Annotated in this window: 57 protein-coding genes and 2 tRNA genes (1 of these 59 cut by a window edge); 24 read left to right on the top strand and 35 right to left on the bottom strand. The window is 43.2% G+C overall.

Annotated elements, in window-relative coordinates:
- The 5 genes from PHI74_04435 to PHI74_04415 all read right to left on the bottom strand — a co-directional run.
- A partial coding sequence (locus PHI74_04435; protein ID MDD5485258.1) for a hypothetical protein occupies window positions 1-922 on the bottom strand: 922 nt, incomplete at its 3' end.
- Window positions 919-2,064, bottom strand: a complete 1,146-nt coding sequence (locus PHI74_04430) for an MMPL family transporter (GenBank protein ID MDD5485257.1) — start codon at window positions 2,062-2,064, stop codon at window positions 919-921. The genes PHI74_04435 and PHI74_04430, both read right to left, overlap by 4 nt.
- 1 nt (window position 2,065) lies before the next feature.
- Window positions 2,066-3,310 carry an efflux RND transporter permease subunit gene (locus tag PHI74_04425; protein ID MDD5485256.1) on the bottom strand — a complete coding sequence of 415 codons (1,245 nt, stop codon included), beginning with the start codon at window positions 3,308-3,310 and terminating at the stop codon, window positions 2,066-2,068.
- Window positions 3,279-3,509 (bottom strand): hypothetical protein, encoded by a 231-nt coding sequence (locus PHI74_04420; protein ID MDD5485255.1) that lies wholly within the window; start codon window positions 3,507-3,509, stop codon window positions 3,279-3,281. Before PHI74_04420 ends, PHI74_04425 begins: the two co-directional genes overlap by 32 nt.
- A 31-nt stretch (window positions 3,510-3,540) precedes the next feature.
- The gene (locus PHI74_04415; protein MDD5485254.1) at window positions 3,541-4,356 is read right to left on the bottom strand and encodes a helix-turn-helix domain-containing protein; all 816 of its coding nucleotides are present in this window, start codon (window positions 4,354-4,356) and stop codon (window positions 3,541-3,543) included.
- A gap of 307 nt (window positions 4,357-4,663) precedes the next feature.
- Here PHI74_04415 and PHI74_04410 point away from each other — a divergent pair, with 307 nt between their 5' ends.
- The gene (locus PHI74_04410; protein ID MDD5485253.1) at window positions 4,664-4,792 is read left to right on the top strand and encodes a hypothetical protein; all 129 of its coding nucleotides are present in this window, start codon (window positions 4,664-4,666) and stop codon (window positions 4,790-4,792) included.
- Between the two features lie 41 nt (window positions 4,793-4,833).
- On the opposite strand, the gene PHI74_04405 is transcribed toward PHI74_04410, so the two are convergent.
- A complete protein-coding gene (locus PHI74_04405; protein MDD5485252.1) occupies window positions 4,834-5,538 on the bottom strand; it encodes a nucleotidyltransferase domain-containing protein in 705 nt (234 codons plus the stop codon).
- Between the two features lies 1 nt (window position 5,539).
- Window positions 5,540-5,842: a divalent-cation tolerance protein CutA gene (locus tag PHI74_04400; protein MDD5485251.1), complete on the bottom strand. Its 303-nt coding sequence runs from the start codon at window positions 5,840-5,842 to the stop codon at window positions 5,540-5,542.
- 42 nt (window positions 5,843-5,884) lie between these two features.
- On the opposite strand from PHI74_04400, the gene PHI74_04395 reads away from it, so the two are divergent.
- Complete coding sequence (locus tag PHI74_04395; protein ID MDD5485250.1) at window positions 5,885-7,138, top strand: site-2 protease family protein; 1,254 nt, start codon at window positions 5,885-5,887, stop codon at window positions 7,136-7,138.
- Between the two features lie 307 nt (window positions 7,139-7,445).
- On the opposite strand, the gene ribB is transcribed toward PHI74_04395, so the two are convergent.
- The 10 genes from ribB to twy1 all read right to left on the bottom strand — a co-directional run bounded on the left by ribB (window position 7,446) and on the right by twy1 (window position 14,841).
- Window positions 7,446-8,174: a 3,4-dihydroxy-2-butanone-4-phosphate synthase gene (ribB, locus tag PHI74_04390; protein MDD5485249.1), complete on the bottom strand. Its 729-nt coding sequence runs from the start codon at window positions 8,172-8,174 to the stop codon at window positions 7,446-7,448.
- Complete coding sequence (locus PHI74_04385; GenBank protein ID MDD5485248.1) at window positions 8,171-8,827, bottom strand: winged helix-turn-helix domain-containing protein/riboflavin kinase; 657 nt, start codon at window positions 8,825-8,827, stop codon at window positions 8,171-8,173. The genes ribB and PHI74_04385 overlap by 4 nt, the downstream gene beginning before the upstream one ends.
- A gap of 49 nt (window positions 8,828-8,876) precedes the next feature.
- Window positions 8,877-9,539: an endonuclease V gene (locus tag PHI74_04380; protein MDD5485247.1), complete on the bottom strand. Its 663-nt coding sequence runs from the start codon at window positions 9,537-9,539 to the stop codon at window positions 8,877-8,879.
- On the bottom strand, window positions 9,536-9,859 hold the full coding sequence (locus PHI74_04375; GenBank protein ID MDD5485246.1) for a metalloregulator ArsR/SmtB family transcription factor: 324 nt from the start codon (window positions 9,857-9,859) through the stop codon (window positions 9,536-9,538). The genes PHI74_04380 and PHI74_04375 overlap by 4 nt, the downstream gene beginning before the upstream one ends.
- Window positions 9,860-9,922: 63 nt before the next feature.
- Window positions 9,923-10,108: a hypothetical protein gene (locus tag PHI74_04370; GenBank protein MDD5485245.1), complete on the bottom strand. Its 186-nt coding sequence runs from the start codon at window positions 10,106-10,108 to the stop codon at window positions 9,923-9,925.
- Window positions 10,109-10,147: 39 nt separating this feature from the next.
- Entirely contained in the window at window positions 10,148-10,309 is a 162-nt protein-coding gene (locus tag PHI74_04365) for a hypothetical protein (protein ID MDD5485244.1), read from the bottom strand.
- 25 nt (window positions 10,310-10,334) lie between these two features.
- A complete protein-coding gene (locus PHI74_04360) occupies window positions 10,335-11,399 on the bottom strand; it encodes a permease (protein MDD5485243.1) in 1,065 nt (354 codons plus the stop codon).
- A 77-nt stretch (window positions 11,400-11,476) separates the two neighbouring features.
- Entirely contained in the window at window positions 11,477-12,169 is a 693-nt protein-coding gene (locus PHI74_04355; protein MDD5485242.1) for a glycosyltransferase family 2 protein, read from the bottom strand.
- Window positions 12,166-13,710 (bottom strand): O-phosphoserine--tRNA ligase, encoded by a 1,545-nt coding sequence (gene sepS / locus PHI74_04350; protein MDD5485241.1) that lies wholly within the window; start codon window positions 13,708-13,710, stop codon window positions 12,166-12,168. The genes PHI74_04355 and sepS overlap by 4 nt, the downstream gene beginning before the upstream one ends.
- 201 nt (window positions 13,711-13,911) lie before the next feature.
- On the bottom strand, window positions 13,912-14,841 hold the full coding sequence (twy1, locus tag PHI74_04345; GenBank protein ID MDD5485240.1) for a 4-demethylwyosine synthase TYW1: 930 nt from the start codon (window positions 14,839-14,841) through the stop codon (window positions 13,912-13,914).
- Window positions 14,842-15,201: 360 nt separating this feature from the next.
- Here twy1 and PHI74_04340 point away from each other — a divergent pair, with 360 nt between their 5' ends.
- From PHI74_04340 to PHI74_04325, 4 genes are all read left to right on the top strand, one after another.
- A complete protein-coding gene (locus tag PHI74_04340) occupies window positions 15,202-15,990 on the top strand; it encodes a hypothetical protein (GenBank protein ID MDD5485239.1) in 789 nt (262 codons plus the stop codon).
- 124 nt (window positions 15,991-16,114) lie between these two features.
- On the top strand, window positions 16,115-19,051 hold the full coding sequence (locus PHI74_04335) for a glycosyltransferase family 39 protein (protein ID MDD5485238.1): 2,937 nt from the start codon (window positions 16,115-16,117) through the stop codon (window positions 19,049-19,051).
- Window positions 19,052-19,071: 20 nt separating this feature from the next.
- Window positions 19,072-19,434, top strand: a complete 363-nt coding sequence (locus tag PHI74_04330) for a hypothetical protein (protein ID MDD5485237.1) — start codon at window positions 19,072-19,074, stop codon at window positions 19,432-19,434.
- A 1-nt stretch (window position 19,435) separates the two neighbouring features.
- Entirely contained in the window at window positions 19,436-20,155 is a 720-nt protein-coding gene (locus PHI74_04325; protein MDD5485236.1) for a glycosyltransferase family 2 protein, read from the top strand.
- Window positions 20,156-20,358: 203 nt separating this feature from the next.
- Here PHI74_04325 and argS read toward each other — a convergent pair whose 3' ends face one another.
- The 4 genes from argS to pyrH form a co-directional block, all read right to left on the bottom strand.
- The gene (gene argS / locus PHI74_04320) at window positions 20,359-22,065 is read right to left on the bottom strand and encodes an arginine--tRNA ligase (GenBank protein ID MDD5485235.1); all 1,707 of its coding nucleotides are present in this window, start codon (window positions 22,063-22,065) and stop codon (window positions 20,359-20,361) included.
- Entirely contained in the window at window positions 22,065-23,165 is a 1,101-nt protein-coding gene (prf1, locus tag PHI74_04315) for a peptide chain release factor aRF-1 (GenBank protein ID MDD5485234.1), read from the bottom strand. Before prf1 ends, argS begins: the two co-directional genes overlap by 1 nt.
- A 147-nt stretch (window positions 23,166-23,312) precedes the next feature.
- Window positions 23,313-23,651 (bottom strand): PadR family transcriptional regulator, encoded by a 339-nt coding sequence (locus PHI74_04310; GenBank protein MDD5485233.1) that lies wholly within the window; start codon window positions 23,649-23,651, stop codon window positions 23,313-23,315.
- 397 nt (window positions 23,652-24,048) lie between these two features.
- Window positions 24,049-24,738, bottom strand: a complete 690-nt coding sequence (gene pyrH / locus PHI74_04305) for a UMP kinase (protein MDD5485232.1) — start codon at window positions 24,736-24,738, stop codon at window positions 24,049-24,051.
- A 320-nt stretch (window positions 24,739-25,058) separates the two neighbouring features.
- Here pyrH and PHI74_04300 point away from each other — a divergent pair, with 320 nt between their 5' ends.
- Window positions 25,059-25,505, top strand: a complete 447-nt coding sequence (locus PHI74_04300; protein MDD5485231.1) for a hypothetical protein — start codon at window positions 25,059-25,061, stop codon at window positions 25,503-25,505.
- Here the strand turns inward: PHI74_04300 and PHI74_04295 are convergent.
- Genes PHI74_04295 through PHI74_04285 form a run of 3 tightly spaced genes read right to left on the bottom strand, consistent with a single transcriptional unit; the run spans window position 25,497 to window position 26,930 of the window.
- The gene (locus PHI74_04295; protein MDD5485230.1) at window positions 25,497-25,889 is read right to left on the bottom strand and encodes a Zn-ribbon domain-containing protein; all 393 of its coding nucleotides are present in this window, start codon (window positions 25,887-25,889) and stop codon (window positions 25,497-25,499) included. The two genes, PHI74_04300 and PHI74_04295, sit on opposite strands and share 9 nt — an antisense overlap.
- A 2-nt stretch (window positions 25,890-25,891) precedes the next feature.
- Window positions 25,892-26,290, bottom strand: a complete 399-nt coding sequence (locus tag PHI74_04290; protein MDD5485229.1) for a DUF2073 domain-containing protein — start codon at window positions 26,288-26,290, stop codon at window positions 25,892-25,894.
- A 4-nt stretch (window positions 26,291-26,294) separates the two neighbouring features.
- The gene (locus PHI74_04285; GenBank protein ID MDD5485228.1) at window positions 26,295-26,930 is read right to left on the bottom strand and encodes an Era-like GTP-binding protein; all 636 of its coding nucleotides are present in this window, start codon (window positions 26,928-26,930) and stop codon (window positions 26,295-26,297) included.
- A gap of 168 nt (window positions 26,931-27,098) precedes the next feature.
- On the opposite strand from PHI74_04285, the gene PHI74_04280 reads away from it, so the two are divergent.
- The 3 genes from PHI74_04280 to PHI74_04270 are packed head-to-tail and all read left to right on the top strand — an operon-like array spanning window position 27,099 to window position 29,333.
- Window positions 27,099-27,650, top strand: coding sequence for a CBS domain-containing protein (locus PHI74_04280; protein ID MDD5485227.1), 552 nt, complete (start codon window positions 27,099-27,101; stop codon window positions 27,648-27,650).
- Window positions 27,651-27,681: 31 nt separating this feature from the next.
- Window positions 27,682-28,434: a CBS domain-containing protein gene (locus PHI74_04275; protein ID MDD5485226.1), complete on the top strand. Its 753-nt coding sequence runs from the start codon at window positions 27,682-27,684 to the stop codon at window positions 28,432-28,434.
- On the top strand, window positions 28,431-29,333 hold the full coding sequence (locus tag PHI74_04270; protein ID MDD5485225.1) for a CBS domain-containing protein: 903 nt from the start codon (window positions 28,431-28,433) through the stop codon (window positions 29,331-29,333). Before PHI74_04275 ends, PHI74_04270 begins: the two co-directional genes overlap by 4 nt.
- Window positions 29,334-29,517: 184 nt before the next feature.
- On the opposite strand, the gene PHI74_04265 is transcribed toward PHI74_04270, so the two are convergent.
- The 3 genes from PHI74_04265 to PHI74_04255 form a co-directional block, all read right to left on the bottom strand.
- A complete protein-coding gene (locus tag PHI74_04265) occupies window positions 29,518-30,735 on the bottom strand; it encodes a DUF5677 domain-containing protein (GenBank protein MDD5485224.1) in 1,218 nt (405 codons plus the stop codon).
- Between the two features lie 256 nt (window positions 30,736-30,991).
- The gene (locus PHI74_04260) at window positions 30,992-32,134 is read right to left on the bottom strand and encodes an aminotransferase class I/II-fold pyridoxal phosphate-dependent enzyme (GenBank protein MDD5485223.1); all 1,143 of its coding nucleotides are present in this window, start codon (window positions 32,132-32,134) and stop codon (window positions 30,992-30,994) included.
- Window positions 32,131-32,610 carry an Lrp/AsnC family transcriptional regulator gene (locus tag PHI74_04255; GenBank protein ID MDD5485222.1) on the bottom strand — a complete coding sequence of 160 codons (480 nt, stop codon included), beginning with the start codon at window positions 32,608-32,610 and terminating at the stop codon, window positions 32,131-32,133. The genes PHI74_04260 and PHI74_04255 overlap by 4 nt, the downstream gene beginning before the upstream one ends.
- Window positions 32,611-32,710: 100 nt before the next feature.
- Here PHI74_04255 and PHI74_04250 point away from each other — a divergent pair, with 100 nt between their 5' ends.
- From PHI74_04250 to PHI74_04235, 4 genes are all read left to right on the top strand, one after another.
- Window positions 32,711-33,955 (top strand): phosphoglycerate kinase, encoded by a 1,245-nt coding sequence (locus PHI74_04250; GenBank protein ID MDD5485221.1) that lies wholly within the window; start codon window positions 32,711-32,713, stop codon window positions 33,953-33,955.
- A 51-nt stretch (window positions 33,956-34,006) separates the two neighbouring features.
- Window positions 34,007-34,096 (top strand) — tRNA-Thr (locus PHI74_04245).
- A gap of 16 nt (window positions 34,097-34,112) precedes the next feature.
- Window positions 34,113-34,388: a hypothetical protein gene (locus PHI74_04240; GenBank protein MDD5485220.1), complete on the top strand. Its 276-nt coding sequence runs from the start codon at window positions 34,113-34,115 to the stop codon at window positions 34,386-34,388.
- 295 nt (window positions 34,389-34,683) lie between these two features.
- On the top strand, window positions 34,684-35,466 hold the full coding sequence (locus tag PHI74_04235; protein ID MDD5485219.1) for a serine protease: 783 nt from the start codon (window positions 34,684-34,686) through the stop codon (window positions 35,464-35,466).
- Window positions 35,467-35,913: 447 nt separating this feature from the next.
- On the opposite strand, the gene argF is transcribed toward PHI74_04235, so the two are convergent.
- The 4 genes from argF to PHI74_04215 all read right to left on the bottom strand — a co-directional run bounded on the left by argF (window position 35,914) and on the right by PHI74_04215 (window position 39,368).
- Window positions 35,914-36,807, bottom strand: a complete 894-nt coding sequence (gene argF, locus PHI74_04230; protein ID MDD5485218.1) for an ornithine carbamoyltransferase — start codon at window positions 36,805-36,807, stop codon at window positions 35,914-35,916.
- 5 nt (window positions 36,808-36,812) lie between these two features.
- Window positions 36,813-38,186, bottom strand: coding sequence for a hypothetical protein (locus PHI74_04225; protein MDD5485217.1), 1,374 nt, complete (start codon window positions 38,184-38,186; stop codon window positions 36,813-36,815).
- A gap of 6 nt (window positions 38,187-38,192) precedes the next feature.
- A complete protein-coding gene (gene pyrE, locus PHI74_04220; protein ID MDD5485216.1) occupies window positions 38,193-38,714 on the bottom strand; it encodes an orotate phosphoribosyltransferase in 522 nt (173 codons plus the stop codon).
- A 135-nt stretch (window positions 38,715-38,849) separates the two neighbouring features.
- Window positions 38,850-39,368 (bottom strand): CDP-2,3-bis-(O-geranylgeranyl)-sn-glycerol synthase, encoded by a 519-nt coding sequence (locus PHI74_04215; protein ID MDD5485215.1) that lies wholly within the window; start codon window positions 39,366-39,368, stop codon window positions 38,850-38,852.
- An 84-nt stretch (window positions 39,369-39,452) separates the two neighbouring features.
- On the opposite strand from PHI74_04215, the gene PHI74_04210 reads away from it, so the two are divergent.
- The 10 genes from PHI74_04210 (at window position 39,453) to PHI74_04165 (ending at window position 48,268) form a co-directional block, all read left to right on the top strand.
- The gene (locus tag PHI74_04210; GenBank protein MDD5485214.1) at window positions 39,453-40,970 is read left to right on the top strand and encodes a radical SAM protein; all 1,518 of its coding nucleotides are present in this window, start codon (window positions 39,453-39,455) and stop codon (window positions 40,968-40,970) included.
- 91 nt (window positions 40,971-41,061) lie between these two features.
- Window positions 41,062-42,300: a serine hydroxymethyltransferase gene (locus PHI74_04205; GenBank protein MDD5485213.1), complete on the top strand. Its 1,239-nt coding sequence runs from the start codon at window positions 41,062-41,064 to the stop codon at window positions 42,298-42,300.
- A 14-nt stretch (window positions 42,301-42,314) separates the two neighbouring features.
- The gene (gene folD, locus PHI74_04200) at window positions 42,315-43,160 is read left to right on the top strand and encodes a bifunctional methylenetetrahydrofolate dehydrogenase/methenyltetrahydrofolate cyclohydrolase FolD (protein MDD5485212.1); all 846 of its coding nucleotides are present in this window, start codon (window positions 42,315-42,317) and stop codon (window positions 43,158-43,160) included.
- Between the two features lie 6 nt (window positions 43,161-43,166).
- Window positions 43,167-44,330 carry a phosphoribosylglycinamide formyltransferase gene (gene purN, locus PHI74_04195; GenBank protein ID MDD5485211.1) on the top strand — a complete coding sequence of 388 codons (1,164 nt, stop codon included), beginning with the start codon at window positions 43,167-43,169 and terminating at the stop codon, window positions 44,328-44,330.
- Window positions 44,327-45,274 (top strand): bifunctional phosphoribosylaminoimidazolecarboxamide formyltransferase/IMP cyclohydrolase, encoded by a 948-nt coding sequence (gene purH / locus PHI74_04190; GenBank protein MDD5485210.1) that lies wholly within the window; start codon window positions 44,327-44,329, stop codon window positions 45,272-45,274. Before purN ends, purH begins: the two co-directional genes overlap by 4 nt.
- Before the next feature lie 10 nt (window positions 45,275-45,284).
- Window positions 45,285-46,496: a dihydropteroate synthase gene (gene folP, locus PHI74_04185; protein ID MDD5485209.1), complete on the top strand. Its 1,212-nt coding sequence runs from the start codon at window positions 45,285-45,287 to the stop codon at window positions 46,494-46,496.
- Between the two features lie 14 nt (window positions 46,497-46,510).
- Window positions 46,511-47,269, top strand: coding sequence for a coenzyme F420-0:L-glutamate ligase (gene cofE, locus PHI74_04180; protein MDD5485208.1), 759 nt, complete (start codon window positions 46,511-46,513; stop codon window positions 47,267-47,269).
- 195 nt (window positions 47,270-47,464) lie between these two features.
- Window positions 47,465-47,537: transfer RNA gene (locus PHI74_04175), tRNA-Gln, on the top strand.
- Between the two features lie 83 nt (window positions 47,538-47,620).
- On the top strand, window positions 47,621-47,845 hold the full coding sequence (locus PHI74_04170) for an LSM domain-containing protein (protein ID MDD5485207.1): 225 nt from the start codon (window positions 47,621-47,623) through the stop codon (window positions 47,843-47,845).
- A gap of 6 nt (window positions 47,846-47,851) precedes the next feature.
- On the top strand, window positions 47,852-48,268 hold the full coding sequence (locus PHI74_04165; protein MDD5485206.1) for a hypothetical protein: 417 nt from the start codon (window positions 47,852-47,854) through the stop codon (window positions 48,266-48,268).
- A gap of 187 nt (window positions 48,269-48,455) precedes the next feature.
- On the opposite strand, the gene PHI74_04160 is transcribed toward PHI74_04165, so the two are convergent.
- The 4 genes in view from PHI74_04160 to PHI74_04145 are tightly spaced (at most 56 nt apart) and all read right to left on the bottom strand, a layout consistent with a single transcriptional unit that may run on beyond the window.
- Window positions 48,456-49,484 carry a hypothetical protein gene (locus PHI74_04160; GenBank protein ID MDD5485205.1) on the bottom strand — a complete coding sequence of 343 codons (1,029 nt, stop codon included), beginning with the start codon at window positions 49,482-49,484 and terminating at the stop codon, window positions 48,456-48,458.
- Between the two features lie 12 nt (window positions 49,485-49,496).
- On the bottom strand, window positions 49,497-50,462 hold the full coding sequence (locus PHI74_04155; protein MDD5485204.1) for an HD domain-containing protein: 966 nt from the start codon (window positions 50,460-50,462) through the stop codon (window positions 49,497-49,499).
- 16 nt (window positions 50,463-50,478) lie between these two features.
- Window positions 50,479-51,105 carry a DNA-3-methyladenine glycosylase gene (locus PHI74_04150; GenBank protein MDD5485203.1) on the bottom strand — a complete coding sequence of 209 codons (627 nt, stop codon included), beginning with the start codon at window positions 51,103-51,105 and terminating at the stop codon, window positions 50,479-50,481.
- 56 nt (window positions 51,106-51,161) lie between these two features.
- Window positions 51,162-52,218: the 3' portion of a hypothetical protein gene (locus PHI74_04145; protein ID MDD5485202.1), read on the bottom strand. It continues 80 nt past the right edge of the window; 1,057 of the gene's 1,137 nt are visible here — the last part of the coding sequence; the start codon falls outside the window, past its right edge — the gene reads right to left on this strand; the stop codon is at window positions 51,162-51,164.

Below are 52,218 nucleotides of genomic sequence, written 5' to 3'. Positions count from 1 at the left end.
TGGCCTGTAATCCCACCATGACATCTTCAACCCCTTCTCCTATATTTTTTAGTTTAAAGGTGGCTGTCACACTCTTTCCAGGCTCAATGCTACTACTGAACGAGCTATTTGATAACACAAAATCGGAGATATCTACCTCCGGTATGCCCTTAACGTCCACTCCTGTCGAAATGGTGTCCGTTCTCTTCACATGATACTTATCCTCATATGTTGTCAAGAGCGATAACTCGTGGACCCCAGTAGACGCTCTGCTGTCCACGTATATCTCATAGGTAATTGTTTTCTCCTCATTAGATTCCCATTTCCCAACATACTTCTCAGTGGGCCCTATAGTCGAGATCGCCTCACTGGCCTGTAATCCCACCATGACATCTTCAACCCCTTCTCCTATATTTTTTAGTTTAAAGGTGGCTGTCACACTCTTTCCAGGCTCAATGCTACTACTGAACGAGCTATTTGATAACACAAAATCGGATTCTTCAGATACTGATAGAAGTATCCTCTCGTTAATAATTCCAGTCTGACTCATTAAGATACCTGACACATTCAGATAGTAAGTATAGCTTACACTTACCCTCACTTCATAAAGCCCAGAGTTGTGCGCTTTTAGCCTAAAAGTCGCAGTCCCTGATCCTGGACTGAGATCCCCTATATGAACCACGTCTCCAGATGATACGGTATTTGTCTCTGTTATAACATCCAGGTCAGAATTATACTCAGCTATCGACACGGAGATACCTTGTGCTGGCCCTGTTCCAACATTCATAATATCTATGCTCAGGCCAAACTCGCTTCCCGGTCTAAGTGTCTCTGGGATGGTGTGATGGCTGACCGTGAGAATAGGGGCTGTTTGCCCATTCACAGACACCATCATACTCAAAAACACCAAAGCTACTACAACCAAACAAATCTTCTTATTCATTTCTTTTTTCCTCCTTTCTGTAATCTTTCCTTAACCTCGGAGAGTGCATCTGTCTCTCCTAACACCAAAAATGCAGGGACTGCTGTAATCGCCGCAAGCATGCAAGCAACAACTCCGATGGTCATCATCGTTCCCATTTCCCCCATCATCGTTAGCTTTCCAAGCAACAACGCTCTAAACCCGATTGCAGCTGCCAATACCGTCGTGCCCATCGGAATGAAGACCGCACCAAGGGCCTTGGCAATAGCCTTTTCTGCGCTCATTTTTTCCAATTCGCGCCTGAACCTCACGGTGACCTGAATTCCGAAGTCGATTCCCAGCCCCATTACCATCGATAGTACTCCTGTCGTCGCTGTTCCAAACCCCATGCCTGCTATGTTAAGTATTCCAACGGTCCATGCTATACCAAAGACGATGGTTACCAGTGGAATAAGTCCATATTTGATCGATGCACAAAAGATAAGTAAGACGAGGATTATGCCAATGAAACAGTACGTTGAAGTTATTGCCATAGTCGGTGCAACGAGATTGATCATTTCAACCATCATCACCGGGTCACCAGAAAGTTTTACCGATAGCCCTTGGGGTTTAGGAGCCTTGATGGCGTCTTCCAGCTCAGCCACTATCTCCTCTTCACCCACATTCTCTTGCAGTTCGATCCTCACTAAAGACATAGCATAATCATCACTGATGTACTGACTTATCAACGGATTATCTGCTGACAGACTTTTTGACTCATCTAATGATTTTGGTATGCGCCCATCGTTTGATTCTTTTAAGATATCTGCTACACTCGTAGCATCGATTACCCCCTCGATTAGTTTAGCCCTCTTCGAGAGTGTATCAGCATAATCCAACGCTCTTGGATCTAGGACATGCCTTATCTCATCTGAGTTTGCATATTGCGGATTGACCTCTAGGACGACCAAACACGTATCAGTGCTGCCGACAAACTGATCACTGATAAAATTGAAGGTATCGATAACCTCCATACCCTCTGGAAGCATGTCTTCATAGGCCATACCAACCTGCTCGGCAGAAGGCACTGATAGGGCGAAAATGGTAAACAAGACGACGAAAGCCAAGATTAACAGTGGGTGATGTGCTACGAACTCCGCGTATTTTTCGATTATACTGGCCATTTCAAACCCTCTTGTTAATTTCCCCCAATTTTCTCCTACCAGGGAATGCATGTGCATTCGAACTCCGTCTACTCTCGATATTTTCCTCTAGGAGCACCACGCACGGATTAAAAATTATAGCTGAGATCAAAATGCAAAATATGGCCAAGGCAAGTGTTACGCCGAGATGCTGAATCATAGGCATAGATGCCATCGTCAAAGCCATGAATCCCACTATCGTTGTGGCCGCTGAACTTGTTACTGCCGTACCAATCCCAGGAACTGCAACTCGCAGAGATTCCAGCTGCGTCCTACCAGCGCTTCTTTCTTCCTGGTATCTCGATACAAAGAATACCCCATATTCCACTCCGAGACCGAGCGCAAGCGGCCCCATTGATATTGTCACCACTGATAGGGGAATATTTAGCCAGCCCATTAGCCCAAAGGCCCAAATGAGACCAAAAGGCAAGGGGACAAATACTAAGAAACCCTTTGTGATGGAACGCTGTAGCACGAACAACAGGAGCAATATTATGATTGCAGCGATGGAAGTAGTGTAGATCACGTCTTCCTGCAGCACTGTGAGTAGCTGGTCTTGAATTGGAGCGTTCCCGGTGATGCTGTATTTAACTCCAGCAGGCTTTGGGACAGAGTCAATGTTCATCTGCATCATGCTTGTGACTTCTTTAACATCCTCTTCGCCTCCCCCTAATGTCGTTGAGGCATAGATCAGTGTCGCTGAGTAGTCTCTGTTGAAAAATTGGCTAGACTGTGGAACATAGGATAGGGTATTTTTTACCCCATCTAAAGTGTTCGGGATGCCCATTTGAAAAAGAGATGCGACGGACTGAACGCTTTCGATGGAGGTTTCTTCGCTAAGTTGCTCCTGAAGTGCAGCAACGGATTCTATAACGCGAGGATCTCTGATGTCGCTTGGCGGGTTTTTGGTGTCCGTCGATGGATCCAATCGAACCGCAATTATGATCATATCTTCTCCGCTGAACTTGCTGCTTATCCTCTTCTGTAGCACGATACTTGGCATATCCTCTGGCATTTCCTCGGATAGGTCCGTTTGCATTTGGATTTGTGTTGCACCAAAGGCAAAAAATGCAGTCAGTATCAGGGTTACCATTATGATTGTTTTGTAATTTTTGAATTGAAAGTCCGCTAAATTGAACAGTAGTTTCCCTAAGCCAACTCTTGCAGATATTCCATTTATCAATCCTGCCAAGAGATCATGCAATCCTTGCACTGATAGAGCCTCCATGACTAGCGCCAATGATGAACACATCATGCATGTCTTTCATTTCTCCTGCAGTGCACAACTGGATATATCTTCGCTGACCTCGATTTACACCTCGGTCCGCTCTACTGCGTACATAGTAGAATAGATGGCAACGCATGCCCCCCAGTATTGCGTTTGTGCCCATTAATGACTGCCTTTTTTTAACATAAAACGGTACCATTGTACACCAACACTTCTGTTTTCAATTTTTATTACATTTGTGAAGGAGTCGATGCATCCCACTCCGTTTCAATAAGGTGCTTGAATATCGACACAAAACCCACTCCATTCGACCAAATTGCAGTCATCCCTTTCACCACACGTAACGAAACATCACCAAAAATGATGAGTAATACCTCAGAACCGTCAACTAGAAGAAGCCCACCTTTCAGGGGCATATGCAATCGCTCTGGCTGTATAGCATGAGTTCTGACCTCGACGCCAGAAATTTCCTTGACCACATCCATGAGTTCCTTTTCACTTGGGCCAACAACCCTGACCCTAACGCCTTTCTCGCGCTTTTTGGTTATGAGCGATTTGAAGTCCACAAAAAGAGGATAAACCTCTGCAATGTCTGGAAAAAACGGATGGGATGTCATAAATATAATATCCGTTCGTGCATTTTTGAACATCTCTACTACGCGGTCACTGATATTTTTGATTCCGCTGATCGTCCACACCGCCTCTTCACTAGATTCTACTTCCCCTGTTTTGTATATCTCTTCCAGAGAGTTGAGTGCATCCTCGCTCTTTATTATAAAATCTTCTTTGAGCTTTTCGATACATTTTTTTGGTGGTATGACCTTATATCTTATCGGTTTAGCTTGCTGAACGTCTATTATGCCTTTTTCTTTCAGTTTGTTAAGTACGTCATATACCGCTGACCTGGGGATGCCTGAAACCAAGTGTATCTCTGAGACAATTCCAGTTTTGATTCTTGTAAGAGCCACATAGGCTTTTGCCTCATATTCGGTGAGTCCAAGCTTTTTCAAGAATTCAATGGATTCTTTTTTGCTCATAAGTTGCATAACTAACACCTCAACCCTTATAAATGTTTTTATGTCATTACTAACAAAATTGTCTTTATAATCATACTATCTTGTCTTTATAATTATACTATCAATAAAGAGTCATGAATGCTATGCTGGAGCGCATAAAGTGTTATTACCAGAAGAGTGGACTCCAAAGTTGTATGATATGTGCAGCGTTTTTGTTCTTTCAGCTCTTTATGGGAGAGTCTTTCGGAGTTATTTTATTGGAGACAATAGCTTCTAGAGAACCGATTGTCGCACCAAGAGTTTGTGATATATGCGAAATCATCAAAAACAAAAAGTCATGGGAATTTTGGTGGAAAAAGGCAGTAAGAAAGAGTTGGCTAGTGCCATATCAAAAATCTTGACCAATTCAAATTTGGCTAAAACATTGGCTGAGAATGCCCAGAAATCGGTTGAGAAATATAGCTGAGTTCGGGTCGCAAAAGTTGAGGAGGTATATCGAGAGGTTTGCTAAGACCTTCTCGAGAAGACCCGCCGTCTGATAGCTGGATCTGTTGATGCTACCTCTTCAAGAGCTTTCTCAAAACTTTGATCCTCGTCTAGAATATACTCCAGATAAACTCCAGTTCTCCCGGAAATTGCCCTTCTCCTTAGAACCCTAATGCGTTCTTCAATGGTATCCTGACATACGCCGATGATTTTTGTAACATGCCCCAGAGATAATTCACTGAGAGGTGTTTCAACATGCCCTTCTGAAGTGGGCTCGATTAACATCAAACGTTTATCAAAGCCTGCTGACCTGGAGTCAATTTCTTCAAGTCCCAGATGGCCTCCGAATCGATAGAACTCTATCTCTTTCCTTTGAGGGGTGACGAGCGGAAACGTAACCGTTGTGTTTTCCTCTAACAGAAGGTGCGCCTTTGGCAAATGGCGAGGTGTTGCCTGCACGATCTTTCGCTGAAGTATGGCGTACGGGCTCAGTGCGAGTTCCATCCAAAATGATTGAGTAACCTGAGGAACGAATATGTCTATGTCGCTTGAGGCAGATACGTCTCCCCTCGCAACGCTGCCATGAACGATGCTTTTGATGTTTGCATCGTCCAGGGAGATTATCAAACTTTTCGCCCTATCCCTCAGTCGCTTTAAAAGGTCCCATCGTTTTTGATCGTAAAAGACCTCTTTACGACAACCCATTTCTGCCGGCTTTCTCCTCATCTTAACTTAACTCTTTTTTAATCCAAGCCAAATAGTCCTCAGAGCCATCGATTACAAACGAGATTATACACGGTATATCATAGCTGTGCAATTCTTTTACACGCCGTTCTACTATTTTGACTTTTTCAGCCGTCGTCTTTACTAGTAGCGCACCTTCTTCGTTTTCCTGCAAACCGTCCCAATGATAGATCGACGTTATCGGAAATATGTTTGCACAAGCAACCAACTTCTCCTCGACCAATGTTCTCCCAATAAATTTGGCTTCGCCCAAACTGCTTGTAGTTATATATATGACCGAGAACAATTTAAGTCACCAAAGTTACATAGTAAAGGCAAGGCAATATAAATGCATATTGATTTCTTATCACCATGGATCCTCATTCCAATAGTGCTCATAGGTTGGGGTGTATTGATTGCCCTTGACAAGAAGGGTTTACTACCGCAAAAATTCGAAGTTTCTGGTCCAATGTTGCTTTGGCGTACTGACCGTGGGAAGGACGGCATAGCGCATATAGCACACAGGTTCAGACCTTTTTGGAAAAAAATGGGAACCCTATGCATTGTAGTCTCAACGATGACGATGATTTTCACATCCATATACATAATTGCAACAGCGATCTTGTTAATCAAATATCCACAAACCATATCTACTGGCGTTACTGCAAGAGAGACCATACTATTCCCAGGTTTAGCGCTCCCAATTACATACGGATTTGCCGCCCTGATCATTGCCATAATAGTTCACGAGTTTTCACATGGAATATTTTCAGTGACAGAGGACATGAAAATAAAATCGCTTGGAATTGCCATACTTGCCATCCTACCTGCAGCATTTGTAGAACCCGATGAAGAAGACATCAAGAAAGCAACATCAAAATCAAGGATGAAGATGTTCTCGGCTGGACCGGCGGCAAACATCCTGGTTTTCATTATATCTCTCTTGGTGTTCACTTATGTGTTATTACCCTTCTTCGCGCCAAATGTAGAAGGGGTGGGCATAGTAGATATCGTTGAAGGATATGCTGTCCAAGAGGCTGGCATGTCAAAAGGAGAGATAATCACTCACGTCGGTGGGACTAGGGTGAAATATGTGGGAGACCTTCAGGAAGAAATACTGAAACATAAGCCTGGCGATGAGGTTGTGATAAAAACAGACAGAAACGTATATTCACTACATCTAAAAAGCGATGATCTAAAAACATATCCATACGACCAGAGCAGGGTAGTCTTAGGAGTTAGCCTTTTTCCTGTCACCGAAGGCTATGATGCCTTAAAGGACCCCGTAGGATTTATCCTTCCCCAGGTAGGAGTCATGTTGACGCCAATACTGGGCTCTGGTTTCTACGGAGCAGATCTGGCTCACCCAAGATGCATGCTCATGATACTGCAACTCGTATTTTGGACTGGACTTCTTAATTTCTGGTTGGGCGCTCTAAATCTGTTACCGGCAAAGCCATTTGATGGAGGCAGATTGATGGAAGAATATGTAAGAGCTTTAGACAAAAAGAACGTAGAACTGATTTCAAATGCCATCAGTGCATTGTTCATTTCCTTGTACGTTGGCTCATTTCTAGCAATCGTCCTGCATGGCGGATTCTAATGAATTTGACGTCCAAGGCTGATTTTTGGGGGGGGCATACTGCTCGGACTCACCACTGATAAAGCAGGTTATATCTACATAACCTCAGAATATGCAGTGGATAGTGTTTGAGCACCAATATCGGGGGTAAATGCTGGATAAATTCCTAGAAAATTCTGGCGGGCGCGTTTGCATCGATTGTCTTCAGGATACAGCAAACCAGTGCATTGATAATATAGAATAGATGTGAGATAGTTATAGTGTGGGAAATTGCAAAACTTTCGAGAGTTGATGGATGCGATTCCAATTTTAGAGGACAGCTCATTATTTACATCAGATGTCTGTCCCCTGTGAGGGGTTTCATTGATGAACGATCCTCTAAAAAGCGTCCATATGCTTCTACAATCTCGACCCCTTCAAGGAAAACAAGACCGTTATTCTTTGCATATAATTTCGCATCCTTTTTTGAAAGCGCCTTGCCGGTGTTCTCGTCCAGCATCTCGCACAGGACCATTGCTGGCGTGATATTCGCCAACCCTGCAAGAGCGACCGATAGTTCGGTCTGACCTTTTCTCTCGCTAAGTAGATTACCGGCTGCCCTCAACAGAGGTACATGCCCAGGTGAGCGGAATTCCTTGCCAAAATCAACTGTTTCACCATTTAAGGAGCGTTGAACTACCTTACTGATTTCTTTGATAGTTAAGGCCCTATCGATATCGGTGATTCCCGTGAAGGTTTTCCTATGATTGACCCAAAGCGAGAAGGAAGAGCTTATATCATAGGGTATATCACCTGGCTTCTCAACCACTTCAGAAATCTCAAAGCCACTGGCATGCCTTAATATATCAGACATAAAGGGCAATCCAAGCCTCTGTGCTGCCATCGGATGTATTGCTATGCATATCAGCCCGCCTGCATCTTTGCGCATGGTAGCAACGTGCTTTGGAGTCATAGCATGTGCTGGCATTACCATATCGGTCTCACCCTCTCGACAGTCAGAATCGTATAGTAACACCATACCCCCATGCCTTAGGGATTCGATTGCCTTAGACATCATAGCAGGACCTTCAAACTAAGCTGATCACCATTCTTTAATCCCAATACATTCCTCAGATTTTTTGAGGAGGTGACTTCTAACAAGTCATTTGGATAATGCGATCTATCCGGAATGATGACAGCGCCTTTTATCTTGCCAATGAGGACATGGAAGCATTTACCTCCACCGAACGTTCTACTTTCAGAGGGGAAACCATGTATCGGGATGCCACTACTTTCGTCCAGTCTTTTCCTGAGAACGGTGCTCTTGTCGGTTAACATAAGATTCAAAGTGCCTGGATACGGCGTGAATCCGAGTTTGCTTTCAAACTGGTTTTTATATCCCTCCAGCGACATATAGTATTGGCCTTCTCCGAGACCTGTGACCACCTTTCCATGAAGTTCAATTTCCTTATCGGCGGGTTCAAAAATCTTTTGATATTCGTAATATTCACTTCTCAATACATCTTTGCCGCTCTGGGTTATCAGGATTCGTTGTCCTTCTGGAACGAAGACCCTGGAGATCAACCCCTCTTTCTCAAGAGCCTGTAGTCGACGAGATGCGGTTTGGGGGCTGGACGAGATTTGCTGAGCGAAGTCAGAAGAGGATATCTGGATTTGTTCTCGAGCGGCGCCTAGTAATGCCAATTTTTTGAGTGCATTGATATGAGCCATAATAAATCCTCAATTTTGACTTGCATATCAATATTGATATGGATGGGCTTTAAAGCTTACGCTTTATATCCCCCACATACTTATGCGCAACTCGTATCGGCTCTGGAAGTTTATGCCCGCGCAAGCAATGTCGAACTATATCAATCGTAGAAATCAGAGAGACCTTGTGCCCTGGAGCTATGATGATCGGATTGCAACCTTTTTTGGATAGGAGGGATGCACCAACATATTGGTCATGCAATAGTATTGGACTGTGCTCACCTATGTTTATTGGCTTCTCGACAATACCGCACAACAACTTCTTTGCAACACCTATTGTTGCCATGTCTAGAGCTACGCCAATGTGCGTCGCCAGTCCAGCTGACCTAGGATGATTGATGCCACATCCATCGACCATTAGTAAGTCGGGCCTTGTCTTCAAAGAGCGAAAAGCACTGATGATTGCAGGACCTTCCCTGAACGAAAGAAAAGAGGGAATATAAGGGAATTCAACCTCTTTTATCGAATACGTTTTTTCGATAACATCCATGGTATCATAGTCCAGGATGACGATCCCAGAGATAATTTTGTCATCGAGAAATGCCTGATCAACTCCCGCTATTGTCTTTAAATCTCCAAACCTATCCTCCACCAATACACGGGATGCAACCATTAATTGTGCCTTGATAAGCGATCCAAAATCTTTTTCAGAGGGAAAGATATCTCTTTTCATTTCATATGCTCTAGGCTTTTCAACACCTTTTTTCCTTTATCAGTAAGATGATAGATCAAAAAGTTACCATCACGCTTTGAATTAATTAGATCAGCGCCTGTCAACTTTTTTAGGTGATACGAAAGTGCTGAGTGCTGATGCCCTGTTATTTCAACCAGAACACAAACACATAGGTCTTTGACCCCTAATGCCCTGAGAATGTGTAATCTGATCGGGTAAGATAGTATCTGAAGAATTGAAGTTACATCTCGGATATCTTCTTCTACTGATGCTTTTACTTTTTCCAAGGTCTCTGGAGATATGACATATTGGCGGATCATCGAAATAGGACCTCGTTTTTTTCAAATAATCCTCATTTAACACGCCTTTCGGACGTAATCAATTTATTTTTTGTATATAAGCAAAGCATGTATGCGTATGCTCCTGATCTGCGACCTCCAAGAAAGTAGTTTACTCACATTGTGACGAGCGCTTGAATCAGAATAATGCCATGTTACATTAATTCTTGCAAGACCTATGAGCTCCTCCACTTCTGCGTTGATGCCAAGTTCATCCAATATGTTCTTCATGTTCGCTTCCAATCTAACAACTAAAATCCTTTATTTAACTTACTCGCAGTCAAAACATTGCACTTTTTCGCCATCCTTGTTAGTCCAAAACTCCTTTCCGCACTCAGCACATTTTACTTTGCTCAGGGTCGATTTAGTTTCCATATACCTAGCCTGCTCTCGCATATAATGCATACATGCACATGGTTCGTTGTTTTTCATTTCATTTCGCCTGCTCCCCGGTAGTTTACATTCCAATCATGTACCCAAATGCTATTCCTGACATTAGGGATATTGTTATCACTAACAAAATGTACAAAAACGCCCTCTTTGCGCCCATAATCCTACCAATGACTATCATGTTTGGCAAGCTCAGCGCAGGACCTGCCAACAGCAATGTCAGCGCAGGACCGCGCCCCATGCCGGAACTGAGCAACATTCCGACGATGGGTACCTCAGTCAGGGTTGCAAAGTACATGAGAGCTCCTGAAACTGATGCAATAGCGTTCGATGTTATTGAATTACCGCCAAGATAGGTTTGAATGATCCAGATCGGAATCAGGTCAACTATGATCCCTGCTACGAACACGCCCGCTAGTAGTAATGGAATTATCATCTTGACCAGGGTCCATGTTTCGCACATCCACTCCTTCTGCTCATCTTTCGTGAGCCATTTAGAGGACAGGACAATAGCGATTGCGATGACCGATATGAGAGTCGGAAACTTGATGCCCCATGAGATCTTGGAGGGGCCGATCACCAAGATTGCAATCAACATTACGAAAATCGATGGCAGTCTACAATTGGGTCTTTGATTATCTATTGGTTGACTGACTGTAGGTATTTGAACGTTCTCTAAAATTTTTTCCTTATTGCGCCTCTCAAACGCAAAAGCCATAACAAGACCGATAAGGATAGACAGCAATACCGCCGATAAAGCTCTTGCAACTCCAAGATCGTAGCCTATCACCTGTGCAGTGTAAACCACAGCAAGTATGTTAATCGCCGGGGTGGAATATAGGAATGCAGTTGCAGGCCCTATTCCTGCACCCCTTTTATAGATTCCAGCAAATAGTGGCAAAGCGGTGCAGCTGCATACTGCCAGAAGACATCCGCTAGTCGCAGCAATTGTATAGGATATGTACCGTTTAGTCCCGGCGCCCAGATATTTCAACAGCGATTCCTTGGACATCAGAGATGCGATCGCGCCTGCCAAGAAGAATGCCGGAACCAAGCACATTAATACATGAAAGGCAAGGTATTCTTTCAGCGAATCTACTCCAACCAAGAGCAAAGCTATTATATCTATCATATCACTCCAATAAAGTATTTAAAATTATATTGAAATACCTTGACTTAAAGATTGGGATTTAAAAATATTTTGAAATGCTACTTTTCGTGCAGATGCTTCAAACTCCAATAAACGTAACGCAAACCATGCAGGATCTGCCTGAACCTATGATGCGTGGAAAACTTGGATTCACCTATCCTCTCCCTAAAACCAACGGGGGTTTCCCCCACCCTCAGCCCACACTTCCAGATATTGTATAGTAGATCATATTCAATCTCAAATCCGTTTGCAATTAAATTGGGAAGAATTTTATCAGCCGCATTTCTAGTAAAAACCCAGCAGCCTGTCTGAATATCCGTCAACTTATATCCATACATCCATGAGGCAACAGTTGAAGTGAAACGATTTATGAATACTGAAAACCACCCAAGGAGCTCCCTCTGTCTGATTATGTCACGGCTACCCAACAAAACGTCAAAGTCATTCTCCTTGAGAGCTTTTAACATTCGCTTGACTTCCCTGGGGTCATTGCTATAATCAGCATCGATAATGCCAAGATGATCGTAATTAGTATTCAGGAATTCTTCCAGTGCTGTTCGAATAGCACATCCCTTGCCCTTGCCATATCTTTGGGTGATGAATTCCCAATTATACTTAAGCGCAACATCCTTCGTTTCATCCGTCGAATGCCCATCCACTACCAGAACGTCAAACTCAGCAGGAATCTCGTCTGCCAATGCTCTTAAAGCCTCTTCTTCATTTAGAGTGGGTAGCAATAAAAGCAAACTCATCTTTCGACCTTCACCGTAATAAAAACTGGACCCCTGATATCTATCTTCTTGTTTTGGCTCTGTATGTATCTGACTGCAACCGGGTCCACCATAAGATTGACATCAGAGTGCGACCTTGCCATTCTTGTTCGAACCTCATCGCATCCGTGCTCAATTTCATGCGCTGCTAATGCGGCAAATCCATCGATGAATCGAATGTTGGTCTTAACTCCCTTGTCGAGCAAATCCTCATATTTCTTCGTCTTGGGAACTCCGAAGATCGATCCATCATGGACCACAACCTCATTGAGAAAGGCTGGTCCGCAGAGCTTTGTGTTTTCCTCTGGTTCAACTATGTACAAAGTGACCTGCTCACCCCCAAGCTCGCCCTTCCAGGCATCAAACCTACAAGGGGATGGTTCATTTCCGTGCTTCTCACATGTCTTGACTATCGCCCTGGCAATTTCCTTCCCGACAGCGGTATCAGGCGTCTTATCGAGAGAGATCATCCCTGCAATTTGCTCGTCGCTAAGACGAAATTCAGCGTACATTTCTGGGAAATGAACCTCTCGTATATCAGAGATGTTCTCGGACAACATGATAATCCTGCCCAATCCGGGACCTGAGTTAAACACAGGATACTTGATGTCATAGTTGGCGAGAGAGACCGGCGAGTACATGCCAATCTCCGTAACTTCAACCCAACCCATTTCTGGATGTTTGACGAACACCTCATAGTTTGTTCCGGGCGCATAGTAAGCAGGGTTACTTGGCTTATGCCTAAATTTTACCTCATAGCCCATTCGACGGAAAAATTCCTCGGTGATGTACTTTCCGTCTTCTATGGTGAGATTTTCGCCCATGACCACCATGCTTAGGTTATAGTGCGCTCTCAGGTGTGTAGCATCCTCTTTTTGCTCTCTCCGAAAACGCCATCCGGCGGTGAACAACATCACCGGCAGATCTCTTTTGTCTTGAACCACCTGAAGCGTCGGAAACCAGGCCGTTGTGATGTGGGACAATAAGGTTAAGGAGGATGGCGTGGGCTTGATATCCTTTAGTTCCAAAAATATCTCGTTGATCAGATAATGCGCGTCCTCCGTTTTTATGCCTAGCCTAGTGACCAAAGCCTCGGTAAAATCCTCTCCACCTACGATATTCTCCCTCTTATAGTCCCTCAAGATACCTTGGAGCTCCTCAAATTTATCGAAGCCCTTGATCTTCTCTTGGATCAGTTTTTTCTTCACGTCGGATAAGCCAATGTCCGGTCTGGGAAGCGTTGCGAGATAATACAGACGATCCAATATTGCTGGTGCCTCAGGCCCGTACTGAAGCCGAACGTGTTGTTCTTCCCAGATTGGCTTGAGCACAACCTCATCAAAGCCCATGTCCAGAAGGATGTCTCTGGCCTTATCCGAATAGATCGTGATCAGATGCTTTTTACCCTTCCTCTTTGGAAACGTAAAGCTCCTTTCACCAATAACAAATCTTGCCGTTTCCGACCAAGTCTTCTCAAAATCCTTTTTGGCCCTCTCTTTGATGCTGCTTGGATCAAATTTCATGATGTTACATCCCAAACGAGGATATTGGTAGTGTATTCTATTATAAATTATCCATATGAGTCACTCTTTTATAGTAGAAATCACATATCAACATCTCAGGTGTTATTGATGGCAAAAAAAGAGGAACAGGGTGAAGAAAAAACAGAGGTAGAAAAGGCAGAGACGAAGGGTTCAGAGGGAATCGTTGCTAAGATAAAAAAATTATTCAGCAGAGGCAAGTGAGATCTTCTCGACATTACCTTTCTCAGATAGAAGCACAACCCTACTAGCCTTAGAATCATCAGCGATTGCGTAGCCGGAGGCATAAGCCAAATGCTTAGCGAAGTCTAAAACGCTAGCATAAGAGGGCATTGCACTTCTGGGAAGCCTCTGTCGTGAGAAGCCCAAGTGCATGTATGCCTTTATTTCTATGTAATCCGGCTCTGCCTTAGCTATCAGGCGCGCATATTTTTCCGGCTCTTTCAGGTTTAAGCCTTCTACGAGCGTGATTCTGACCACCGTCCTCGTATTTAAAGTGGATAAAAGCTCCAAGGATTCATTTATTTTTGGCCATCTGTCCTGGATGGGGTTGCAAATTCTGGCATAGGTTTCTCTGTCCGGCGCATTCAAGGAGACATATAGCTGCGTGGGCTCTACTTTGGCAAGCATTTCCGGATTCGTCCCGTTCGTCACGAGAAAGGTGCTCATTTTACGCCTGTGAAATTCGTCGATCAACTCTGCCAGAAAAGGGTATAAAGTCGGCTCGCCTACGAGAGATATTGCTGCATGCCGAGGATGTTTGGCTTCCTCAAGCTTACTGAGATTTGTCGTAGCTGAGCCGGCATAGCCTGAGATCAGCCTCATCTGCTCACCCATGCAGCCGTCCACAATGCTTTCAGGAGAGTCCCATTCGTGTTTCGGCAGGGTCATTTCTGTGGGACGCCAGCAGAAAAGGCAGCGATGATTGCACTCCAATGAAGGTGTCATCTGTAAGCACCTGTGAGAGGATATGCCGTAGAATTTCGACTTGTAACAAGCACCCTCATCCCTGAGAGATTTTTTAAGCCACAGGCAGGGCTTGACTGCGCTATGCTGACCTACCAAATGATGCCCTTGTTTACTAAGCAGATTTGCATAATTCTCTTGCTGCAATTAAATCTCCTTTTGGTCTTTAGCGCAGATTAGATATATCGATTTAACTCTAAGAAATAGTTTCGGTGCGCATATTAGGGATTATATTGGATATGCAATATATTTGAGAGTTGGCGGGTGGCGTAAAGGATAAGAACACTTAGATATATGCTAGTTTAAGCCATATAAATGAAAAAGATAAAAAGTCTTTTGGATAAATTTTTGATGTGAATAGACGAAACGAATAAATAGTTCAAATATAAAGCTCATTTTGGGAGTTTTGAGGATCATGTTATGATATAACGGATTAAGTGATTAGCAGTTACAATATAACAAAATATGACGAGTTTTATTTAATTTGTTAAAACCAAAGAGGCAAATATGGACATACATCGATCATGCAAAATAAAGGATTTAAATTGGGGATCTCTGCCAGAAATATATAGTAAATTTAAAAAGCTTAACCTAGATTTAGACTTACATAGTGCAGAAATTAATAGATTTCCTGATAGTATTACGTTCAATACACTCGATGATGCCTGTGAAAATGCAAAGAAATATGGAAGTCCCAAAAGTTATACTCTATTTTTTAGAGGTAGTGAATTATCATCACCAGCCTTAATGATAGGTAGGGTCAATCAGAATTTTTTATATGTTAAATTAAGTGATGTAGATAATGTTGATTTAATAGACCCTATTACTGACTTTTTAGGATTAGAACCTGATGAACCTGAAAGTCTGCCACCTGCTGCCCAAAGGACTGTTTTTATCGCACACAAGTTTGATAAGAAGGGGAATGAAATGTCGGATAAACTGGCCTATTTTTTAGGATTATTAAAATTTGAAGTTAAAACAGGTCGTAGTTATTTGCCCTCTTCAACATCTGAAAAAGTATTAGGACGCATAAAAAGTCAATCAGTAATTATTCTTATTAAAACAGTTGACGATGATGACACTTGTGATGATACTTGGCTAACACAAGAATCAATAATAAGTAAATTGCAAGGCAAACCATTGATAATTATTAAGGATACTAATGCCAAATTTAAGCCTGGCATATTATCAGACCACGAATACATATCTTTTACTTATCCCAATATAGAAATGTCTTTTATACCACTATTGGAAGGCTTAAGAGAATTAGGATATTTGTCATTTAAGAGAACATAATTATATTTTAGCACTCTCACATCATCTTTGGTACTATAATCTTTGAAATCCCATACACAATAACTTAACAGAAATCTCTAAAAAAAACATATTTATTTAGCATTGTACTTTAATTTGGATTTGAATGGAAAGAGACGAGCTCTTAAAGATTTCATTAATATTGGTGGCTTCGCTTATCGTCAGAGTTCTACTTTTTCCCGCCGAAGGCTATTACATAGACACCAACACGTTTACAGCCTGGCATATGGCAGCAGCAGAAGGACTGCGTACCTTCTATGACAGGATATGGTCGGACTATCCCCCTTTCAGCGTTTACATATTCTGGATATTTGGTAGCGTTGCCAAGCACTTTTCTCTTTTCAACACCAGCCATTTTGTTTATCTGTTAAAGCTGCCCTCAAACCTCTTCGACCTGGGCATCTCCCTTTTAATTTTCTTTTTTTTGCGTAAAAAAATTGGTTTTAATCATGCCGCTTTCATAATGGCGATCTATGCCTTCAACCCGGCAACCATTTACAACCTGGCCGTTTGGGGGCAGATGGACTCGATTTACACCTTTTTCATGATTTCCTCTTTACTACTTCTCATCTATGAAAAGCCGGAATTGTCAGCCGCCTCTCTCGCCATAGCCATGCTGACCAAACCCCAGAGCATTGCCATTCTGCCAGCCATAGCCCTCTTCATCCTCAAGAAATATGATGTAAAGAGGATAGTGACATCCCTTGCAGCTTCTGCTGCCTCGGTCTTTCTCGTCATCCTGCCCTTTAGGTGGGATAACCCCCTTGAATTCCTGATTAACATATATTCCACCGGCTATGGATACTATGCTTTCAACTCGGTAAGCGCCTACAATATCTGGGCATTCGCCGGTTTTTGGAAGCCAGACTCGATAGAGTTGTTGTTTCTAAGTTGCCATGTATGGGGCATCATCTTGTTTGGGGCGCTTGTGTTGTTCGTGCTTTATTGCCTGAACAAAAGAGATGACACGGAATCGCTGATCTTCTCCTCCTTCCTGCTCTCTTTCGGATTTTTTATGCTGATGACGAGGATGCATGAAAGATATATGTTCCCGGTATTCGCCCTTTTGGCGTTGATCATGAACCATGAAAAAATAAAGAAGATCTATGGCACCCTGGCTGCCACATACCTATTCAACTTGGCATATATTTTGAGTTTTATCAGCGGGGATAACTTCGTCCCTGATAATGATCTATCCTTAATGATTTTACCCCTGATAAATCTGGCAATACTCGTATACTCCCTGTACATCATGCATTCACCTCGTTTTCCTAAGAAAATAGAGTTGAAAGATGGAGGGCTCAATTTAAAAAAGCCTGACCTGAAAAAGTTGGTAGAGATGATTCCTGACAGAGAGGTCGTGAGTAAAATCAAGATTACAAGGCGGGACCTTGCAGTGATGTTCATCCTTACCATCACCTTTTTTTCCATCACAGTTTTCAACCTGGGGTCCACAGAAATGCCGGCAACAGAGTGGCACTCCATAAACGAAGCAGAGAGCTTTTACATAGACCTCGGATCTGTGCAAACCGTCGACAGGATTGCAATTTTAATCAAAGACGAGAATGCTACAAATGTGGATATTTACAGTGGAAGTCCGGATCACTGGAATTTTTCCATAAATTATGCGAGGTCTGGAGTCTACTATTTCTGGGATGATGTACCGATAAGCAGTTGTGACGCCCGGTACATCAGATTTGACTTTGAAGATTCTTCAGCAGATATCCTGGAAATAGCAGTATTCGGCAACAAAAAGAAACTCGAAATAAAGGATATAATTGACAGATATGGAAATGCTCAGTCAGATGGAAGGCAGTTAAAGAACCTGATAGATGAGCAGGTTTTAGTGGAAGAGCCTCTGACATATAAAGCAGGCACATATTTCGATGAGATATATTTTGTGAGAACTGCTTATGAGCATATAGAGCTCAAAGAGCCTTTTGAGTGGACCCATCCCCCGCTCAGTAAACTCATAATAGCTTGTGGAATCCTCTTATTTGGTTCCAATCCATTTGCTTGGAGGATACTGGAAGTGCTATTTGCCACGTCAGTAATCCCCATCATGTTCATGTTCGGCAAGAAAATTTCCGGTACTTCTCTCGGGGGATTTATAGCCGCATTTCTCATGACATTTGACTTCATGCATTTCGCAGAAACCAGACTAGCAACAGGAGATACTTTTATATTCTTTTTCTTGATCCTGATGTTCTACTTTTTCTTCGACTATTTCCAGGGAGCCTTTAAAAAGGGCTGGAAAGAGGCGGGTCTACCCTTATTTTTAAGCACCCTATTTTTTGGTCTTGCCTTCTCAACGAAGTGGTATGCAATGTACGGGTTTATGGGGATGGCTTTTCTGTTTGTCCTCCTAAAACTAAAAGAATTTGCATCGAGTGAAAAGAAGGATAATGTGCAAAAATACTTGTTTTACCCCCTACTAATCACCTGTTTTTCACTAGCGATTTCGATAGCCATCTACATGCTAACATACATACCCCACATGCTGGCAGGCCATAGTTTAGGGGATGTGATAAACCTCCAGTTTACCATGTACGGGTATCATTCGTCTCTCACTGCACCACACCCATTCGCCTCATCTTGGTGGAGCTGGCCCTTAATGCTCAAACCGATGTGGATTTATGGCAATAATTTAGATGGGATCGTTTCAACCATCGTTTTAATGGGGAATCCAGCCATATGGTGGGTCGGCATAATATTCTTAATTTTAACAGCCACAAAAATGGTGAGAGATGGAGACAAAACCTGTATGTTCATAGTAGTGCTGTTTCTTTTCCAATGGCTCCCATATGTCCCGATTTCAAGGGCGTTATTTATATATCACTTCTACGCAAATTTGCCTTTCATGGTACTTGCCATTACATATGGGATGAATAATTTGTGGAATGAGAAGACAAAATGGTTCGTCATCTTTTATTTGATGGTGACATTGATCCTATTTTTTATCTACTATCCCGTGATATCCGGATGCCCCATATCATATGAATATAAAGAAGGTCTTAGATTGTTAGAAAGTTGGATATTTTAAAGTAAAGAAGGTGCAACAAAATGAACGTAATTCTATTTATCTTATTTGCTGCCGTTACTGCTGCCTTTGGACAGTTAGGATTTAAGCTGGGAATGAATCAGGTCGGAGAAGTGAGCAAACTATCCCCAAGCGTTCTCTTGGAAATGGTCTTTAATCCCTATGTATTAATTGGTCTTGTTCTGTATGGAGCCAGCACAATTTCTTGGCTGGTAGCATTATCCAAAGAAAATCTGAATTTCGTCTATGCCTTCACAAGCCTGATACTGGTAATGGTTTTTCTTCTCTCCTTCGCGGTCTTAGGAGAGAGCGTTACGATATACAATACTCTTGGGTATTCCCTGATCATTTTGGGCTTGTTGATAATCTTTTTTTACCAGAGGTAAAATGAGAGTATCAGTCATATTCCCAGCTTATAACGAGGCAAATAAAATAGAAGTGGCAGTGGAGAGGACTAGGGGGATTCTCAATAAAAATAAAATAGATACGAGCTACGAGATCATTATAGCAGAGGATGGAAGCACCGACGGAACAGACAAAATTGCGAAGAGTTTGGCAGAAAGGTTTGAAGCTATAAAACACATACACAGCGATGTTCGACTGGGCCGGGGAGGGGCTTTAAAAAATGCATTTAAAAATGCAAGCGGTGAGATCATGGTTTACATGGATGTCGACTTGGCGACCGATATCGAACAATTGGATGAGTTGATAGGCAGCATAAGAGAGGGATACGATTTTGCTACTGGGTCCCGAATGCTGCAGGAGAGCGAGGCGAAAAGAACCTGGAAGAGGAGCATAGCAAGTAAAGGATATAATTTTTTGATAAGAACCCTTCTAAGATCCGAGATAAGAGATCACCAATGTGGATTTAAATCTTTTAAAAGAGGGCCCTTGTTTGATTTGCTGGACGAAATTAAAGATCAACACTGGTTTTGGGATACGGAACTGCTAGTTCGGGCGCAGAGAAAAGGCTACAGCATCAGGGAGTTTCCCGTGAACTGGGCCCATACCGGTGCGACCAAGGTGGATTTAATAAAAGATGTCATCGAAATGGGCTCTCAGGCTTTCAGGCTCTGGTGGGAGTTGGATGTTTTGAAGACCAAGTGACTGATAAAGTCAAGTCAAGTCAATAAATCATTTTAGATATCAAATCGGTTCCAAGGTCTAAGGAGGTTTATTTTATTGATAGAAGGCGAGACCGCCCATAGTACCCAGCAGTTGAATGCTATTTAATAACTTTCTTGCATTTCATATTGGTCGTGCAATATTTAAAGAAGGTATTTTTGAGGGTTAGACGACCGCAGCTCAGATCACATCGATTCCGGGGCTGTTATCCCCAACAAATTCAAGACATTAGCCAAAACGATTCTTGCACATTCCACGAGGGCTAATCTCGCTTTTCTCAGGTCATCCTCCGCCTTGAGCACCGGGACATGGAGATAGAACTGGTTGAACTTCTCAGCAAGCTCCCTGGCATAGATGGCAACGATGTTTGGCTTCAGATCATGTGCAGCAGAAGATACAATGCTGGGGAAGAGCGCCATCTTCTTGATCAGCTCTACCTCAGATGGCTCTTTGAGCAGGGAGGGATCGAAATCTTCCAAGCTGGCTTTGCTGAGAATGCTACACGCCCGGGCATGTGCATATTGAATGAAAGGAGCGCCCTGCTTCTCAAAATCAAGGGCCTCTTCCCACCTGAAAGTCATCATTTTTTCAGGAGCCACCTTAACGATGTCAAATCGGACCGCGCCCATCCCAACGGTGCCTGCTATCTTTCGTTTTTGATTTTCCGGTAGATCAGGCCTTCTTTTTTGGACCTCCATATAAGCCCTATCAAACGCCTCGTCCAGCAGATCATCGAGATCTACGACGATGCCAGCTCTAGTGGACATCCGACCTTCAGGCAATGAGACGAACGAGTAAAACACGATTTTAGGCTCCCTTTCGATTCCAAGTAGTTTAAGAGCTGTTTGTAACTGGGACATTGCCAATTTCTGGTCCTCACCAAGCACGTTTATAACGACATCGGCGTGATCAAATTTCCAGATATGGTATGCTATGTCTCGGGTGGTGTACAGCGTGATGCCGTCGGACCGCGTCAGTACGAAGTCCTTCTCAAGTCCAAATTCCCTTAGGTCAAGCGTTAATGCACCATCCCTTAGAGAGGCATATCTTGTCTTTTTCAGTTTCTCGAGGATTTTACCCACAGACCTGTCTCTCACAAATTGGGATTCCCACACAAATCGATCATAGTGAATATTGAGTCTCTCCAACGTTTGTCTTTGACCCAGCATGCAGCTTTCTACTACTTTCTTGAATCTCTGGATTGTCTCAGGGTCACCAGACTCGTACTTTGCCAGAATCCCGCCGATTTCTATATCTATTTCCGGATCTTCAGAGATGAGTTCGTTTGCCCTCCGATAGTACCTTACTATGTCATGATCTGACTTACCAAGTTCACGTGCTGGTGTTGGTAGAGTGCTCGGATCAATTTTATCGTATCCCCAAACGATAGTGGCTATTTGCCTGCCCATATCGTTTACGTAAAACTGTGTATCGACCTCGTAGCCCGCTCTCCTGAGAATCCTGGCGAGGGCGTCACCTATTATCGGATTCCTGCCCCTGCCAACATGGATGGGCCCGGTAGGATTGACAGAAGTATGCTCCAGGATGATTTTTTCATCCTTTTTGGGCAAAGAGCCATAGTTCTCGCCCTCTGTGGAGATTTTCTCGACGGTATCTTCCAAGAACACCCTATTGACATAAAAGTTGACGTAGGGTCCTATGACATCTGCTCTGTCAACATAGGACCTCTTTGGAATTTGAATTTTTTTAAAGATTTTTGTTGCGATAATTTGAGGAGATTCCTTATATTTTGAGGAGAGCTTGAAGGCCACAGAAGAGGCCATATCTGCATAGGCTGACGTCTCTAAGCACATATCTTCGGCCTCATATCCTGCCGCTTCAACCGCTTCCTGTAATAAAGATTTGACCCCATTTTTAAACTCTGGGAACATCAGATATCAGTCCTAAATCTCAGCAGAGCTGCCACGCCCCCAAATGCGTTCATCAGCTGCTCCCCTTCTTCGAAATCCGTTGAGATAAACTCTATGGAAGAGGCTTTCTGATCTGCCAATTGCGATAGTTCTGCCACAAGCTCTGCATTTAACTCTTCCGAGATCAATAGGGTATCAACTGCACCCAGTTTAACGTTTTTCCTGACAGAGTCCATTCCATATGCGGCCAATCCGTTATCCGTCACTATCTCCTTCATGAACCTATCCATGAGCTTCTTTTCCCGTATCAGATCCAGACCGGCAAGCACTTCATGCGATGCGTCCAATATTTCATACAAGCCGGATTCATCCGTATATGAAATGTCAAATACCCCAAGAATCTTTTGTTGTAGTTCATGGTGGAGATATTCCCCACCGATGAATTCCTCCTTTGTCGGACTTGGCCCACCTACAAGAATGCCATCCAAATCCTTGACCCCAAGAAATATCTCGCTTGCCTTATCACCGATCCTCTTATAAAATTCGTTTATCGATATCAATCTCAACCTTTCGAATCTGCGTGCAGATTGCCCGCCCCTGCTCTGTTTGCCGGGAACGTTAGATGTCATGTGTTTGATTGCTTCGATGTTTTTTCCACGAAGCACGCCAATAGTTGCCTCTCTCCTATCCAATACAAGCAAACCATAATTTTTCTTTTCCTCGAGCATTTCCTCTAGGGGTGTAAGTACGAACTCAGAACCGCATCTATACTGATAGGACATGATGGGTTCAGGTGGCTCCAGAACCAACGTCTCCATGGTGGTTTTATCTCCACCGAGAGAGATGTTTCCACAAAAAATGACCATTCCATTTTCCGGGGGTTTTTTAAAGTACTTAAGCCTGGCCATGATTGAGGACAATGCACTCTGGACATTGGTCCTAGTGGATTTGGATTTTATGTTCGCTGCCTGACCGTGTTCATCTCTTAGCTGCGCCACGACATCAGATATCTGCTTATCTGGCGGGATGTAGATTGTGACCAATTCTGTACCTTTTCCAATTTTTTTCCTCAGTTCATCTAATTTTTGTTTGAACTCGTATTTTTTACGCGTCTCTAACATTCAAACCTCTTGCATATGTTGTATTGATGCCATTAACTTAAGGGTTGTCTCAAGGAATGCCATAAGTAGTTAAAAGTGAGCCTGCTGTCACCAGGGCGAAATGCCAACCAAGAATCTAAATTAAAAAGGTCTGCATACCTATACTTATCAGAATTCATAAGTGATGTCTTGCATGATCTTGTAATCCTCAAAGATGTCTCCAAAGGCTTGGTAAAAATAGGCACATGCCCTTTTTAGGCCGATTTTACCCTCGATTGTGAGCCCATATGTGCGCTTTCTTCCGATTTGCTCAGATTGAATTAACCCTTTGCTCTCCAAATCGGTGAGGGTCGGGTATAAAGTTCCAGGATTGGGAGTATAGCCCTTCCTTTTAGCTATTTCTCCTGCCAGCTCTTGCCCATACATTTGTTTTTTGGATAACAACCAGAGGATCATGAAGGATAGCATGCCTCGCATATCACAACAAGCAGGCGGATCGTATATCATATAATTATTATTGGACATCCATTGCTTTTAAAGTTTCTGATTAAAAGAGACTTACTCCCTAAAGTCGATTTTGACCCTAAAATCTGGCTTTTCTCTTATTTAGGTCAAAGCTCACGAAAAATATCAAACATCAATTCAAAAATCAAGCAGCATCACATAATTCCCATAGAGTATATATGTACTGATGGCATAGTTCCATTCAAAAATATAATAGTGCGAGTCTTTTTCAACACAAATTAAAACATTATCAGCTGAGGAAAATCAAGTAAATTAAGAGTAGATAGCTATTAGATACAATGGGATACAAGTAGGATGACTTCTAATCTAACGAATCAGAACTTTCCTTTTCTGAATCTCTGTAGGTCTTATGTTACCCTCTATTGCCACCAAATTCTCACTACTTCTTAGAGGAGAGCCTTATATCAGTCCCAACATGTTCATTCTTGATAACAGCATTGACGATATTTTTCGGATCTGTACCGTTTAGCACGATCGTTGGAATCTTAGATCTCTCGATGATCTTTGCAGCAAGGGGATCGATCACTGACCCTGCCCCCGCCTTCATCTCTATATTCATCACAATATTGACCAACTGCTTTGGTGTGATCTTATCAAGCTTTTTGGCGCTTGGGTCTACTCTGGGGTCCTTAGTATAAACTCCGTCGACTGATGTTGCGTTAACGAGAAGGTTCGCTCCAATAAATTCAGCCAATATTGCTGCAGTAGCATCCGTTGTTTGACCTGGGGTGACGCCCCCCATCACCACTATCTTGCCAGATGATGCAGCACTCTCGGCTTCTTTGTAATCCATTGGGGGCGTTGGATATACGTCTCCTGATAGAGCGGAAATCAACAAACGTGCATTCAGTCTGGTTAGATCGATGCCTATAAGATCGCAAAATGCTTCATTCGCACCTAAATCCCTAGCAATGCGAATATATTCACGCGCGATAGCACCCCCTCCGACGACGATAAAAACCCTGTGTTGAGCTGCTATCTCCTTTATCGCCTCTGCATATTCCCTAAACCTTTTCGAGTCCAAGTTGGGCACAATTATTGAACCGCCTATTGATATTACCACTATCATGGATAGATTGTTACATGTATATGTATAAATAAATAACATAAGCACAGAATCAGGATATGCTGAGGGCTTTGTGGCGATGGTTATATACCATACATACCATAGTATCGCAAGATTTGTGGAAAAGAAGTAGTGAATTTTATAAGTGCCATGCCCATAAGTGTTATGCCCAAGGTACACGAAAAGCTTCAACGCCCGCCAAAAGCGCGACTGGATCTAAAATACCATCTCAGAAAAATACATATACCATGGCAAATATACCAAAGTAACAGAGGGGGTGGAGACGTCAATATATCATAGTATAGTACAGTAGAGGAAAAAAGTTGAGATTTAAATCAGCTTTCATGATTTGGATTGTATTGCTTTTAATTACGATGCCGATCGTGTCAGCTACAGATACCCAAAGATCCAATTATATTCACATCGAAAGTGTGACCATGACTTTTGAAGGGGATGATATGAATGTTACCGTTAGATACAAACTTGACCTATTCGCTAAGCTCTACATGCTGCTTTTCGGCACTAAAGTCGTAGAGCCGAAGTTAGAGGGCATCTTTGCTGAATTTGAAAGTGTCGAGATAAAAAATGTATCGCAGGATGGTGCTGAGATATTTGCCGTTGATGTGCTGATCCAAGAGGATGAAACTTATCACATACGCCAACATAAACTGGGACAAGAGGTAGGTAGACTCTTTATAGTATTCCCAGACAATCACACCATTACTTTTGAGGATGTAAATACGGTGCCATCCATAACTTACTCATATTGATCGCTTCTTAGGCTTTTTAACGCTTTTACCAAAAATGGATGGCAAGTGAACTACATAGGTCCCATTTTCTTTAAGCGCCATGATGATTTCTTTTCGATCGAGCAGGGTTTTGATATTAAGTTCGTAGGAGCCGGGACCAAGTATCTTTATGCTTTCAATCCTTTTGATGGGCTCAGGGCTTGGGATGTCCTCTGTGGGCACTTCAGACTTTTCACCAACCTCTACCTTACTTATCAGCTCATCTATCGTAGATGCCTTTGGCAAGGCTTGCTCTTCGCCCATCACGTAGAGAAATTTATTCCACCCACAACTTGGACAGCCGCTTAGAATCTCCTGTGATCCGTCCCTGAACAATTGCCCACACCTGGTACATTTATGTGGCATTTCTACCTCTGCGATCGCACAGAAACCATTGCGCTGATAAAACCATGATCTCTTCGCAACGTCTTCAGCTGATCCGCAGGTCCTACGACTGTCAATCGGGTCTCTATAACTTTTTTACCAAGCAACCTATCAAGAAAAGAGGATTTTTGTCTGCTAGGATAGCTTTCTATTTCGATGCCGACGAAGTTATCTGGTGTGATCTTAGCCATGGTTATTTCGATTAACTTTGCTTCCTCTTCTGGCGTTAAACCTCTCTCAAGAATGACGATGTTGCCTTTCCTAACCCCCTCCAGAATGAGGTTTATCTTTTCCATGGAGGTCATGGCTGAGGTAAAGTCTTCAGATATCATGTCTATCTGAACCCCTTGCACCTTAGTCTTTCCTTTAGTCTTCTTCGCCATCTTATCACCCAAAGTGGTTAGCTATTGCTTCATAGAGTTTATCTATGTTTAGCCCTTCCAGAGCAGAAATCGGAATTACAGGATGCTGGGGGAATGCGCTCTTTATCCTAGCTGGTGAGGCTTCCTTTAGGTCTATCTTATTTGCAACAATTAACAGGGGCAATTCTCGGGCTTCCATATTGCCTACAACGGTAACATTTACCTGTGTGAATGGGTCCTCTGTGGCATCCATGATCAACAAAATTCCATCCAGATCGTCCAACCATTTGATGGCTTCAATAACGCCTTCTGTCGCCTCTTTTGCGCGACGCTTAGCCTCCTTTTCCTCCAGCCCAAATTCCATAAAATCGTGAAAATCAACCTTCGTCGCCAAGCCAGGTGTGTCCACAATGTCCAAAGTCACAGTAGCCCCATTAGCATTGATTACCACGCCCTCTCTTTTCCTGGCGCGACGAGTCTCATGAGGGATCTCTGATACAGAGCCCATCACGTCCCCACTCCAGTCCCGGACGATCCTGTTCGCCAAAGTGGTTTTTCCAGCACTTGGTGGGCCATATATACCTATGCGCGTCGCCTTCTTTTTGAATATCTTTTTGAGCCATGTCGGCAGAATGCGCCTGATCCCTTTTATTATACCCATCTCATCCCCTCTTGTATATGATTATATTATATATAAACCATACATAAAAACCTACAGTATGCTCCACATATCATATATATTTCTATTTATTTGATGTGGTCGTGACCCTTTTATATTTATAAACCATACCATACATACATATATTATCTATCGTGGTGGCGTGTTGAAATGGAGACAAAAATGTCAGTGCGGGAAATCATGACAAGGGAGGTGATTACTGCTGAGAAGGATACGAAGGCATCAGAAGCAGGAGAGAAAATGATAAAACAAAATGTTGGTAGCCTGATCGTGACTGAGAAGGGGGATCCCATAGGTGTCGTGACCGAACGAGACCTTGTGCTAAAAATAATCTCAAAGGACGTGAAGCCTAGTTCTATGACTCTGAAAGACATAATGACTCAACCGCTGATCACCATTGAACCCGACGAAAGCATTAGTGAAGCAGCACGAAAAATGGTCAGATTAAACATAAGACGCCTGCCAGTCATCGAAAATGGAAAACTGGTTGGTATCGTCACCGATACAGACATGATTGCAGTTTCTTCTGAGCTTACCTATATCCTTTCAGACATCATCGAGATGAATCGTGAACACGTCTCATTTCAAGAAAGTAAAAAGTTAACACAAAGTATTTGCGAAAGATGTGGAGGTTTTTCGGCGTCTTTAGAGCTCGTAAATGGAACACTGGTCTGTGAGAGCTGTAAGGATAGTGGGTTTTAGTTTAGTAGTAGAGTAGGAGTGATTAAAAATCATGAAAGTCCAAAGCATAATGTCTAAGAATCCCGTATTTGTCAAAGATGATGAGTTCATGACCAGAGCGCGTCAATTGATCCGAGATTCGCACTTCAGGAGTTTGCCGGTAGTTGATAACGCTCGTAAAGTCACTGGAATTATCACGGAAGAGGAGGTTCTAAAAATTACATCCACCAAGTCAAATGTGACCGTCAAAGGATTTACCCGAGAGTGCCCGATAGTTACACCTTTATGTGACATAAGAGACGTCGCAATGACGATGGTAAACGTCAAGATGGGCGGACTGCCCGTAGTCAGGTCCTCACAAGACAGGGAATTGTTGGGGATGGTCAGCATGGTGGACATATTTAAAAATATAGATCTCGATAAGGTTCCTAACAAAGAGGTAAAGGAAATAATGACCTCCAAAGTCAAAGCTTTTTCCCTTAAAGACCCGGTATCAAAGGTATGGGCAAACATAATTGAGCTGGGATATTCTGGATTTCCTGTAATCAAAAGCAAGAGAGAGATCGTAGGTATGATCACTCGCCAAGACATAATCAGAGCTGGTTGTGCCAGGAGCGGTAAGGAGTCCCCCCCGGTAGAAAAGATGATGAGCACCCAGATATACTCGGTTGATCCCGATGCTACAATAAAAGAGGCTGCATTAATGATGATGAAACATGACATAGGCAGATTGCCGGTTGAAAAAAATGGCAAATTGGTTGGCATAGTCGATAGATACGACTTGACGGAAGCGGTGATACGATGAGAGGACGTGAGGGTTCCTCCCCATTTGATAGGGGGCCTGTAGAGTTCAAATCACGAGTTTCATCCCGCCCGGGAGATGTGATGATGATCGCATCCAAGGACGTGGTCACCGTTCCACCTACTATGACGATCATGGGGATCGTGAAAACGCTGGTAACCTACGGCTTTCGGAGAATACCCATCGCAGATGCCGGAACACGCCGACTCGTAGGAATCGTTACATCCATGGACCTGATCGATTTTTTTGGCGGAGGAGTACGACATAATCTGGTAGAGAATAAATACGGTGGAAATCTGCTCGCTGCCATAAATGCCGAGGCCAGAGAGATAATGGAAAGCGATGTGATAACACTGACAGAGGATAAATCCCTGAAGGATGCATTGAACACGATGATCAGGCATAAAACCGGCGGATTGCCCATTGTAAATCCTAAGAGCCAAATAGTTGGCATAATCTCTGAGCGCGACTTCTTGGGCCTGATCGCCGGGAAGAAGGCCGGGAAGTCAGTCAGTGAATACATGAGTAAAAGCGTGGTAACCGCACCTCCAAACATGTCTTTAAAGGAGGCTACCAAGGTCATGGTCAGTAACGTATTCAGGAGACTGCCGGTAGTCGTGGATAACATATTATTAGGGATGATAAATGCCACTGATGTCGTCAAGTTCCTCGGGGGCGGGGAGGTATTCAACGAACTAATCACCGGCCATGTAGACGAGGCTTTTAGCCTGCCGATCAAGACGCTTATGACCTCAGACGTCGTCACCATAGGGCCTGATGTCGACATCGGCATCGCAGCAGAGATGATGATGAAAAAAGAGGTGGGATCGCTGCCTGTCCTAAAGGAAGGGAAACTGGTGGGAATAATCACCGAAAGTGATTTCTTAAGGGCGCTGGCTTGAGTTAGGGCGCTAACCTATCGGTTTATGCGGAAACGATTTTGATTTCCTCTTCGGTTAGGCCATATAAATCATAAAACATCTGATCAATAGCTTTACCCTTCTTCCCAATGGACGTCAATTAACAGTTTAAGCTTTGAAATACTTAAACTAAAATCTCCTGAAACTTTCGAGTGTTCTTATAGTCTCAGCCAAATTTCGCATTTTTTCTTGGAAAAGGGCTTTCGTAAACTAAACCTGTTGTTCCTTCAATAGTGGACCGATGTAGATTTATTAATCGTTGTAAGGGATCTCTGTAATAAGGTATTTTCTCATCAGGTTTTATTCCTTTACGTTGATGAGATGCCTTTATTGTTTCATAATCCCATTCGTCGTACTTCCAATGCTTTTCAAAAATGAACCAAAAATAATCATAATATCTGTTGAGTTTGGCAAAATAATCTTCAAATTTGGCTAAATCTTTAATTTCATATCTATTCGCGAAATAGTCTACTAATGATCTAAGATAGTATTGGTTAATCTTTAACACATAAAGTAGACAGAGTTCAGATAAGTAGTGATCATAGAAATAAAGTTCGCTTAAATTATCAATTATTGAGACGGAATAAGATCCAATATTCCGTCGTCTTTGCCAAAAAATTTTGTGCAGTCCTTCGTTCGTTATGTGTGTAAAATTACTTAAAAAATTATAGTGGACTTGAGTAGCATTATCTTCTTCAACACTGATTAGGTTGTTAAGTTTTAATGCTTCGCGGACTTTATCAAACTTAATAAAATCTCGATAAAGTCTTTTGTAATGTTCGTGACTTTTCTGAGCTATATCTGGTAGATAGGTGCCATCTCTAATCGGCGGAATTCCATTAATAAAAGCTGATTGAGGATCGTATTCTATAAACACGAAGTAATAAACAGGGATGAGTTTACTTTTATTATCTACCCCAAATATGCCTTCGTAGGTTACAATAATTGATTTGTAATCGTTGCCCGATGGCTTTATATCTAGTATATGTAGTTTTTCACCTCTTGCTTGAGCCCCTTTAATATCTTCTACAAACTTATCGTAAATGTCTTTCTTATTTTTTTCTGTGCTTGTTTTTATCTTATATGAAATTTTATATTTTGTGCCCTTAAGCATGAGCAAAAATGTGAAATAACTCTCGAATACAGACCTAGTAAGTATAAATCCTTCTGTGTAATTTCCTTTTAAGGTTAAACATACAATAGAATGGAACATCTTTAATTGTTCATGAAATATATCAATAAGATCACTTTCATACGAATAAGAAACCTCTCCAAACCGAATCTTGGAAGATAACTTCTCAGATAATTCTAGACCGCTAAAAACGTCATCAAGGAGTTCTTTATGTTCTTCCTCGGTATTTACTCTAATTTGCTCGTTTCTCATTATAAATCTCCTTTATCCGATTAAAAGCACGTTCTGACGCCTCATCCTCTCTCCACTCACGATTTCGTTGTACAAGATTGTTCAAATAATGGTTAGAAAAAAGCTTGCTGTTCCGCATGAAACTCAGGCTTAACTGGACCGTTGATATACCTCAATTATCCGACACTATTCCTTGTATCCCCAACCCCTTAAATAAACCTCCTTGGATATAACTTGTCAAAAACTAACAATAAAAGCCACGAAATGAAAGCGCCCGCTATTTTAAAAACTCCCCAATCCTCTCCAGCGCCTCTTTTATTTCTTTTCGCGATACGGCATATGCACACCTAATAAAGCCTTCCCCGGAGTCTCCAAACACATCCCCAGGCACAACCGCCACTTTTTGCTCTTTGAGGAGCTTTTCCGCAAAAACCTCTGAGGTCATGCCAGTGCTCTCCACCGACGGGAAAGCGTAGAATGCGCCTTTCGGCTCAAAGCAGTCCAAGCCAAGATCGTTCAGTCCCTTGACGATCAGCCTTCTTCGCCTGTCATACTCCCTGACCATGGAAAGCATCTCCTCCCTGCAGTTTCTTAAGGCCTCGATGGCAGCCATCTGTGCCGTGATCGGAGCGCAGAGCATCGTATACTGATGAATTTTCAGCATTGCAGCTATGACTTCCGGGTTAGAAGCCGCATAGCCGAGCCGCCAACCGGTCATCGCATAGGCCTTGGAGAAACCGTTGAGCAAAATCGTTTTGTCATACATGCCATCCAGAGAGGAAAAGCAGGTATGGGTCCCATCGTATGTGAGCTTGTCATACACTTCATCAGATATCACAAATAGGTCATGATCCTTCACTATGTCCGCTATTCCTTCCAGGTCTTTCTTCCCCATTATTGCACCAGTCGGGTTGTTTGGGTAGGACAGGATTATTGCCTTTGTCTTTTTCGTTATTTTAGCCCCTATCTGCTCAGGAATTACCTTGAAATCATTGCACCTGTCTGTCGACACCATCACGGGTTTTCCGCCGGCAAGGATTACGCAGGGTTTGTAGGAGACATAGCAGGGCTCCACAATGATGACTTCGTCGCCGGGGTTTACTATTGCCCGTATCGCAAGATCGGAAGCTTCGCTTACACCTGTGGTCACGATAATCTGGTCCTCGGGGCTGTATTGTACTTCATAATCTGAAGCGATGCAGCGGGATATCTCGTTTCTCAGCTCAAGTAAGCCCCAGTTGGATGTGTAGGAGGTGTACCCTTTTTCCAAGGCATAGATACATGCCTCTCTGATGGACCAGGGAGTGACAAAATCAGGCTCGCCGACGCCCAATGAGATGATATCCTCCATCCCCAGGGTCATCTCAAAGTATTTCCGAATGCCAGATGGTGGGATGCGCTTTACCTTATCTGCGATCATGGTGTTATCGCCAACCTCTTGGATTCCTCTTTTTCTAATAAAATATCGCCATCTTGCTTGTAGGTTTTAAGTATGAAATGAGTGACGGTACCCTGCACCCGATCCAGTGGTGCCACCTTCTCGGCGATGAAGAATGCAACTTCCTTCATCGTCTTGCCTCTCACCAGCAAAGACAAATCGTGATCTCCAGAGACCAGACGGACTGAAACGACCTCTGGGAATCTTGCAATGCGTTCTGCTATGGAATCGTAGCCAACTTCTCGCTCAGAGGTGACCTTCACCTCTATGATGGCATAAACGTGTTCCGCCTCCACCTTGTCCCAGTCGATCACTGTTTTGTATTTCCTGATGATCCCCTTTTTCTCAGCCTCGGCGATCATCTCCCTGACTTTGTGCTCGGGAATTTTTGTTAGCGCAGCAATCTCGCCAGTACTTATCCTTGCATCATTCTCCAGTATTTCGAGTATTTCCTTCATAATATACTAAAATAAGTTCTTGATAGATATAACATTAATTAACCTTAAGCAAGCGAATGAATATTTATTATATCTTGAATGCTATCTGGAGTGTAGAGGGATGTACTTGGCAGATGTGAAAAGAGACTATCTTACCATGGATGACTTCAACCTATCTAACAAAACGGTTTTAGTCAGATTGGACTTGAATTCACCAATTGATCCCAGCACCGGGAGCATACTTAGCGAGGAAAAATTTTGGAGCCATGCAGATACATTGAAGAGATTAGAGAGGTCAAGGACCGTTTTGCTTTCACATCAAAGCAGGCCTGGGAAAAAGGACTTTACCACAATGGAGCCGCATGCAAAAATGCTCGGAGTGGTTTTGCGGCAAAAGGTAACCTACGTAGATGATATCTTTGGTGCCTGTGCTCAAAAAGCCATAGAAGATATGAAGGTTGGAGATATTCTTCTTCTGGAGAATGTGAGGTTCTACTCAGAAGAGAGAGTGGAAAGGAGTTCAGAAGAGCATGCCAAAACGCATCTTGTGAGAGGACTTGCGCCCCATTTCGATTTGTTCTTCAACGATGCATTTGCATCTGTTCATAGATCACATGCATCTCTAGTGGGATTTACAGAAGTGCTGCCGTCTGGAGCGGGCAAGTTGATGGAAAAAGAATTAGATGTGCTGAACAAGGTCCTCGCCTGTGCTGATCATCCGTGCATATTCGTGCTCGGTGGAGCGAAGGCACATGACACGCTCGATGTCATCGAAAACATCCTATCAAGGGATGGCGCTGACAAAATCTTTTTAACCGGCGTTGCAGCAAATATATTCCTAGCCGCATCAGGAGTGGATATAGGCGCTCCGAGCCTACAATACATCGAGAAAGAAGGATATTCGGATGAGATTCCCAAGGCAAAGATATTGCTTCAAAAGTTTGGAGATAGGATAGAGCTTCCCAAGGATGTGGCTCTGGGTAAAAATGGCGAACGAGTTGATGTCCCAATAGAGAAGTTACCTGCTGAATATCCAATCTGGGATATAGGGCTTGAGACTATTGTGAAATTCCAGGATGAAATCAAGGATGCAAAGATGGCAATCTTGCATGGTCCTGCAGGAGTGTTCGAGAAGGAGAATTTTGCCCTAGGAACATTGGAGATGATGAAAGCCATCACTAAAGCAGGGTTTTCTATCGTTGGGGGTGGGCATACAGGGGCTGCTGTGCAAAAGGCTGGGCTTGAAAGAAAAGTCACACATGTGAGCACTGGAGGAAATGCTTGCCTCAATGTGCTTGCAGGAAAGGAGTTGCCCGGAGTGATGGCACTAAAGAGTGCAGCAAAAAAATTTGGGTCCAAGCGGTAACGTTTATGCTGGATATCGCCAATAAAAATAAAAACAATAATTAAAGAGAGCGCCTCGGTGGCTCAGTCTGGCTAGAGCGAGTGACTTGTAACAAAATTGCAAGACATCACTAGGTCGCGAGTTCAAATCTCGCCCGGGGCTCTGGGGTTGTAATAAAATGGAGAGTGAAAAACATTTCACTGCCAAGGAAGCCAAGAGAGTCGGTGAAGCGTTAGGGATTGACTGGACCGAGTTCGATGTGGAGCAATTTAGAAGAGGGATGGACGTAGAACTGGAGCATGGATTGGTGGATCCAAAAACCAATGTCACTAACGATGATCCGATGATGACAGGGAAAATAGCACTTGCGCACCTAAACGAATTCTCGGATTACTACACCAGACTCGATGAGATGGAAGAAGAGGCAGAAGAATACTGGGCAGGTAAAAAATAAAATAAAAGAGTGCATGAGGGCTCAGCCAAATCTTCGGTTAGCTTGGCTTTTTATTTATTATCCTTTTGTATACCGTGGTTTGCCTTTACTTGCAGCCTTTGGTTATATGAGGAGGTAATCACTACCCCCAAAGGTTAAATTCTGATGGTCAAGCCGATGGTCAAATTAAAACAAGTTTAGTTTTAAACTAGGTAAGAATCTTTTATAAGGAGAGAATTTTGCATATAAATAGTTAAGCGCAATATTTTGGAGTCGAACACAAGGATTAATACGATAATAATCAATTTATTCAACTGTGATAACTAAGACTTTATCAAGAACTAAGAATTCTACTTATGCAGTTATTGCACCTAACCCCGATCCTAAAACCAAGGGATTCCCAACACCTATGGGAACTGGATTTTTCATTTCCTCTGAGGGATATTTTATTACTGCGAGACATGTAATTGAAAAGAGAAATCCAAAAGGAAATCCTATTATCACCACATCAGGATATTCTGAGTTATATGAAGGAAAAGATATTACGTTAACCAAATGCATCCCCCGAATTACGATTTATTTTATTGAAATCATAAAAGAGTGGCCCGAATTTGATTTAGTATTGTTAAAAGCGGATATTAATAAGAATAAAAAAGAAAAGGATGTTTTAGCGTCTGATGAACAAATTGAGTATTTAGATATTAATTTTAACATAATTAAAGAAGGGTCGAAGGTTTACAGTTTTGGTTATCCATTATCTAAAATTAAGATTGAAGGTAATTCTAACTCAATGTTTGGATTCCATTTCTATTCTCCACGGATTACCTCGATGATAATATCATCCCATTACGAAGTAATTGGCCCTATATTTGGAGGACGCCCTTTTCCAAAGCATTACGTCCTTGATAAAGCATTGAATTATGGGAGTAGTGGCAGTCCAGTGGTTGAGGAGGGAACTGGCTGCGTAATTTCTGTTTGCACAAAATTTCAACCAGTTTATATTCCACAACAAAACCTCAGCATTATGATACCATCTCTTTACGGTATTAGTATATCATTGAAAAACATTGAAAATGAATTAAGAAAATACATTAAATAATTAGATTCCAAAAACTCTTAACTCCTTTCAGTCATCAGCCCCTTCGAGATGTCGGGGGCGCTTAACAGTGACATACGGCTCGCTTCGCTCTACCCAAATCTTCTCACTAAGAAACCATGATTATTGATTCTTTGGAAAAAGAGTTAAAGCCTCAAAATCAAAATCAAGGTTTCGTTTAACGTTCAAGGACTTCGTATGTCCGCCGGGCGTTAAGCGAATGGTAAAAAGACGAATCATATGCCAAATAACTTAATCAACTGCAAGAATGTGGGATCACTTTTAATTGCAATACTTACGATCAACCTCAGTCTCACAGTATTTGCCCCATATTTTTTGCAGATATATCGTCATACTCGATAAGATATAGGTCAAAAAATTGTATGCTTGCTAATAAATAAAAGAGCACTGAGAATCTTCTCTGTTATCGCCCCGCCCCAATCCGATACTTCATCCCAAAAGCCTAACCAACAGCGCCTTCTGAGCATGCAACCTGTTTTCTGCCTGCGCAAATATGACCGAATGCGGATCGTCGATGATTTCTGGAGCTATCTCAGCTCCTCTATGGGCAGGCAGACAATGCATTACTATGACATCATCCTTTGCCATCTTTACAACATCCGCATTAATCTGAAATCCTTTAAAATCGAGCATTCTCTTCTTTTTCTGCGCCTCGTCGCCCATCGAAACCCAAACGTCCGTATATAGTATATCTGCATTCTTCGCCGCCTCCCGGACATCATGGGTTATTTTCGTATTTCCTCCCAGGATTCTCGACTTTTCCAAGATATCGGCATTGGGCTCATATCCTTTCGGACACGCCACTACGACCTTCATGCCAACCAGAGCGCCAGCCAAGATGGAGGAGTTGCATACGTTGTTGCCGTCTCCGATCCAGCCAAACTTCAGACCCGAAAATCCCCCCTTGAACTCACGGATCGTCAAAAGATCGGCGAGAGATTGGCAGGGGTGCTCCAATTCTGTCAAGCCATTGATAACCGGGACGCTCGAGCTTTTTGCCATTTTAAGAACCTTTGAATGCTCTGCACGAATCATTATTCCGTTTACGTAACTGGATAGCACGCGCGCAGTATCCTCCAGGCTCTCACCTCTTCCGAGCTGGATTTCCTGCCAGTTCAGGCATATTGCATGCCCACCCAGTTCGGTCATCGCAACCTCAAATGAGGCTCTTGTGCGAGTGGACGGCTTTTCAAAGAGCATGACCAGGCTCTTATTTCTCAGCAAATCGACTCCCTGCTTTCGCTTTCCCTTCATATCCTCTGCTTTGTCGAGAATATCCAGGATGTCCTCAGGCGACAGGTCTGCCATTGAAATGAAATTCATTTATTTTACCTCCTCAGTGAGTTCATATGTTCCACACTTTTAGCTATGTGCTCTTTTGATCCGATATCCCACCTGTTCCATAAGGGCCCATCGATGGCTGTGATGCCCTCTAGTGAAATATTTCTTGCAACATCAATATCATCAGCAATGCCCACGGTGCATACTGTTCTCGAGCCGAGTGCATAGGTTTCTTTTCCACGAATTTCCATAGAACCCGGATAAACCCGGATGGCGTCTCCATATTTCCTGCTAAGCTCATATGCTTTACTAAGATCGACCCTCGCATCACCGGAAAATCTCTTTCTATATCCCCCATAGGTCATCGGTACGGCATATGTGACAACACTCGCTTTTTTGGCGAAGTTTAGCCTGGCTAGATTGCCATCGAGGATGCTAAGACAAACATCAACGAAATCATCTTCCAGAACGGGGAGCAAATTTTGTATTTCCGGGTCTCCCGGGCGAGAATTGATTTCCAAAACTTTTACCCCGTCTGCGGCGCAGATATAGGCCATATATAGAGGTATGCCACGCAACTCGTTGCCTCCGTTGACCCTTAATTCTTGGAATATTTTTTTGCCGATTTCAAGCCCAGCTTCCCAGTCCTCTTGATCCATGAAAGGTAATATTCGCCCTGGAGCCTTATAGGAGCCCATACCACCGGTGTTTACGCCCCTATCGCCATCAAATGCCCTTTTATAATCCCTTACAGCCTCTGTTGGAACCAAGTGTTTTCCATCCGAAAAAAACTGCAAACTGAACTCCTCTCCCTCTATTTTTTCCTCTATTATCACAGGCCCATAATCGCATATGGATAGAAAGTGGTCGAATAACTCCTCGCGAGTTGAGAAATGATCCCCCCAAACCCCAACGCCCTTGCCTGTCGCTGGAGCGTCTGGCTTCACAGCCACCTGATTCCCCACTTCATCTAACCAAGAGTAAACGTCTTTCCTCAATTCACCCTTGCCGGGATAATCCTTCGTATCAAAGACCTTAAATCCGGGATTCGCCTCTGGGCAGCACTTTTCCAATAAATGGCGCTGTGAAACTTTACTTCCCTCAATGGCATATTCTTTCGTAGGGCAGATCATCGGAATCCGGGTTTCTTGCTCGATGATGTCCCTGATGCCTCCTATTATCTGACCTTCTGGCCCGACTATTCCGAAATCTATTTCATCCTCATGCTTTTTGGCGAATTCACATATTCTCTGCACATCCAGCCCGATATCATAATCGGCAGCCATTTCAACTATGAAGGGATTTTTCTGTTTATCCGCATCAAAAATAGTGACCTCATAGTTTTCACTCCTGCACAAGGAATCTGCGATAGCGGCCTCCCTTGAGCCGTAACTAACGAGTAAAACGCCAACCTTTTCCATCTAAAATCAACTCTGGTCCAACAATTCACTTGATTTGGCTATAGAGACCAAGGAGACCCCTATCGCCATCAAATTTTCTCTGGCCCCCTCCTCTCGATCAACAACTGCAAGGACGAAATACACGATTGCTCCATGGTCCCGTAACGTTTGTACCGCCCTGACCGCTTCAGAGCCGGTAGTGATAACATCCTCAACCACAATGACCGTCTCTCCTGGACATATCTCCCCTTCAATTAACTTCTTTGTGGCATATCCTTTCTTTTGCTTCCTAACGATCACATAGGGTAATTTGGTCTTGACGCTTGCCACTGCAACCAACGATATAGATCCAAGTTCGATCGCAGCAAGCTTTTTTGTGCCCGGCGGGATCAGACCCGAGATCTTATTGCCTATGGCTTCCAAACAATTGGGATCGGTTTCGAAAATGTATTTGTCGACATAATAACTGCTTTTTAAACCAGATGAGAGCGTAAAATCACCGAACTTAAGGGAGCTTTTCAATGCCTTTAGCAGTTCCCTATCGCTCATGTTTCCTCCCCACATCATCGCTTACGCAATCAGCGCACACAGACATCATGATATAAAAATGATCTGCACAAACGCTTTTGCCGCATACTATGCACATTCTGGTATTTGTCTCTTTTCCGCATATCTCACATCTCATTACCACGGCACATCCTTTTTACCTAATTTATATCCTATGATATTTGTAATCCTATGCAAGAATGGTGTCATGATCAATATAACGATTACGTGGTACGATGTGAAATTCTCCGAGAACCAGGGGTAAGCAAATAATATCAAAAATAACCAGGCACCAAGGACAAAATCCAGTTGATCCATTACTGGAACTTTCGACCCACTTTCAATATCTAGTCTTCTTTTGATGAAGCTCTTGCACAAGTCACCAAATAAAGCCCCAAATGTTAAACAAAACAACACAATCAAGGGAAATAAAACAAAACTCGGAAGCAATACGTTTTGTACGCTCCCGGTAAACATGCCAACAATGATTCCTCCGATCAATCCATTCCAGGTTTTGCCGTTCCCAAAAATTCTCTTGCCATCGAGAAAATTCTTCTCAAAGTCAATGGATTTTCCACCGCCAGTTAAAACTGCAAAGGCGTTTGCCACATATGCCGGTAACATTAACCAGACTGCAATCAATATTGTGCTGAACAAATCGACACCGAAAACGTTTTTTGTATAGGAACTGATAAACGTTATGAAGGTTTAATTAAATTATCTAACGGGAGGCGTATTACATTGAGTTCTTACCAAAGTAGACTTAACCCTGGACTGCCCAAGCATACCACTTCTTTGTGCCCGGATTGCAAGAAGGTCGTTGATGCGACCATCTTCGAGCGAGATGGTGCCGTTTGGATGTCGAAGGAGTGCCCGGAGCATGGTCTCTTTGAGGATGTCTACTGGTCAGATGCTGATATGTATCTTAGGGTTGAGAAATATGCATATGACGGAACAGGGGTTCAAAATCCGCAGACTGCTGCATCAAACTGTCCATTTGATTGCGGTCTTTGCGACATTCATCTGAGTTCCACTTGTCTCGGAAACATCGATGTTACGAATAGATGCAACCTATCATGCGATTTTTGTTTCGCAAATGCTAACGTACAAAAAAGAGTGTACGAGCCCTCTTTTGAGCAAATAAAGGATATGCTCGCTGCGTTAAGGGGGGAACGCCCGGTCCCCACACCGGCAGTTCAATTTTCTGGTGGGGAGCCGACCCTTAGGTCAGACCTCCCGAAGATCATCAAGCTTGCCAAAAAAATGGGATTCCTACAGGTACAGATAGCTACAAATGGCGTCAGATTGGGGGAGGATCCCAAATATGCTCAAACGCTAAAGGATGCGGGACTAAGCACAGTTTACCTTCATTTCGATGGAGTGTCGAAAAAGACAGAGCCCCTGATAGAGATTAGAAAGAAGGCGATCGAGCATTGTCGCAAGGCAAGGCAGGGAGTTACGCTCGTCCCAACCGTCATCAATGGTTTTAACGATCATGAAGTAGGGGATACCATCCGGCTTGCCATGGAGAATATCGACGTTATAAGGGGCGTTAATTTCCAACCTATCGCATTTACGGGTGCAGCTTCCACTGAAGAGAGAACGCGTCAAAGGTTCACGATCCCCGATCTGGCAGATCGAATAGAGCAACAGACAAACGGAGCGATCAAAAAAAGCGATTTTTACCCGGTTCCATGCGTCGTATCGCTATCAAAATTAGTCGAGGAATACACGAAAAAGCCCCAGATTGCGTTCAGCGCTCACCCGCATTGTGGCGTTGCTACATACGTGTTCGTAGATGGAAAAGAGCTTGTGCCAATCAATCGCTTCGTGGACGTGGATAAGTTCTTCCAATCTGTGGATGAGGTGATCGGCATCTTAAAGTCTGGTGGTTTATTGGGCGGATCAAAAGCAATGATGAAAGGTGCGAAAGTGATAAACGATTGCGTCCATGAGAATGCGCAGCCAAAAAATGTGCACTTCAAGGAGATGCTTAAACAGATACTGAAAAAACAGAACTATAAGTCGTTGGGAGAATTCCATTGGAACGTTCTATTCATCGGAGCAATGCACTTCCAAGACTCCTACAATTATGACATAGAACGTGTTAAGCGGTGCGTAATTCATTATGCCACGCCCGACCCAAAAAGAAGGATTGTACCCTTCTGCGCGTACAATTCTGGTCCGACTTTTAGAGAAGAGATAGAGCAAAAATATAGCATTCCGTTGAAGGAGTGGGAAAGCCAGCATAAAACATGATTTATGCTACTTTTTGACCCACTTTTTGCTCTTTCGAGTCGAGTAATAAGACAATTTAATTAATTAGCAAATGCAAAAAAAATGAATGTAGGTGAATGACTTGAGGTTAAGCGACGTTGATCCAGAAGTGGCAAGAGCCATTATGCAGGAAAGGGAAAGGGAAAGGTCTGGATTGGAGTTGATCGCCTCTGAAAACTTTGTTAGCGAGGCGGTCCTAGAGGCGCAGGGCTCCGTCATGACGAACAAGTATGCTGAGGGATATCCATCGCGGCGATACTACGGTGGTTGTGAATACATGGACGTCGTGGAAAACTTGGCTATCGAGAGGGCTAAGAAGATTTTTGGTGCAGAACATGCGAACGTCCAACCACACTCCGGCTCTCAAGCAAACATGGCCGTTTACTTCGCCATGCTAAATGTCGGCGATACCATCATGGGGATGGAATTATCCCATGGCGGCCACCTAACACATGGGAGCCCAGCAAGCTTTTCGGGGAGGCTCTTTAACGTCGTCACCTATGGTGTGGATAGAAAGACACAAATGATAAATTATGATGAGGTGGAAGAGCTCGCAAAAACACACAAGCCCAAGATGATCGTGGCTGGTGCCAGTGCATATCCAAGGGAGATAGATTTTGCTGCCTTCAGAGAGATAGCTGATACAGTCGGTGCATACTTAATGGCTGACATGGCCCATATCGCTGGACTGATCGTGGCTGGAGTTCACCAGAGTCCTGTACCGCATGCTCATTTCATCACGAGCACCACCCATAAGACCTTGCGTGGCGCTCGAGGAGGATTCATCCTCTGCAAAAAGGAATACGCCAAGGTGATAGACAAGACTGTTTTTCCGGGAATCCAGGGCGGTCCTTTGATGCATTCCATCGCTGCCAAGGCTGTCACGTTCAAAGAGGCGATGAGTCCTGAGTTCATAAATTATCAAAAGCAGATCGTAAAGAATTCAAAGGCATTAGCTGAGGAGCTTATAAACAAAGGGTTTGATTTGGTCTCGGGTGGAACTGATAACCACCTGGTGCTTGTAGATCTGACCAGCAAGGGGATAACAGGCAAAGCGGCTGAAGAGGCTTTAAGTGAGGTTAACATCGTCGTGAATAAGAATACCATCCCGTTTGATCCACAAAGTCCGTTCATCGCTTCCGGTATACGGATAGGCACGCCGGCAGTGACGACGAGGGGCATGAAAGAGCGCGAGATGAGAGAAATAGCGGGAATGATCACTACGGTATTATCAGATATTGGTAACCAGATGATACGCCGAAATGTCAAAGAAGAAGTAGAGAGAATTTGTAATCAATTTCCACTTTATTAAGTAGGGTATGAATTATGATCATCGACGGCCGTAAGATCGCTGACGAACTCCAAGAAGAAGTTGCGAGAGAGGTTAAAAAGCTGAGAGGGGACTACGGCATAAGCCCTGGTTTAGCTACGATCTCCGTCGGGGAAGATCCTGCATCAAAGACCTATCTTTCGATGAAAAGACGAGCTTGTGAGAATATAGGAATATATTACGAAGAGCACATTTTTCCAAAAGGGGTGCGACAGGAAGAGGTGATCAAAAGAATCCTGGAGTTAAACGACGATGTAAGGATTCATGGTATTCTAGTCCAGCTTCCTTTGCCATCACATTTAGATGAAGAGGTGATCTTAGAAAAGGTTTCGCCAAAAAAGGATGTCGACGGATTTCACCCCCTTAACCTAGGTAACCTGCTTATCGGCAACGAAAACATATCGCCTTGTACGCCCTCAGGGATAGTGTTCATGCTAGAAAAGATTGGAGTGGACCCGAGAGGGAGGCATGCTGTTGTAGTCGGTCGAAGTAAGATCGTCGGTAGACCACTTGCAGCGATGCTTCTGAATAGAGATGCGACCGTCACAATATGCCACTCAAAAACGAAGGATCTGGGAGAGTGCACAAAGCAAGCAGACATATTGGTTGTTGCCGCTGGCAGGGCCAAACTAATCACAAAAGAAATGATAAAAGAGGGAACAGTGATTATCGACGTTGGGATGAACAGGATTGAAGGGAGACTTTGTGGCGACGTGGACTTTGAGGGGGTCAAGGAAAAAGCTTCGGCCATCACGCCCGTACCTGGCGGCGTTGGGCCCATGACCGTAGCCATGTTGATGAAGAATACCTTAGTTTCAGCGAAGAACACATTAAGAGGGTAACATTACATGAAGAAGTGCATCAAAAACAAGATTCTCGCAATAAGGGATGCACAGTCCAGTGAAGAGATACTATGCAAAAGTTTGCAGATCGAAAAAAAGCTTCTTGAGTTGGAGGAATTTGACAAAGCTAAAATGGTCATGTTTTACATCTCGAAGGGGAGTGAAGTCCATACAAGGAGAATGATAAAAGAGGCGATGAAGAGGGGAAAGAGGATCGCAGTTCCAGTTACGAAGTTAGAGGAGAGAGAGCTCGCTGTATCAGAGCTGCTGGATTTGGATGAACTAAAGTTGGATGCTTTTGACGTTCCGGAGCCAAAGGACCCAAAGCTCATTTCTGCGGGCGAAGTAGACTTGATCGTCGTTCCGGGCATCGCATTCGACATGAGAGGGTATCGTCTTGGCTATGGCCTGGGTTTCTATGATCGTTTTTTGTCCTCAGTTAGGGATGATGCAATCATAGTAGCGCTGGCTTATGATTCTCAGGTCTTGGATGAGATACCAAATGAGCACCATGACGTTCCAGCAGATGCAATCATAACAGAGAGTCGGGTCATACGTCCTCTTAAGAGAGTGCGAAGAATAAATATAGGCATACTTGCATCGGCCTCAAGCTGGGGAGGAAATTTAGCAGCCATCCTAGAGAGCATTAAGAAAGGCGAGCTAAACGTGAACATCACAGTAGTAATCTGTGACGGTCCAAATGCGCACATTTCAGATATGGCAAAGGGGCATAACATCGTGATCATCTCTCCTGACAGTGAGGAGTATGATGAAGAATTGATCTCCTGCCTGAAGGATGACTCCGTAGATCTGGTTGTGATGGATGGCTACATGAGGGTCTTGAGCCCCAGGGTTATATCTGCTTATAGAAACAAGATCATGAACGTTCATCCTGCTTTACTGCCGAGTTTTCCAGGCCTGAATGCGTGGCAGCAGGCATTAGATTATGGCGTGAAGATATCTGGTTGTACGATTCACTTCGCGGATGAAAACGTCGACTGCGGACCGATAATCTTGCAGAGTGCTGTGCAGGTCAGAGAGGATGACACCGTTGAATCATTGCGCAAGAGAATTCTCAAGGAAGAGACGGGGCTTTACCTAGAGGCCATTAAACTGTTCGCAGATGGCAAACTGAGAGTGATTGGACGAAAGGTCGTGATCGATGGATGAAAAAAAGCTTAACACTTAGGTTCGAGAAAATTCAAGATTTGAGGTATGGGGAGAATGCACATCAAAAAGCAGCTTTCTACCGGGACCCGGATTTCAAAGGGGCGTGTGTAGCCAACGCCATCCAGCTCCATGGAAAGATGCTGTCGTTTAACAACATCGTTGATCTGGATGCCGCCCTAGAGCTCGTGAAGGAATTTGAAAGACCCGCGGTCGTGATAATAAAGCACACCAATCCGTGTGGGGCTGCGTGCAGTGACAATATTTCCCAGGCATATAAGAAAGCGCATGCATCAGACCCTGTTTCTGCCTATGGAAGCATCGTTGCATTGAACAGAGAATGCGATCTTGAGACTGCGAAAGAGATCACATCGACTTTTGTGGAGGCAATAATAGCCCCTGGTTACAGTGACGAGGTCCTAAAGACGTTGAAGCAGAAAGAGAATTTGCGGGTACTGGAGGTGGGCGATCTCATCAAAACTCTCATCAAAACGACCGAGAAGGACATGAAAAAAGTCGTTGGCGGTCTTTTAGTTCAAGACAGGGATGTGCTGGATGTAAGCAATTTGACGACCGTGACAGAGCAAAAGCCAAGCGAGGAAGAGATGAAAACGCTATTGTTCGGTTGGAAAGTTGTTAAGCATGTAAAATCCAATGCCATAGTGCTCGCCAGCGACGAGCAGACCGTGGGCGTCGGTGCAGGCCAGATGAGTAGAGTTGATGCCGTCGAGATAGCGGTAAAAAAAGCTGGCAAGAGATCACAGAGGAGCTGCATGGCATCGGATGCCTTCTTCCCCTTCAGAGATGCAATAGATGTGGCAGCCAAAGCGGGCATTAAAGCCATAATCCAGCCCGGCGGGTCTATCAGAGATGAAGAGGTTATTCGCGCTGCAAACGAGCACAACATTGCAATGGTTTTCACCGGAATACGACACTTCAAACACTGAGGCATGATTGATGACCGGCGATGAAATTGTCAACATGGGCGATTCATGCCCCCCAAAGATTATGGGCGTTATAAACCTGAGCGAGGAGTCCTTTTATAAGGGGTCTATAGTCAGTGGAGACGAGGTAGGTAAAAGAGCGTCCACCATGGTCGAGGAGGGGGCTGACATGATAGATGTTGGCGCTAGATCTACTGCCCCGGGCGTTAGACAAATTTCAGTGCAAGAGGAAAAAGAGAGACTATTAGCCGCCTTAAAAGATGTTGTAGACCTAGGTGTGCCCACATCTGTGGACACGCAATACTCAGAGATAGCTGAGATGGCGCTGAACATGGGCGCATGTATGATAAACGATATCAGTGGATTAAAAAAAGATCCTCATATGGCAGAGGTCATATCTGATTTTAATGTGCCAGCTATATTGATGGCATCCAGGGGAAAACCTGGCGATCGCCTTACATTTCCCGAGATCGTGGCATCTTTGGTCGATAGCATCGCATTGGCCGAAGGGAAGGGAATAAGCAAGATCATCATCGACCCCGGCATTGGCAGATGGGTAAAAGAAAAGACCTACGAGTACAACCTAGCCATCATAAGCGGGCTTGAACGGCTTCTGGTACTCGGAAAACCCATCCTAGTGGCCATATCCCGCAAATCCTTTATCGGCGACGTCTTAGGCATAGCAGAGCCTTCTGATCGATTGGCGGGCACTTTAGCATGCACTGCCATCGCCGTGTATAAAGGAGCGCATATAGTGAGAACACATGACATAAAGGAGACAAGGGATGTGATCAGAATGGCAACAGCTATACGAGGAAAACAGATCATGACTGATGATGGAGCCTATCAGGTCATCAAGATCGATTACCTGAAAAACCCAGAAGATTCAGTCGAGCTGATGAGGTCTCTTGATGTGACTGAGGCGGGCACAAAGATAATGAGGGAAAAGACCGTGTCTCGGGTCATGCTCATCAAAAACGTAACAGCCCCAGAGGCTCTGATCATAAAACAGGAAATGCTCGCCAGGGGAGGGGATGCAGCCATACCCATGGGAGCGATGTCCGGCGAGATAAAAAGAGCGGACATCATCGTCATCGGCACTATATTACAAATCAACGATTTGATAAGGAAGTTAAAGACACAATCTTTCAACCTGCCCCTGATAAGCAACTTGATCAGAGATGCACTTGAAAGGGAAAAGGACGTAAAATATCTTTACAGGTGAAATGCTTGAAAAAGATGATGTTATACCCTCTCGAGACACCGATAATTAGGCCCGGGGATGATATTGCAAAAGTGATGCTGAATGTGTTGGAGAAGGAGAAGTTGCCCTTAGAGGATGGGGATGTCATAGTGATCGCAGAAAGCGCAGTTGCCACTTCCCAAGGTAGAATAAAAAAATTGGATCGCGTGAATCCATCTGAAGATGCAATGAGAATTGCTAAAAAATATGATCTTAATCCCAAGATTGTAGAGGTCGTTCTCCAAGAAGCCAATGAGGTCTACGGAGGGACGAGAGGCGTGTTGTTAACCAAGAAAGATGGATTGTTCGTTGTCAATGCGGGGGTGGACTCCTCCAATGCTCCTGAGGATTGTGTGGTACTGCTGCCAAAGGACCCCCAAGAAACAGCAGATAGGATACGAAAAGATGTCGAAAAGAAAGCTGGAAAGAAGATAGGGATAGTCATAGGAGATAGTAGAGTTATTCCGCTTAAAAGAGGGGTGATAGGCGTTGCACTTGCAACTGCAGGTATAGAGCCCGTAGAAGACTGCAGGGGAAGGGAAGACATATTTGGAAAGAAATTGAAGGTGACGTTTAGGGCGATAGCTGATGACATGGTTTCTGCAGCACAAATCCTCATGGGGGAAGCCGATGAACAAATTCCAATGGTGCTCATAAGGGGCGCCCCAATTAAATTTACGGAGGAACCGCAACAAGAGATGGGCCTGCCACCAGAAGAGTGTATATACATGAGCGTCTTTCAGCCTAAGTCTTGAACATTCTTTTTACATATTCTTACCGTAGAATTATCTTTATTAATATTTATTAGCTAGTATCTTGTCAATTTTAGTTGGAATTCACCTTTTAGACATAATAAGGTTCTTTATAAGTATAGAGTTATTCATAATGGAATGGATATTTATTAGGTATCATTAGGTTAATACACACCTTGGTAGAATAGATACAATAGCAGCCCGGTAGTGTAGTGGTCAATCATACAAGGCTCTGGACCTTGTGACTGCGGTTCGAATCCGTACCGGGCTATTGGTGTGTTGGCTTGGCATACGATACGAACAGCGGAAAACTTATAGGTAATTAATGGCAAATAATGTACAGAGGATTATATTTTGTTCCCGAATGACAAAGTTAAAAGCTTAATTGGCTCAAAAGTTCAGATTGAGATGAAAGGCGAAAAATTTACACTTGAGGGCACATTAGAAATTGTAGATGAATACCTAAACCTCCATTTAATAAATACGACAGAGATCGTAGATGGAGAAAGATCAAGAGTTCTAGGATCAGTATTGGTACGCGGAAACAACATCATCCTTGTAAACCCAGTCAATGAGTGAGATGGTATGAAAGGTTGGACCGAAGATGAAATCAAGCTGCTTAGAGGGCACGCTTCATCATCAAAAGACGAATTAATAAAATTGTTTCCCGACCGATCTTGGGCAAGCATCAAGAAAAAAAGATCAAGGATTACCAAGATGAGAAAACTCCCGGAGTGGTTTTCTTTTGATTTGCTCAAAGACAAATCAATAGAAGAGTTGGCTGAGGAGAGGGGACTTAACCCAAGAACTATTCATAGAATTATCCAAAAAGGTGGCAGATCAGTAAAGGATTTCAGGAGATCCCCTTATTCAAAATACGAGTTGATGATGGCAGATGGCATGTTCTCTCCATGCGTTTGTTGCAGTGGAGGGGAGTGTGTGCCAGAATATTGCAATAATTTGGATAAATGGATCCAAGCCTTGATAGAAAGCCTTTGCTAAGGTGAGTTTTACCGCCTTTTCTGCAGCTTTAGCGACTTAGCCAGCGTTATCATAATCCGTATTAACTAATCCAATCTAATCTAGCCTAACACAATCCCTATGTCAATGAACTTAACTTATCAGCTTAATACCGATTAAATCCCTGATGAAATGCCAATCGCTGTGTTGGTGCAACGTCACGCCCCATTTACCCATTACCCATATTAAACCGTGAGATTACCACGGCTGCATTTTTGAGTAATTTTAGAGCGAGCTCTTGATGAATGAATCCGCCCAGACCACAGTCAGGACCAGCATATTTTATCCTGTCACCAAATTTCTTGGATGCACTTTCGAGCCTCATCGTCATGATCTTTAAACTCTCGATCTCGTTGATCATCTGGTGCGCTTTACTTGTATCTCTCCATATATCAATTCCAGTCGCATCCCTATATTCAGCTGCCATAGCATCTATATCAGTTCTAGCGATGCCAACGCGTAAAAACTTATCATATTTGTCCAGATCGCTCTTCGGTATCACATCCATACTGCCTGGCGTCGATGCGGATTCAATGCCAATGACGTTTATGCCCTCCACTTCATATATTTTCTCAGCCTCCAAGGGGGAGTGGAGATGAATTTGCATGTCCATTCCCTTCGCTGGATCGGACACTTGCTCCAGGGCAGTCAGCAATTCGTCATCCTCTAAGATCAATTGGGGATCGACTCCCAGACTGGGTTCATCGATACATATAACCCGTGTCTCAAGATGTTTTTTTCTCAGAATGCAATTTTTCACGAAATGAGACAAACTTTTTGTCAAACTCTCTAACACGTCAGCATAGATCACAGGTCCATAGCCCCTGATATGCAGTTCGACCGGCCCTGTAATGCAGACCCTTATTCCCAAGGCTTCGCCCGATGCATCATGATGCTCCTTTGCAACAGGCTCTATGGCACTGAGCTCGTTGATCTTCGCTTTGCCCTCTTTAATCACCAAGGGCTCATCACCCCAGTTCTTTGGATTTGCTATGGGATCCAAAAACTGAGAGATCATATCTTGTAGCTGTGGATATGTTAGAACTTCAATTCCAGATAACATTTTCATTCGCATGATATCCTGCACCAATCGCTCATACCGATCAGGATCGCTGATCACCATCTTCCCTATGTCCTGTCTTGCCACACCCTTGGGAAGTGGAAAACTTCCTATATCATCAGAAGTGATGTGCTCCATTTTGGCCTCCCATCAGCGAAGATAGATATGCTCGAAATCTTTGGTGTATATCCAGGGGTCTTCTGTCTCGGCCTCCTTCTTAAGACGAAGGCAATAATCTACCTTTGCATCACATTCGTCTGCATGATATATCGCAAGGGCCTCTGGAAATTGCGGTTTCTTCGGCGATCCGTATTCGTTATGCCCATGATGGCTCAGGAGGATGTGTGCCAACTTCAGCCTGAGGATATCCGGGAAATTCTCAAGCTTTTCTATCCTGTCCAGCACCATCTGCTCTCCCATTATCAGATGACCCCTCAGCATCCCTTCTTCGGAGATATCTATGCTTGTCGTTACATCATATTCTTTTATCTTCCCTATGTCATGGAGGATCGCGCCAGTCAAAAGCAAGTCCTTGTCCAAGGAAGGATGAAGCGTATACATTGCACTACATAATTTGACCACATTCAGCGTGTGCTCGAGCAACCCGCCGATGTAATTTTGATGTCTATGCATGGATCCCGGGCAATTCTTGAATTTCCCGACGAATTCCAGGTCATCGAAAAAGGAATGCAGAAGAGACTTCAGGTGCGGGTTCTTCACAAAATCGACGATTTCCAGAAGTTCCCGCATCATCTGATCCATGTCTTTGCTCGTTTTCGCTACAAAATCACCTATATCGTACTCAGAGGGTTCGCACCTCCTTATGGTGCTCGTTGTATCCAGGGCTATCTCCCGTCTGTCTCTGAACTCGCTAACTCTACCTGTGATGTGGATTATGTCGTTCGTTTGGAATATCTCGTAGATTTCCTTTACATGTTCTTCGTCCCTGTCCCCCCAGTATTTTGCCGTGATCTCACCGCTATTATCGCCAACCCTAAACTCAAACCAAAACCCAGATGCATATTCTCTTGGCGGCTTTTTGTACTTGACCGCGAAGAGGGTATCCACGTTGTCCCATATTCTCAGGTCTTTGACGAACTGATTTTTGTTCACCATATTTCCTCGCCCTAGTTCAGTCTTTGGATACTATGCTAGAAGTAAGTACGCATTCATCACATTTATGCTTATTACAAAATTCTTTCCCATGTTTGACAATCAGAGCATGAAACTCTTTGAATAGAGTTATATTTGGGGGTAACTCGCCCTCGAACCGTTCCTGCAACAGATCGTATCCTCCTGATATACCCAAACAATTACACATGCGAACCGTGTATGCATCAATGACGAATTTCGGCCTGTTCAGTGCATAGAGAAGGATGCTATCCGCAGTCTCCTTTCCGATGCCTTTTAGCGAGAGCAGCTCGTTCCTTAAATGATCAAGAGAAATCTGAGACATCAAACGGTTTTCAGCAAAATATCGTGAAGCAATTTGTATTCGCTCTGCCTTTTGCCTGTAGAAGCCCGTGCATTTAACCAGAGACTCCAGTTTTTCCCTATCGACCTTGGCGAGTGCTTCGGGATCCAGCAGATTGTGTTCCTTCAGATGGTGAATTGCCATTTCCACATTCTCCCACTTCGTTCGCTGGGTCAGTATGGCTCCAACCACCACCTCAAAAGGGGTTTCTGCGGGCCACCATTGCTGTGCGCCCAACTTCTCCAGAAGTTTGTTGTAAATTTCGATCATATTTGTGGATTGCATGAATTATCGATAATTTTCTAGTTTACATGCCTATTAAAATAGATGCCAATGTTGATTTAATTTTTATTTTCTTCTTTGATTTTATTTTCTATATCATCAAGCTTATCAATAGGTTTTTCGATAAATTTTTTATGAGATTCAGTTGCTGGTATAAACTTCCTTCTTTCGTTAAAAGCCAATTTTCGCCTTTGAAGGCATTTTCTGCAGTTCTCCAAATAAGTAGGATAATTATCACTATTAGATACATACGTGAGATAAAACATTAAATAATAATTTACACATAGTCTTTCCAAAATCGTACTTTTTCCCTTTGTAAATTCTGAATAAATATTAAATTTTGAATGTTTTTTGTGAGGATAAAATAAATAATCATTAAAATGACCTATTGCTATCAATATACTCTCTTCACCAGAACTTCCCACAAAAGTTCCACCACTTAAAACGCCACTTAAAACACTTGATATTTCAGTATAAGCAGATAGTAGAATATCAAAAATCTTAATTTTTCTTTTTAGTTCGTCATATTTTTTATTATTGAAAATACTCGTCTTTTTTGGTTGTAGCAATACTTTGAGATATAAGTTTTTTTCCAAGCTTTTTAATTCGGAAGAACTAGATAAATACTCCCGATAAAGATGGATGAACTCTTTAAGTTGGTTAGTAAACTTTTTAATTTCTTGGGTTTGGAAAGATTGATTTTGAATATATTGAATATATTCGCTGATGTATTCTGCTAACTTTTCTTTCCTAAAAATTAGCTTATATTGAGTATATGGTAAAATAAATGGAATCGTAATTATAGCTAACTCTAAATAAGCAGGAGACTCTACTTGGGCAGCCAAAAGTCCAGTCCAGTGCCCTAGGAAAGCGGATAAAGGAAAAATTACCGTTATGTTATAAAGAAATTGTCTATTAAAAAAATCAGATATACTAAATAAACCAAAGAAAACAGCAATGATTAGTAATATATAAGATCTCAATGTTAGTCCATTTATTGATAAATCGGCTGAAATAATTAGACCTAAAATAACAATCAATCCATAAATCCGATTGCTAATACTTTTTGGTAATTTCATTTCTTTATCGGCGTTTATAGATAAAAGAAGTCTTCCC

This window comes from Methanocellales archaeon (genome assembly GCA_028715985.1).
Classification (GTDB): domain Archaea; phylum Halobacteriota; class UBA148; order UBA148; family UBA148; genus UBA148.
The sequence above is the reverse complement of the archived record's forward strand: the minus strand, read 5'-3'. Positions and strand labels throughout refer to the sequence as shown.

What these genes read in the sequence shown, in the direction of transcription:
- PHI74_04430 (MDD5485257.1), bottom strand. Translation starts at nt 2,064, where the DNA reads ATGGCCAGTATAATCGAAAAATACGCGGAGTTCGTAGCACATCACCCA.
- PHI74_04425 (MDD5485256.1), bottom strand. Translation starts at nt 3,310, where the DNA reads ATGGAGGCTCTATCAGTGCAAGGATTGCATGATCTCTTGGCAGGATTG.
- PHI74_04420 (MDD5485255.1), bottom strand. Translation starts at nt 3,509, where the DNA reads ATGGTACCGTTTTATGTTAAAAAAAGGCAGTCATTAATGGGCACAAAC.
- PHI74_04415 (MDD5485254.1), bottom strand. Translation starts at nt 4,356, where the DNA reads ATGCAACTTATGAGCAAAAAAGAATCCATTGAATTCTTGAAAAAGCTT.
- PHI74_04410 (MDD5485253.1), top strand. Translation starts at nt 4,664, where the DNA reads ATGGGAATTTTGGTGGAAAAAGGCAGTAAGAAAGAGTTGGCTAGTGCC.
- PHI74_04405 (MDD5485252.1), bottom strand. Translation starts at nt 5,538, where the DNA reads ATGAGGAGAAAGCCGGCAGAAATGGGTTGTCGTAAAGAGGTCTTTTAC.
- PHI74_04395 (MDD5485250.1), top strand. Translation starts at nt 5,885, where the DNA reads ATGCATATTGATTTCTTATCACCATGGATCCTCATTCCAATAGTGCTC.
- ribB (MDD5485249.1), bottom strand. Translation starts at nt 8,174, where the DNA reads ATGATGTCTAAGGCAATCGAATCCCTAAGGCATGGGGGTATGGTGTTA.
- PHI74_04385 (MDD5485248.1), bottom strand. Translation starts at nt 8,827, where the DNA reads ATGGCTCATATCAATGCACTCAAAAAATTGGCATTACTAGGCGCCGCT.
- PHI74_04380 (MDD5485247.1), bottom strand. Translation starts at nt 9,539, where the DNA reads ATGAAAAGAGATATCTTTCCCTCTGAAAAAGATTTTGGATCGCTTATC.
- PHI74_04375 (MDD5485246.1), bottom strand. Translation starts at nt 9,859, where the DNA reads ATGATCCGCCAATATGTCATATCTCCAGAGACCTTGGAAAAAGTAAAA.
- PHI74_04370 (MDD5485245.1), bottom strand. Translation starts at nt 10,108, where the DNA reads ATGAAGAACATATTGGATGAACTTGGCATCAACGCAGAAGTGGAGGAG.
- PHI74_04365 (MDD5485244.1), bottom strand. Translation starts at nt 10,309, where the DNA reads ATGAAAAACAACGAACCATGTGCATGTATGCATTATATGCGAGAGCAG.
- PHI74_04360 (MDD5485243.1), bottom strand. Translation starts at nt 11,399, where the DNA reads ATGATAGATATAATAGCTTTGCTCTTGGTTGGAGTAGATTCGCTGAAA.
- PHI74_04355 (MDD5485242.1), bottom strand. Translation starts at nt 12,169, where the DNA reads ATGAGTTTGCTTTTATTGCTACCCACTCTAAATGAAGAAGAGGCTTTA.
- sepS (MDD5485241.1), bottom strand. Translation starts at nt 13,710, where the DNA reads ATGAAATTTGATCCAAGCAGCATCAAAGAGAGGGCCAAAAAGGATTTT.
- PHI74_04340 (MDD5485239.1), top strand. Translation starts at nt 15,202, where the DNA reads ATGGACATACATCGATCATGCAAAATAAAGGATTTAAATTGGGGATCT.
- PHI74_04335 (MDD5485238.1), top strand. Translation starts at nt 16,115, where the DNA reads ATGGAAAGAGACGAGCTCTTAAAGATTTCATTAATATTGGTGGCTTCG.
- PHI74_04330 (MDD5485237.1), top strand. Translation starts at nt 19,072, where the DNA reads ATGAACGTAATTCTATTTATCTTATTTGCTGCCGTTACTGCTGCCTTT.
- PHI74_04325 (MDD5485236.1), top strand. Translation starts at nt 19,436, where the DNA reads ATGAGAGTATCAGTCATATTCCCAGCTTATAACGAGGCAAATAAAATA.
- argS (MDD5485235.1), bottom strand. Translation starts at nt 22,065, where the DNA reads ATGTTCCCAGAGTTTAAAAATGGGGTCAAATCTTTATTACAGGAAGCG.
- prf1 (MDD5485234.1), bottom strand. Translation starts at nt 23,165, where the DNA reads ATGTTAGAGACGCGTAAAAAATACGAGTTCAAACAAAAATTAGATGAA.
- PHI74_04310 (MDD5485233.1), bottom strand. Translation starts at nt 23,651, where the DNA reads ATGATATACGATCCGCCTGCTTGTTGTGATATGCGAGGCATGCTATCC.
- pyrH (MDD5485232.1), bottom strand. Translation starts at nt 24,738, where the DNA reads ATGATAGTGGTAATATCAATAGGCGGTTCAATAATTGTGCCCAACTTG.
- PHI74_04295 (MDD5485230.1), bottom strand. Translation starts at nt 25,889, where the DNA reads ATGCCACATAAATGTACCAGGTGTGGGCAATTGTTCAGGGACGGATCA.
- PHI74_04290 (MDD5485229.1), bottom strand. Translation starts at nt 26,290, where the DNA reads ATGGCGAAGAAGACTAAAGGAAAGACTAAGGTGCAAGGGGTTCAGATA.
- PHI74_04285 (MDD5485228.1), bottom strand. Translation starts at nt 26,930, where the DNA reads ATGGGTATAATAAAAGGGATCAGGCGCATTCTGCCGACATGGCTCAAA.
- PHI74_04280 (MDD5485227.1), top strand. Translation starts at nt 27,099, where the DNA reads ATGGAGACAAAAATGTCAGTGCGGGAAATCATGACAAGGGAGGTGATT.
- PHI74_04275 (MDD5485226.1), top strand. Translation starts at nt 27,682, where the DNA reads ATGAAAGTCCAAAGCATAATGTCTAAGAATCCCGTATTTGTCAAAGAT.
- PHI74_04270 (MDD5485225.1), top strand. Translation starts at nt 28,431, where the DNA reads ATGAGAGGACGTGAGGGTTCCTCCCCATTTGATAGGGGGCCTGTAGAG.
- PHI74_04265 (MDD5485224.1), bottom strand. Translation starts at nt 30,735, where the DNA reads ATGAGAAACGAGCAAATTAGAGTAAATACCGAGGAAGAACATAAAGAA.
- PHI74_04260 (MDD5485223.1), bottom strand. Translation starts at nt 32,134, where the DNA reads ATGATCGCAGATAAGGTAAAGCGCATCCCACCATCTGGCATTCGGAAA.
- PHI74_04255 (MDD5485222.1), bottom strand. Translation starts at nt 32,610, where the DNA reads ATGAAGGAAATACTCGAAATACTGGAGAATGATGCAAGGATAAGTACT.
- PHI74_04250 (MDD5485221.1), top strand. Translation starts at nt 32,711, where the DNA reads ATGTACTTGGCAGATGTGAAAAGAGACTATCTTACCATGGATGACTTC.
- PHI74_04240 (MDD5485220.1), top strand. Translation starts at nt 34,113, where the DNA reads ATGGAGAGTGAAAAACATTTCACTGCCAAGGAAGCCAAGAGAGTCGGT.
- argF (MDD5485218.1), bottom strand. Translation starts at nt 36,807, where the DNA reads ATGAATTTCATTTCAATGGCAGACCTGTCGCCTGAGGACATCCTGGAT.
- PHI74_04225 (MDD5485217.1), bottom strand. Translation starts at nt 38,186, where the DNA reads ATGGAAAAGGTTGGCGTTTTACTCGTTAGTTACGGCTCAAGGGAGGCC.
- pyrE (MDD5485216.1), bottom strand. Translation starts at nt 38,714, where the DNA reads ATGAGCGATAGGGAACTGCTAAAGGCATTGAAAAGCTCCCTTAAGTTC.
- folD (MDD5485212.1), top strand. Translation starts at nt 42,315, where the DNA reads ATGATCATCGACGGCCGTAAGATCGCTGACGAACTCCAAGAAGAAGTT.
- purN (MDD5485211.1), top strand. Translation starts at nt 43,167, where the DNA reads ATGAAGAAGTGCATCAAAAACAAGATTCTCGCAATAAGGGATGCACAG.
- purH (MDD5485210.1), top strand. Translation starts at nt 44,327, where the DNA reads ATGAAAAAAAGCTTAACACTTAGGTTCGAGAAAATTCAAGATTTGAGG.
- folP (MDD5485209.1), top strand. Translation starts at nt 45,285, where the DNA reads ATGACCGGCGATGAAATTGTCAACATGGGCGATTCATGCCCCCCAAAG.
- cofE (MDD5485208.1), top strand. Translation starts at nt 46,511, where the DNA reads ATGATGTTATACCCTCTCGAGACACCGATAATTAGGCCCGGGGATGAT.
- PHI74_04165 (MDD5485206.1), top strand. Translation starts at nt 47,852, where the DNA reads ATGAAAGGTTGGACCGAAGATGAAATCAAGCTGCTTAGAGGGCACGCT.
- PHI74_04160 (MDD5485205.1), bottom strand. Translation starts at nt 49,484, where the DNA reads ATGGAGCACATCACTTCTGATGATATAGGAAGTTTTCCACTTCCCAAG.
- PHI74_04155 (MDD5485204.1), bottom strand. Translation starts at nt 50,462, where the DNA reads ATGGTGAACAAAAATCAGTTCGTCAAAGACCTGAGAATATGGGACAAC.
- PHI74_04150 (MDD5485203.1), bottom strand. Translation starts at nt 51,105, where the DNA reads ATGCAATCCACAAATATGATCGAAATTTACAACAAACTTCTGGAGAAG.